The organism is Paenibacillus sp. SAF-068 (assembly GCF_051967555.1).
In the GTDB taxonomy this organism is placed as follows: Bacteria; Bacillota; Bacilli; order Paenibacillales; family Paenibacillaceae; genus Paenibacillus.
On record NZ_JBQCJX010000010.1, the window covers coordinates 1 to 57671 of the forward strand.

General features: G+C 47.3%; 55 protein-coding genes and 1 riboswitch. Of the genes, 2 read left to right on the forward strand and 53 right to left on the reverse strand.

Annotated features, from left to right (window positions below; all coding sequences use genetic code 11):
* Positions 1–191: 191 nt before the first annotated feature.
* Positions 192–743 (reverse strand): hypothetical protein, encoded by a 552-nt coding sequence (locus ACTHPG_RS26985; protein WP_440392439.1) that lies wholly within the window; start codon positions 741–743, stop codon positions 192–194.
* Between the two features lie 87 nt (positions 744–830).
* Between ACTHPG_RS26985 and ACTHPG_RS26990 the strand changes: the two genes are divergently transcribed.
* Positions 831–1421, forward strand: a complete 591-nt coding sequence (locus tag ACTHPG_RS26990; RefSeq protein WP_440392440.1) for a TetR/AcrR family transcriptional regulator — start codon at positions 831–833, stop codon at positions 1419–1421.
* Between the two features lie 84 nt (positions 1422–1505).
* On the opposite strand, the gene ACTHPG_RS26995 is transcribed toward ACTHPG_RS26990, so the two are convergent.
* From ACTHPG_RS26995 to ACTHPG_RS27240, 50 genes are all read right to left on the reverse strand, one after another.
* Positions 1506–2843, reverse strand: a complete 1338-nt coding sequence (locus tag ACTHPG_RS26995) for a TrkH family potassium uptake protein (protein WP_440392441.1) — start codon at positions 2841–2843, stop codon at positions 1506–1508.
* Between the two features lie 203 nt (positions 2844–3046).
* A complete protein-coding gene (gene lysS, locus ACTHPG_RS27000; protein WP_440392442.1) occupies positions 3047–4558 on the reverse strand; it encodes a lysine--tRNA ligase in 1512 nt (503 codons plus the stop codon).
* A gap of 119 nt (positions 4559–4677) precedes the next feature.
* On the reverse strand, positions 4678–5157 hold the full coding sequence (gene greA, locus ACTHPG_RS27005) for a transcription elongation factor GreA (RefSeq protein ID WP_076216743.1): 480 nt from the start codon (positions 5155–5157) through the stop codon (positions 4678–4680).
* A 251-nt stretch (positions 5158–5408) separates the two neighbouring features.
* Positions 5409–6428 carry a tRNA dihydrouridine synthase DusB gene (gene dusB, locus ACTHPG_RS27010; RefSeq protein WP_440392443.1) on the reverse strand — a complete coding sequence of 340 codons (1020 nt, stop codon included), beginning with the start codon at positions 6426–6428 and terminating at the stop codon, positions 5409–5411.
* 99 nt (positions 6429–6527) lie between these two features.
* Entirely contained in the window at positions 6528–6722 is a 195-nt protein-coding gene (locus ACTHPG_RS27015) for a helix-turn-helix domain-containing protein (protein ID WP_440392476.1), read from the reverse strand.
* Positions 6683–7231 (reverse strand): 2-amino-4-hydroxy-6-hydroxymethyldihydropteridine diphosphokinase, encoded by a 549-nt coding sequence (folK, locus tag ACTHPG_RS27020; protein WP_440392444.1) that lies wholly within the window; start codon positions 7229–7231, stop codon positions 6683–6685. The genes ACTHPG_RS27015 and folK overlap by 40 nt, the downstream gene beginning before the upstream one ends.
* A 12-nt stretch (positions 7232–7243) precedes the next feature.
* Positions 7244–7606 (reverse strand): dihydroneopterin aldolase, encoded by a 363-nt coding sequence (folB, locus tag ACTHPG_RS27025; protein ID WP_339238951.1) that lies wholly within the window; start codon positions 7604–7606, stop codon positions 7244–7246.
* An 81-nt stretch (positions 7607–7687) separates the two neighbouring features.
* On the reverse strand, positions 7688–8551 hold the full coding sequence (gene folP / locus ACTHPG_RS27030; protein WP_440392445.1) for a dihydropteroate synthase: 864 nt from the start codon (positions 8549–8551) through the stop codon (positions 7688–7690).
* Positions 8548–9432 (reverse strand): aminotransferase class IV, encoded by an 885-nt coding sequence (locus ACTHPG_RS27035; RefSeq protein ID WP_440392446.1) that lies wholly within the window; start codon positions 9430–9432, stop codon positions 8548–8550. The genes folP and ACTHPG_RS27035 overlap by 4 nt, the downstream gene beginning before the upstream one ends.
* A gap of 1 nt (position 9433) precedes the next feature.
* The gene (gene pabA / locus ACTHPG_RS27040; protein WP_036606106.1) at positions 9434–10009 is read right to left on the reverse strand and encodes an aminodeoxychorismate/anthranilate synthase component II; all 576 of its coding nucleotides are present in this window, start codon (positions 10007–10009) and stop codon (positions 9434–9436) included.
* A 49-nt stretch (positions 10010–10058) separates the two neighbouring features.
* A complete protein-coding gene (locus ACTHPG_RS27045) occupies positions 10059–11672 on the reverse strand; it encodes an anthranilate synthase component I family protein (RefSeq protein ID WP_440392447.1) in 1614 nt (537 codons plus the stop codon).
* A gap of 140 nt (positions 11673–11812) precedes the next feature.
* Positions 11813–12751 (reverse strand): cysteine synthase A, encoded by a 939-nt coding sequence (cysK, locus tag ACTHPG_RS27050; protein WP_440392448.1) that lies wholly within the window; start codon positions 12749–12751, stop codon positions 11813–11815.
* A 344-nt stretch (positions 12752–13095) separates the two neighbouring features.
* Positions 13096–14046, reverse strand: coding sequence for a peptidyl-prolyl cis-trans isomerase (locus ACTHPG_RS27055; protein ID WP_440392449.1), 951 nt, complete (start codon positions 14044–14046; stop codon positions 13096–13098).
* A 23-nt stretch (positions 14047–14069) separates the two neighbouring features.
* Positions 14070–14957, reverse strand: coding sequence for an Hsp33 family molecular chaperone HslO (gene hslO, locus ACTHPG_RS27060; protein ID WP_440392450.1), 888 nt, complete (start codon positions 14955–14957; stop codon positions 14070–14072).
* A gap of 103 nt (positions 14958–15060) precedes the next feature.
* Complete coding sequence (locus ACTHPG_RS27065; RefSeq protein WP_440392451.1) at positions 15061–15831, reverse strand: type III pantothenate kinase; 771 nt, start codon at positions 15829–15831, stop codon at positions 15061–15063.
* Between the two features lie 6 nt (positions 15832–15837).
* Positions 15838–16704 carry a carboxylating nicotinate-nucleotide diphosphorylase gene (gene nadC, locus ACTHPG_RS27070; RefSeq protein WP_440392452.1) on the reverse strand — a complete coding sequence of 289 codons (867 nt, stop codon included), beginning with the start codon at positions 16702–16704 and terminating at the stop codon, positions 15838–15840.
* Positions 16701–18341, reverse strand: a complete 1641-nt coding sequence (gene nadB, locus ACTHPG_RS27075) for an L-aspartate oxidase (RefSeq protein WP_440392453.1) — start codon at positions 18339–18341, stop codon at positions 16701–16703. The genes nadC and nadB overlap by 4 nt, the downstream gene beginning before the upstream one ends.
* A gap of 35 nt (positions 18342–18376) precedes the next feature.
* Positions 18377–19315 carry a quinolinate synthase NadA gene (nadA, locus tag ACTHPG_RS27080; protein ID WP_017691350.1) on the reverse strand — a complete coding sequence of 313 codons (939 nt, stop codon included), beginning with the start codon at positions 19313–19315 and terminating at the stop codon, positions 18377–18379.
* 300 nt (positions 19316–19615) lie between these two features.
* Positions 19616–21661 (reverse strand): ATP-dependent zinc metalloprotease FtsH, encoded by a 2046-nt coding sequence (ftsH, locus tag ACTHPG_RS27085; protein WP_339258172.1) that lies wholly within the window; start codon positions 21659–21661, stop codon positions 19616–19618.
* 100 nt (positions 21662–21761) lie between these two features.
* Complete coding sequence (hpt, locus tag ACTHPG_RS27090) at positions 21762–22301, reverse strand: hypoxanthine phosphoribosyltransferase (protein WP_440392454.1); 540 nt, start codon at positions 22299–22301, stop codon at positions 21762–21764.
* 52 nt (positions 22302–22353) lie between these two features.
* A complete protein-coding gene (tilS, locus tag ACTHPG_RS27095) occupies positions 22354–23793 on the reverse strand; it encodes a tRNA lysidine(34) synthetase TilS (protein ID WP_440392455.1) in 1440 nt (479 codons plus the stop codon).
* Between the two features lie 44 nt (positions 23794–23837).
* A complete protein-coding gene (locus ACTHPG_RS27100; RefSeq protein ID WP_169483002.1) occupies positions 23838–24785 on the reverse strand; it encodes a serine/threonine protein kinase in 948 nt (315 codons plus the stop codon).
* A complete protein-coding gene (locus ACTHPG_RS27105) occupies positions 24769–25521 on the reverse strand; it encodes a VWA domain-containing protein (protein WP_440392456.1) in 753 nt (250 codons plus the stop codon). Before ACTHPG_RS27105 ends, ACTHPG_RS27100 begins: the two co-directional genes overlap by 17 nt.
* Before the next feature lie 85 nt (positions 25522–25606).
* Positions 25607–28114 (reverse strand): stage II sporulation protein E, encoded by a 2508-nt coding sequence (gene spoIIE, locus ACTHPG_RS27110; protein WP_440392457.1) that lies wholly within the window; start codon positions 28112–28114, stop codon positions 25607–25609.
* Between the two features lie 480 nt (positions 28115–28594).
* On the reverse strand, positions 28595–29125 hold the full coding sequence (locus tag ACTHPG_RS27115; protein ID WP_017691357.1) for a S1 domain-containing RNA-binding protein: 531 nt from the start codon (positions 29123–29125) through the stop codon (positions 28595–28597).
* Positions 29126–29323: 198 nt separating this feature from the next.
* Positions 29324–29659 carry an FtsB family cell division protein gene (locus ACTHPG_RS27120; protein ID WP_169483000.1) on the reverse strand — a complete coding sequence of 112 codons (336 nt, stop codon included), beginning with the start codon at positions 29657–29659 and terminating at the stop codon, positions 29324–29326.
* Positions 29660–29670: 11 nt separating this feature from the next.
* Positions 29671–30240: a spore cortex biosynthesis protein YabQ gene (gene yabQ, locus ACTHPG_RS27125; protein WP_440392458.1), complete on the reverse strand. Its 570-nt coding sequence runs from the start codon at positions 30238–30240 to the stop codon at positions 29671–29673.
* Positions 30237–30521, reverse strand: coding sequence for a sporulation protein YabP (yabP, locus tag ACTHPG_RS27130; protein ID WP_036606119.1), 285 nt, complete (start codon positions 30519–30521; stop codon positions 30237–30239). Before yabP ends, yabQ begins: the two co-directional genes overlap by 4 nt.
* 172 nt (positions 30522–30693) lie before the next feature.
* On the reverse strand, positions 30694–30972 hold the full coding sequence (locus ACTHPG_RS27135) for an RNA-binding S4 domain-containing protein (protein ID WP_124118808.1): 279 nt from the start codon (positions 30970–30972) through the stop codon (positions 30694–30696).
* Positions 30972–31244, reverse strand: coding sequence for an HU family DNA-binding protein (locus ACTHPG_RS27140; protein WP_017691362.1), 273 nt, complete (start codon positions 31242–31244; stop codon positions 30972–30974). The genes ACTHPG_RS27135 and ACTHPG_RS27140 overlap by 1 nt, the downstream gene beginning before the upstream one ends.
* A gap of 305 nt (positions 31245–31549) precedes the next feature.
* Complete coding sequence (gene mazG / locus ACTHPG_RS27145) at positions 31550–33043, reverse strand: nucleoside triphosphate pyrophosphohydrolase (protein ID WP_440392459.1); 1494 nt, start codon at positions 33041–33043, stop codon at positions 31550–31552.
* A 156-nt stretch (positions 33044–33199) separates the two neighbouring features.
* On the reverse strand, positions 33200–34858 hold the full coding sequence (locus tag ACTHPG_RS27150; protein ID WP_440392460.1) for a putative polysaccharide biosynthesis protein: 1659 nt from the start codon (positions 34856–34858) through the stop codon (positions 33200–33202).
* Between the two features lie 169 nt (positions 34859–35027).
* Positions 35028–35570 carry a stage V sporulation protein T gene (gene spoVT, locus ACTHPG_RS27155; protein WP_036606123.1) on the reverse strand — a complete coding sequence of 181 codons (543 nt, stop codon included), beginning with the start codon at positions 35568–35570 and terminating at the stop codon, positions 35028–35030.
* Between the two features lie 329 nt (positions 35571–35899).
* On the reverse strand, positions 35900–37060 hold the full coding sequence (locus tag ACTHPG_RS27160; RefSeq protein ID WP_440392461.1) for a peptidylprolyl isomerase: 1161 nt from the start codon (positions 37058–37060) through the stop codon (positions 35900–35902).
* Positions 37044–40571, reverse strand: coding sequence for a transcription-repair coupling factor (mfd, locus tag ACTHPG_RS27165; RefSeq protein WP_440392462.1), 3528 nt, complete (start codon positions 40569–40571; stop codon positions 37044–37046). Before mfd ends, ACTHPG_RS27160 begins: the two co-directional genes overlap by 17 nt.
* Positions 40572–40843: 272 nt before the next feature.
* Positions 40844–41074, reverse strand: coding sequence for an anti-sigma-F factor Fin family protein (locus ACTHPG_RS27170; protein WP_017691368.1), 231 nt, complete (start codon positions 41072–41074; stop codon positions 40844–40846).
* A 99-nt stretch (positions 41075–41173) separates the two neighbouring features.
* A complete protein-coding gene (gene pth, locus ACTHPG_RS27175) occupies positions 41174–41734 on the reverse strand; it encodes an aminoacyl-tRNA hydrolase (protein WP_440392463.1) in 561 nt (186 codons plus the stop codon).
* A gap of 534 nt (positions 41735–42268) precedes the next feature.
* Positions 42269–43222, reverse strand: coding sequence for a ribose-phosphate diphosphokinase (locus tag ACTHPG_RS27180; protein ID WP_017691370.1), 954 nt, complete (start codon positions 43220–43222; stop codon positions 42269–42271).
* 100 nt (positions 43223–43322) lie between these two features.
* Positions 43323–44714, reverse strand: coding sequence for a bifunctional UDP-N-acetylglucosamine diphosphorylase/glucosamine-1-phosphate N-acetyltransferase GlmU (glmU, locus tag ACTHPG_RS27185; protein ID WP_440392477.1), 1392 nt, complete (start codon positions 44712–44714; stop codon positions 43323–43325).
* Between the two features lie 356 nt (positions 44715–45070).
* Positions 45071–45355, reverse strand: a complete 285-nt coding sequence (gene spoVG, locus ACTHPG_RS27190) for a septation regulator SpoVG (RefSeq protein WP_017691372.1) — start codon at positions 45353–45355, stop codon at positions 45071–45073.
* A gap of 188 nt (positions 45356–45543) precedes the next feature.
* Complete coding sequence (gene purR, locus ACTHPG_RS27195; RefSeq protein WP_017691373.1) at positions 45544–46371, reverse strand: pur operon repressor; 828 nt, start codon at positions 46369–46371, stop codon at positions 45544–45546.
* Positions 46372–46468: 97 nt separating this feature from the next.
* On the reverse strand, positions 46469–47323 hold the full coding sequence (ispE, locus tag ACTHPG_RS27200; protein WP_440392464.1) for a 4-(cytidine 5'-diphospho)-2-C-methyl-D-erythritol kinase: 855 nt from the start codon (positions 47321–47323) through the stop codon (positions 46469–46471).
* Positions 47324–47472: 149 nt separating this feature from the next.
* Entirely contained in the window at positions 47473–47649 is a 177-nt protein-coding gene (locus ACTHPG_RS27205) for a small, acid-soluble spore protein, alpha/beta type (protein WP_017691375.1), read from the reverse strand.
* A 251-nt stretch (positions 47650–47900) separates the two neighbouring features.
* Positions 47901–48176 (reverse strand): biofilm formation stimulator Veg, encoded by a 276-nt coding sequence (veg, locus tag ACTHPG_RS27210; RefSeq protein WP_053778931.1) that lies wholly within the window; start codon positions 48174–48176, stop codon positions 47901–47903.
* Positions 48177–48329: 153 nt separating this feature from the next.
* Entirely contained in the window at positions 48330–49226 is an 897-nt protein-coding gene (gene yabG / locus ACTHPG_RS27215) for a sporulation peptidase YabG (protein WP_440392465.1), read from the reverse strand.
* A 59-nt stretch (positions 49227–49285) separates the two neighbouring features.
* Positions 49286–50188: a 16S rRNA (adenine(1518)-N(6)/adenine(1519)-N(6))-dimethyltransferase RsmA gene (gene rsmA / locus ACTHPG_RS27220; RefSeq protein ID WP_440392466.1), complete on the reverse strand. Its 903-nt coding sequence runs from the start codon at positions 50186–50188 to the stop codon at positions 49286–49288.
* Between the two features lie 4 nt (positions 50189–50192).
* Positions 50193–50738: a ribonuclease M5 gene (gene rnmV / locus ACTHPG_RS27225; protein ID WP_017691379.1), complete on the reverse strand. Its 546-nt coding sequence runs from the start codon at positions 50736–50738 to the stop codon at positions 50193–50195.
* A gap of 155 nt (positions 50739–50893) precedes the next feature.
* The gene (locus tag ACTHPG_RS27230) at positions 50894–52078 is read right to left on the reverse strand and encodes a ubiquitin-like domain-containing protein (protein ID WP_339258163.1); all 1185 of its coding nucleotides are present in this window, start codon (positions 52076–52078) and stop codon (positions 50894–50896) included.
* Between the two features lie 273 nt (positions 52079–52351).
* Positions 52352–52605, reverse strand: a riboswitch (cyclic di-AMP (ydaO/yuaA leader).
* A 241-nt stretch (positions 52606–52846) separates the two neighbouring features.
* The gene (locus ACTHPG_RS27235; RefSeq protein WP_440392467.1) at positions 52847–53617 is read right to left on the reverse strand and encodes a TatD family hydrolase; all 771 of its coding nucleotides are present in this window, start codon (positions 53615–53617) and stop codon (positions 52847–52849) included.
* 332 nt (positions 53618–53949) lie between these two features.
* Complete coding sequence (locus ACTHPG_RS27240; protein WP_440392468.1) at positions 53950–55227, reverse strand: HD domain-containing protein; 1278 nt, start codon at positions 55225–55227, stop codon at positions 53950–53952.
* 317 nt (positions 55228–55544) lie between these two features.
* On the opposite strand from ACTHPG_RS27240, the gene ACTHPG_RS27245 reads away from it, so the two are divergent.
* On the forward strand, positions 55545–55799 hold the full coding sequence (locus ACTHPG_RS27245) for an AbrB/MazE/SpoVT family DNA-binding domain-containing protein (RefSeq protein WP_024633700.1): 255 nt from the start codon (positions 55545–55547) through the stop codon (positions 55797–55799).
* Positions 55800–55985: 186 nt separating this feature from the next.
* On the opposite strand, the gene rsmI is transcribed toward ACTHPG_RS27245, so the two are convergent.
* Together rsmI and ACTHPG_RS27255 are read right to left on the reverse strand one after the other, a co-directional pair.
* A complete protein-coding gene (rsmI, locus tag ACTHPG_RS27250; protein ID WP_440392469.1) occupies positions 55986–56870 on the reverse strand; it encodes a 16S rRNA (cytidine(1402)-2'-O)-methyltransferase in 885 nt (294 codons plus the stop codon).
* On the reverse strand, positions 56871–57650 hold the full coding sequence (locus tag ACTHPG_RS27255; protein ID WP_440392470.1) for a tRNA1(Val) (adenine(37)-N6)-methyltransferase: 780 nt from the start codon (positions 57648–57650) through the stop codon (positions 56871–56873). It lies immediately after the preceding gene.
* Positions 57651–57671 lie beyond the last annotated feature (21 nt).

Genomic DNA, 57671 nt, shown 5'->3' on the forward strand with positions numbered 1-57671 from the left:
TCGAAGCTTATTTCATTTGCTTGCCGCACCGTGTAAACTGTGTTTTCTTGGCCGGAATTAGAATATACCATGTACAGGTTTTGAATGCAAGTCTTTTTTTGAAACTACATTAACAAGCGGTTTGATCTAATACAGACGTACATATGGTACTCTTCCAACTTAGCAAGTTCATACGCACGTCCATTTTCACTTTAATGTTTAACATTCCTAGCAGGAACCTTTCTTGGCCATAAACTGTAACTAAAGCTGATCAGAAAATCGATTCCGAGTATTATTCCCCACACTCTGATCAGATTATTGAAGGCAGCTGTACGTTCAGCATCTCCAATCCACCATATCATGACGAATAAAAAAGCACTTCCTATAGCCCAAGCCAATAGATGTCTGAACCATCCACTACGTTCACGACTCGCATGTTCTCTACCATATAACTTGTTGCTGCGAGGATTCTCTCCACCCTTGAACCAATATAGGAAGTATCGATCAGCCCAAGCGATCATCTGATGACCATAAGCAATACTTGCTCCTATATACACCGCAGCTATACCATGAATCATACTTGCTTTAGCTCCTCGCTGTAGATCCATAACTGTAGCTACCAACAATAACAGATCGATAACCGGCGTCGCCATTAACAAACTGATGCCTAACCGCTTCATGCCAAGGAGATACCTGACACTCAGACCCCCAAACACAAACACCCAAAAGGCAATCTCACAACCTATAATGAAATAACCAATCATATCAGCCTCTCCTTTTTATGATACAAATGTATTAAATACAATTTAGCACGTGTGTACTGTAATAATCAACAATGATATAATGTGGCTATGCCTAAAATTGTTGATCATGATAAACAGCGCGTGCTCGTGGCCGAGGCAACTTGGCGTATTATACGAAGAGATGGCATGGAACAAACCTCTGTTCGGAATATCGCTGAAGAAGCTGGAATTTCGGTTGGCTCAATGCGCCACTACTTTTCTACACAATCGGAACTACTACTATATGCCATGAATCTGGTATCCGAACGGGTATCCCATCGAGTCCAAAAAATGTCCTTTACCGGCTCTCCCATGGACAATATGAAATGCCTTTTGCTCGAATTCTTACCAAACACGGAAGAAAAACTGGCCGAAATGGAGGTGTGGTACGCTTTTACAGCCAGATCGAAAACCGATCCTACACTCAAAGAACTTGCTAATACCGTATATGATGAACTCAGACAAGCTGTAGGCTCTGTTATCACCTACTTGATAAAGCTCGACCTCTCCAGACCCGATCTGGACAAAGAACTGGAGATTGAAAGATTGTATGCACTCGTGGATGGCTTAGGCATACATACCGTGCTTAGACCGGATCAGATGAATGCCAAACTTATGGACGATGTTCTCACTTTGCATCTTGCTTCCTTGTGCCGTTAAACCAAAAAAACCGCAGCACATTCGTGTGACTAAGGCCCGTTACGATAACAGGAGTTAGTTCTGAATGTCTGACGGTTTTTCTTTTTATCCGATAATGATCCGGCCCTCCGGATGACGATACAGTTTCTTCTCTTTGCGCGGACGAAGGGCATATGCGATGGTTAATGGCCCAATCCGACCTACAAACATGGTAAAGGTAATAATGATTTTTCCCCAATTGGTCAACTCATCAGTCACTCCCACGGAGAGGCCCACGGTACCGATTGCGGATGCAGCTTCAAACATCAGTGAAAGGAATGGCGCATCCTCAGTCGTAAGCAGAAGCATCACCACGATCATGAATATGATCAGAGAAACCATAATAATGGTCAACGCCCTCATCAGCAGTTCTTTCGGAACACGCTGGCGGAAAAATACAATATCCTTATTCCCCCGAATCATGGCATACACTGCACCAATCATGATCAGGAATGTAGTCGTTTTAATTCCGCCCCCGGTTGAGCCTGGGGAAGCCCCGATAAACATCAGCAGAATGAAGAAGAATTGGGTGGCCTGCCTCATCTCTGTAATATCGATTGTACTCGTTCCCGACGAACGTGTAGAGACAGACTGGAAGAAGGATGCATAGATCTTCTCGCTCCAGGTGAGTGAAGCCAGTGTATGTCCATTGGTAAATTCGAAAACAAACAACACAATCGCTCCTATACCAATCAGTGCCCCCGAGACAGACAGCACAAGTTTGGACTGGAGGGATAGGCGCCTACGTTTGCGATACTCAAAAAGATCATTTAACACAACGAAACCCAATCCACCAGAGACAACAAGAACAGAAGCAGTGAAATTGAATATCCAATCTCCGGTGTAATATTGAAAGCTATTGCCGAACAGATCGAAGCCCCCATTATTAAACAGTGAAACGGAATGGAATATTCCATAGTACACAGCCTGCCCCAATGGCATCTCCGTTGCCCAGCGCAGCGCCAGTATGACAGCAGCTACGCCTTCAATGGTAAAGGAGAAAATCAACACCTTCCGGATAATGCGTACAATCCCTTCCATACTGTCTGCATTAATGGCTTCTTTGAGTAATAGCCTGTCCTTGAGTGAGATTCGTTTGCCCAATACTAGCGCAAAAAGGGTAGCCATGGTCATGAAGCCGAGTCCACCGAGCTGCATTAATACCATAATGACGATCTGACCAAACAAATTAAACGTAGTCCCTACATCCACAACGACAAGTCCAGTCACACATGCGGCAGAGGTTGATGTAAAGAGCGCGTCAATAAACGCCAAATGCACACCGCTTTGGTTGGAGATCGGCAACATGAGAAGCACTGTTCCAATCGCAATGATAAGCAGAAAACCACCGACCAGGATTAACGGAGGGGATAAAAATTTGGCAAAGTGAAGCCTGAACTTCATGAAGGGCACCTCTTTTAACAAAATACGAACAGGTTAGTCTAACTTAAATCAAAGACGCAGTTCCACCATAATGGCGTGCTGAGAACACGGCGTTCTGACAAACTTTATTTTCGCGCCTATGTAAACCTAAAGAGGAACTTGCCTCAGCATCATACTGAACGGCAGGTTCCTCTTCTATTATGAACGTATAATACGTTCCTTATTTAATCTTGCGTACGAGGACGCATGTGTGGGAAGAGCAGTACGTCACGAATCGAAGGGGAGTTGGTAAGCAGCATGATCAGGCGATCAACCCCGATTCCCAATCCACCTGTCGGTGGCATACCATATTCAAGCGCACGGATGAAATCATCATCCATCTCATGAGCTTCGTCGTTCCCATGTTCCTTCTCCAGCATCTGTGCTTCAAAGCGCTGACGTTGATCGATTGGATCATTCAGCTCTGTGAACGCATTGGCATGCTCGCGTCCAACGATGAACAATTCGAAGCGATCCGTGAAGCGCGGGTCTACATCATTTTTCTTCGCCAGCGGTGAGATTTCAAGAGGGTGTCCCGTGATGAATGTCGGTTGAATCAACGTCTCTTCCACAAATTCCTCAAAGAACGCATTCAGAATATGACCGAATGTCATATGTTTTTCAACCGGAACCTTATGTTCCTTCGCCAAGCTATGTGCTTCCTCATCGGTCATGTGAACAGAGAAGTCTACGCCCACAACTTCTTTAACTGCATCCACCATCGAAACACGACGCCACTGCGGCGTAAGATCTACTTCATAATCTCCATACTGGATTACTTGCGTACCCAGCACTTCCTGTGCAATATGAGCTACCAGGTTCTCCGTCAATTGCATAATATCCTTGTAGTCGGCATACGCCTCATACAATTCAATCATTGTGAACTCCGGATTGTGACGTGTGGACATACCTTCATTCCGATATACACGGCCGATCTCATATACCTTCTCCAGTCCGCCAACAATCAGACGTTTCAGGTGAAGCTCGATCGCAATCCGCATGTACAGTTCCATATCCAGCGCATTGTGATGCGTGATAAACGGACGTGCTGCTGCTCCTCCTGCGATGGTATGCAACGTAGGTGTTTCCACTTCCAGATATCCAAGGGAATCCAGGTAACGACGCATCGATTGAATGATTTTGGAACGTGCGATAAAGGTCTGTTGTACGTCCGGGCTCATAATCAGGTCAACATAACGCTGGCGGTAACGCAGCTCTACGTCGGTGAGGCCATGGAATTTATCCGGAAGCGGATAGAGCGATTTGGACAGCACTTCAAGATCTTTAACTTTGACAGAAGTTTCACCTGTTTTGGTCTTAAAGATCACGCCAGTTACCCCAACGATATCGCCAAGGTCCAGCAGGCTGAATGCCGCATACTTGTCTTCAGGCACGGTATCCTGACGAACATAGATCTGGATTCTGCCGCTCAGGTCCTGAATATGTGCAAAGCTAGCTTTACCCATTCCCCGCTTCGCCATAATCCGTCCGGCAATACTGACTTCGATGTGCTTCTCTTCCAGCTCTTCCTTGGTCAGTTCTTCATACTTCTTCAGAATGGAGCCGGCTTCTTCGTTACGTACGTATTTTTGGCCAAAAGGGTCGATTCCCAATTTGCGGAGCTCGTCCAATTTGTCACGGCGAATTTGTAAAAGCTCGCTAAGTTCGGTTTCCTGATTCAAGACTTCATCCGTCATGATCTGTATTCATCTCCTTATTTACATTGCAGGCATCGCGTGAGGACACTCTTCTTCCTCAAATGTTGAAAAAGCTCCCCTAAGGAAGCTTTTGTTTACCGTGCCCAACTGCTTCGTTGCTATAGCTTTTTAATATCTACAATTTTATATTGAATTACGCCAGCAGGTACACTTACATCAACCACTGTACCGTTTTTCTTGCCCAGGATCGCTTTACCGACCGGACTTTCGTTTGAGATCTTGTTCTGAAGCGGGTTAGACTCAGCAGATCCTACAATGGTATATTCTGTGATGTCGCCGAATTCCAAATCTTCTACAGTAACTGTGGCACCTACACTTACAACATCCGTATCAATCTCATCACTGTTAATGATGCGTGCGTTCCGAAGCATTTTCTCCAAAGTAATAATACGACCTTCAATGAAAGCCTGTTCGTTCTTTGCATCTTCGTACTCAGAGTTCTCACTGATATCTCCATAACCGATGGCTACCTTAATCCGTTCAGCCACTTCGCGGCGCTTCACTGATTTCAATGTTTCCAGTTCTTCTTCCAGCTTCTTAAGTCCCTCTGGTGTAAGGATAACTTCCTTGTCGCTCATCTCAACCGATTCTCCTGTCATGGGAATAATTTGATTGTACGGCAACGGAATCAGTGCTGATTACAGAGCTCCGCCCGCATACATCTTCAAAACTATATGAAGTTCTCCAGAGAAATAGAATATTCCTCCTGATGACTAGCCTTTAATTAACGCACATGGCGAATTTATACTGTGAAATTATAGGGGAACGGTCTCGAAAAGTCAATGTTACGCCCCCTGTAGCTGTAAACGTTTTATAGCTATGTTAATAATTAAGATGCATTTCCGGCAATTACCGGTTCTGATTCCAAATTACCCTCGCTTTTCAGCTGACCTACAAAGTTCTCGAGAATCTGTACCATCTCATCCCGTTTGGTTCCTTCCATAATAACGTCCTTAATACGGGCAGATCCTTTTAAGCCTTTCAGATACCAAGCCAGATGTTTACGCATCTCACGTACGGCAACCGTCTCATTCTTCAATGCAATCAGGCGATCCATATGCAGAATGGCAACACGGATCTTCTCTTCGCCATTCGGGTCAGGAAGCAATTCTCCTGTGCTTAAGTATTGAATGGTACGATACAGCATCCATGGGTTACCCAGGGCGGCACGACCGATCATCACTCCATCACAACCCGTTTCATCCAGCATACGGCGTGCATCCTCTGGTGTATGGACATCGCCATTACCAATCACCGGAATAGAGACAGCCTCTTTTACATCTTTGATGTGTGACCAGTCAGCTGTACCTGTGTAAAGTTGCTCACGTGTACGACCGTGCACACTTACCGCCTGTCCACCCGCACGTTCAACCGCGAGCGCATTTTCCACCGCGAAGATGTGTTCGTTATCCCAGCCAATCCGCATCTTAACCGTCACCGGTTTCTCCACTGCACCTACTACAGCAGATACCATCTCATAGATCTTGTTCGGATCAAGCAACCAACGTGCACCTGCATCACATTTCGTTACCTTTGGCACAGGGCATCCCATGTTGATGTCGATGATATCGGCATTGGTTTCTTTGTCCACGATTTTGGCTGCTTCTATGAGGGAATCACGATCTCCCCCAAAAATCTGAAGGCTCAGCGGTTTCTCACGCTCATCTACAAACAACATCTCACGTGTACGCTGGTTGCCATGGACAATGGCTTTGCCACTCACCATCTCCGCGCACACGAGGCCTGTTCCAAATTCTTTTGCGATCAAACGAAAAGCCGGATTACATACGCCAGCCATCGGCGCAAGCACGACCTGGTTTTTCATTTCAATGCCACCAATGTTAAGCACGGTAGTCGTTTCACTCCTTTTTTGATTCTGTATAATCAACGATATAAAATTCGATCAATGTCTTGGTTGGTTGTTGTAACATGACGAAACCGAAACGGTCTACTTGCCCTGCAACTCCTCAGTACTGATTGCCAGCACACCTGCAATCCGGTCCAGCTCTTGCTGGGATATCTTACGGTTTCCCCGCTCAATGGTTCCCAGAATGGCGAGCGAGATGCCGGTCTCGGCAGCAAGTTCATGTTGTGTTAAACCTTTCAGCTTCCGGAATGCCCGGATTCGATTGGCCAATTGCATGTTTTCCAAAGCTGTATTCCATCCTTTCCATCCAGTACAGACAACGATGAGTGTACAAAGGTATACAAACCTGAAACCTCGCCCTCCGGTACGATATCCGACAGTGGCACCAGTACAAAAGCTCGTTCTCCCATACGGGGATGAGGCAATTGAAGCAATTCGGTATCTCGCGTCTCACCGTGCATCCAGAGCAGATCCAGATCAACGGTGCGCGGTCCCCAGCGAATATCACGAACACGTCCAAGCCGATTCTCGATATCCAGTAATTCCGTAAGCAACTGCTCCGGTGTCAGCATCACCTGTACGGCGACTGCCATATTCAGAAACGCAGGCTGATCTACATATCCTACGGGTTCCGTCTCATATAGTGCAGAACAACGCAGAACGGATATATGAGGGTGTTCATCCAGCAAAGACAATGCTTCAAACAGCGTCTGTTCCCGGTCACCCAAATTGGCCCCTAAAGCAATATAAGCCTCTGAGGATTCAGAGGTCGAATGTGCAATCATGATCATCGGTTCTCACTTTCTTGTGCGTCGAAGCTCTACCGTTACGCCCTCAAAATGAATATCGAATGGCGGATGTGGCTTCGTCACCTTGACTGTCAATGCATTGATAATAGTATAAGTGTCTAGTAAAGAAGATGCAATATGTTCGCCCAAAGCTTCAATTAACTGGAATGATTTATTTTCAACGATCTGTTTGACCAGTTCATGGATCTCCGCATAATTGATCGTTTTGGTCAGATCATCGTTACGTCCAGCCTCACTCAGGTCCATATCAATCTCCAGATCAATATAATAACGTGCCCCTAGCTTCCGCTCCTCGGCAAATACACCGTGATAACCGTAATACTCCATGCGATGCATAACCATTCTATCCATACGTCCGCCTGCCCTCTATAATAATGAAATTTTTGAAAAACGCTGCACTTCAACTGGACGGGCCATTCGGACCCGCCAGCCTTATTTCCTCCGTAGCCCCGGAGATGCATATAACATGGCATCACACATGTCTGCCGTCCGCCGAATCGGCTTCACATCATGAACCCGAACCATCTGACAGCCTTGGGCAATGCCGAAGGCAACGGTCGCAGCCGTTCCTTCCAGCGCATCATCCGCACCAACATCCAAAGTGTTCTGGATGAATCTTTTACGTGAAGTGGCTAGCAGAACCGGATAACCCATTTCATTGAGCAAACCGAGTGATGACATGAGCTTCAGATTTTCTGTGAGATCCTTTACGAATCCAATGCCCGGGTCCAGAACAATCTGATCTGCTTTCACGCCCGCTCCCAGTGCAAGTTGAATACTCTCCTGTAAGTCGCTCACGACATCACTCAGATAATCGGTATAGTTTCGCTCCTGCCGATTATGCATCAATATGATGGGACACCCCAGCTCTGCTGCCGTGCGGGCCATATCCGGATCTGCCTTGGCACCCCACACATCATTAATGATATGGGCACCGGCCAGAATAGCTTGACGTGCAACATCGGCCTTATACGTATCTACCGATATCGGTATGTGTGGGGCTTGCTGATGCAATGCTTCAATAACCGGAATGATCCGGCTCAGCTCTTCATCGGCACCCACGACATCTGAACCTGGACGGGTGGACTCTCCGCCGATATCAATCAGGTCCGCTCCGTCCTCCATCATCTGCTTGGCATGGGCAACTGCCCGTTCCACGTTGGTATAATGTCCACCATCCGAGAATGAGTCAGGCGTGACGTTAAGAATGCCCATAATCTGTGTTCTTGCACCCAACTTCAACTCAGCTGGCCCCCATACATAGTTCCGTTCATAGATGACAGGTGTAAGTGTCATGAAGTATACCCCGCTTTCTGCCGATACATACCCAGAAGAACTGCTGTAACCGGGCCTATATATCCGTTGCTGATTATCGTTTCAGTACCATTCTGATCCCGCAGAGTCGTAACCGGAACCAGCTCTGCCACCGAGCCAGTTAGAAATATCTCATCTGCTTGCAGGAGTTCCTCCCAGGCAGCTAACGTCTCTATACAAGGAATTCCTTGCTGCATGGCGATCTCAAGTACCACAGCTCTCGTGATGCCCGGCAGAATGCCTGTTGAAAGTGCTGGCGTGTAGAGCACATTTTCCCGTATCCAAAATATATTGCTGACAATACCCTCAGCGACATACCCATCACGGGTTAATTGTAGCCCTTCTGCCCCCTGCACATCCTGCCCATATCCGTTCAGCTCCCGTTTCGCCAGAATGCTGTTCATGTAATGCAGCGACTTGAACCGAACTTCACCCTCGGGTGTATTGCGTGGCGTAGTCAACCGTTGAAGCATTTTGCCACTCTCATATAAAGAGGAAGAGGGTTCAGGTAATGCTTTTGCTAGCACAATATGATTTGGCTTCGAATAATCACCAGAGGGTAAGCCTAGCGGTGCTTCACCCGCAGATACCGTATATCGCACGTATGCTTCTCGAAGTCCATTCTCCTGCATCAAACGCTGAATCCAATCTGTCACTTCTGCCGTTGTCGTTGTAAAAGGGATGCCCAGTTCTTCACACCCGGAAGCCATCCGCTCCAGATGCCGTTCCAGTAGAAAAGGGATGCCCTGATAAGTCCGAAACGTCTCAAACAATCCAAGTCCGTACAAAAAGCCGTGATCCGTTACAGGAACCACAGCTGCCGCCATATGAACCAACTCTCCGTTTATCGCGGCATATTGCATCTTATACCTTCACTTGTTGGGACAGGAAGTTGCGAAGCATCTGATGACCGTGATCTGTAATAATCGATTCCGGGTGGAATTGAACCCCTTCAATCGCATATTCTTTATGGCGCAGACCCATAATTTCACCTTCAGCTGTCTCAGCTGTAATCTCCAGGCAGTCGGGCAGACTGCTGCGCTCTACAATAAGTGAATGATAACGGGTAGCTGTAAATGGGGATGGCAATCCGGCAAATACCGATGTTCCATTGTGGTGCATCTCGGATGTTTTGCCGTGCATCATGCGCTCCGCACGAATGACATTGCCCCCAAACGCCTGTCCAATGGACTGATGTCCCAGACATACACCAAAGATCGGAATGCTTCCCTTGAAATGATCAATGACTGCCAGGCTGATGCCCGCTTCATTGGGTGTACACGGGCCCGGAGAGATCAGAATATGATCAGGTGCCAGTGCTTCTATGCCTGCCAAATCAATCTCATCGTTGCGGCGAACTTCCACCGTCTCACCCAGTTCACCCAGATATTGAACCAGGTTGTACGTGAAGGAATCGTAATTATCGATAACCAGTATCATATGCCTGCTCCTCCTCATCTTCCGTCAATCAAGTGACGGTTGCTTCGTTTTATTTTAGTTCAACAGCTTCCGTTCGTTTCGCTTCTTCTTGTTCAATAACCCTGCTTGCTTCCGCTTCCTCGCTGTAATTCACAGCTCTCATCATCGCTCTTGCCTTGTTGCGGCATTCCTTGTACTCCCGATATGGATCGGAATCAATGACAATTCCTGCACCGGCCTGGACATAACCAATACCATCCTTGATGGCAAGCGTACGAATGACAATGTTCAATTCCATATTCCCACTGTAATCCATCCACCCGATCGAACCCGTATAAGGTCCACGACGCACAGGCTCAAGCTCCTCGATGATCTCCATGGTGCGGACTTTGGGCGCTCCGGTAATCGTTCCACCCGGGAATGTCGCAGCAATCACATCAAATACGGATAAGCCTTCTGCCAGTCTGCCTTCCACCTGAGAGACGAGATGCATGACATGGGAATACTTCTCGATGGTCATCAATTCAGGCACATGAACCGAACCGTAGGCTGCAATCCGTCCGATATCATTACGTTCCAGATCGACGAGCATAATATGCTCCGCCCGTTCCTTCTCACTACCCAGCAGTTCATCCGCCATAGCCTTATCCTCTGCCTCATCACGGCCCCTTCTTCGGGTTCCTGCAATGGGGCGTGCACTGACCTTACCATTCTCCACTTTGACCAGCAACTCGGGAGATCCACTTACTAGCTGAAAGTCTGGACTACGCAGCATACCCATATACGGTGATGGATTCACGAGGCGCAGCCATTCATAAATATGCTCAGCGCTCGAATGAAGCCGTTTCTCCTGTCTCAAGGACAGATTCACCTGGAACACATCGCCCTGCCTGATATATTCCTGTACCGTGCGTACAGCCTGTTCAAAGTCCTTCTGTGGAAAAGAGGTTTCCCACCCTTCGGATTCCCTTTCCGCATCTTCCGGCTGTGGTGTGCGATTGACCTGCTTGTTGCGGCGTTCCAGCGCCTGTTGTTGTTCCTCGGCCTGTGCAGCCCCCATAATATGAAGCCATCGTTGCTGCATCGCTACCGCTCGCGTTTCGGCCGCTGCATATAGACCACGGATATCGATTTCGTTCTGATTAGGCTCTATAGCCAGATGAACCATGCAGAAAAGGGTCTGTTGCTGATGGTCGTACGCCCATATTTCCTCAAAACGCATCCACCAATAATCCGGCAAAGCCGGGTTATCTTCAGCCAAGACTGGCAGCTTCTCCAACGATCTGGCTACATCATAACTGAGATAACCTGCGTAGCCCCCCCCAAAGTCTGGGGCCCCAATAACCTTAGGTGCACGATAAGGAGCAGTCCATCTCTTCAATACATCAAGCGGCTTACCGCTGTCCGTCGAGGTGGTTCCTTCTGGTACATCACGAATGACCGCTTCTTGACCCTTCCCAGAAATAACGGATACGGGGTCTAGTCCCAGAAATGTATATCTCCCGCCTTTGCCATTCTCCAACACCATTGCGTATGGTGACGCCTGCTCCCAGGCTGCCTCCCACGATAACGGTAAACCGCCATGATACGGCCCCTCATCCGACTTCGTGATATAGGGCATCATGGTCCAGCCTTGTCCAGCCCACTCCGTCCAGTCGGCGTATGTTGTCATCAGGTGTGTCATTGCGGTGTACCGCCCTCCATCTGTCGCTAGTTCTATTGTCTGATAGTATACTAAAGCGTCGCTCCTTTTAAAAGCATTACGCCAAAAATCCTCCATACCCGTCATGCGGGCAAGGAGGATTGGTTTAGTCATTTGTAGGCTTACGCTTCAAAGTTGTAAAGCGGTGTGCTGAGGTAACGTTCGCCATTACTTGGCACGATTACGACAACGCGTTTGCCAGCACCCAATTGTTTCGCAACCTGAAGACCTGCACGGATTGCTGCACCAGAGGAAATACCGGACAAGATGCCCTCTTCCTTCGCTACCTGGCGAGCCGTCTCGAATGCATCATCATTCTCAATGTGAATGATCTCATCATAGATTTCCTGATCCAGAATCTCAGGGATAAAGTTGGCACCGATCCCCTGGATTTTATGAGGTCCAGGTTTGCCGCCTGCGAGAATTGGCGAAGCTGCTGGCTCAACTGCAACAATTTTAATACCAGGGAAAGCTTCTTTCAGCACTTCACCTGTACCTGTGATTGTTCCGCCTGTACCAATTCCGGCAATGAAAGCATCCAACGTACCGCCCACAGACTGAATTGCGTCAACAATCTCAGGACCAGTCGTTTCACGGTGGATCTTCACGTTGGCTTTATTTTTAAATTGCTCAGCCATGAAATAGGATGGGTTTTCTTTCAGCAGTTCTTCGGCTTTTTTAACAGCACCATTCATACCTTCAGCTCCAGGTGTAAGCACAAGCTCAGCACCATACGCACGAAGCAGGTTGCGACGCTCCAAGCTCATCGTCTCAGGCATTACAATAACGGACTTGTATCCTTTGGCTGCAGCCACCATCGCGAGTCCAATTCCTGTGTTACCACTCGTTGCTTCGATAATGGTATCACCTGGTTTCAGCTTGCCTTCTTTTTCCGCTTCTTCCACAATGCTAATTGCGATACGGTCTTTCACGCTTGAACCTGGATTCTGGTACTCCAGCTTGACGAATACTTCAGCACTGCCTTCAGGTACGATACGGTTCAGACGAACAAGCGGAGTACCTCCGATGAGTTCTGTTACGTTATTAACTACTTTAGCCATATGAATGCCCTCCTTAGTGGATGAATAAAACTTGAGTCCTGTTATCTTATACTGTGCGGCCGATAGCCTCTGGATGTTATAGAAGAACTGCGGAAATCCCGTTGCTCCCGTCCCATAATGCTATGATTTCCAGACAGGGTGAAGGTTTCCGAAAGTTTCTTTGTTCAGAAGTTAATCTTTTATATCCGAGTAAACGAGTAGGTATTTATTATTTTCATCTTATCAACGATAACCCTTATTGTCAATATGAGTACTTAAAAAAAATACCCTGCCTTCGGCTCTAAGGCCGCAGACAGCGTATTTTTATCAAGATGCAACAGTACGAGACAATCTTTTCATTGAAATCAGGAGGCGGGAATCTCGGACAGGATCACAGCTTCATACTTGTTACGCAACATTTGCTCTACTTGCGGCAACGGGTCAGCCTGACTCAGGGCCAATTGCATTCGAATCTCATCCTGAACCTCATCAACCGACTGAACCTGCTGCTCTTCTTTATCATTGAGTCTGATAACAGCATAACCCTCTTCCACTCGAACCGGACCGGCGATATCGCCTACATCCAGCCCGGCGGCGAGTTGAAGGATCTCCTCTGACTGGAACGGATCATTCCGTTCAATCCATCCTAACCTTCCACCAGCATCACGAGAGAAGCTGTCTGTCGATTGCCTGCGGGCAACTTCTTCAAAGTCTTCCCCCTTCTCCAATCCATCCATTAAGGAATCGGCGTCCTCTTCTTCCTTCACTACGATGATGGACAGATCATATTTCTCGGGGGAAACGTAATCCTCACGGTGTTCGGTCCAGTATTGCTCAATATCTGCATCTTTGATCTGTATGCCAATCGTTGCTATTTTCTCAAGCAGCAGCCTGTAGCCGGCTTCCAATTCAAGTTCCTGTTTCGACAGGCCCAATTGGGACTTCATTTCGTCAAAATACGATTTCTCTGAATCGTACCCATCCATTGCGGCCGCAAGTTCTCTTGCAATCTCTTGGGGAGTGACGATCAGCTTGCGTTCAATTGCTTCGGCATATACCGCTTTACGGTTTAACATCTGGAGTAACAACTCACTACCGTAACGCCGTTTTAGCGCATCGGTCCACTCTTTATCCGTGATCACTTCTCCGTTGATCGTGGCTACAGTGCTTCCTTCTTCCGTGTTGGCATCATGGGGGGCATCTGCCTCATCTTTGCCCTGTCTGAGACCATGCATAGCCATCACCGTACCCATAACCAACATGCCCAGCGTCAAGACAATTACAGCCGTCCACAACACTTTTTCCTGTCTTGTCATTCCGCATCCCGTCCCCGCATAGATCAGTTCTTGGCTTGCTCTAGGATGGTCTCAAGTTGTTCTTTGTTAAAATCATAGGCTTCATTACAGAACTGGCAAACCACTTCAGCTCGGCCCTCTTCTTCAATTAATTGCTCCATCTCCGTTTGACCCAGACTGATTAGTGTCTTCTCTACCCGCTCACGTGAACACTCACAGCTAAAATGAATATCCAGTCCTTCCATCACCTGTACATCTGGCAACAATCGGCGGAGCAGCTCTTCCAATTCAAGCCCTTGCTCCAGTAAAGTCGTCACTGGCGGCAACGTGCCAATGGCATTCTCGATCGCCGTGATCTCTTGATCTGTCAATCCCGGCAACAGCTGAATAATGAATCCGCCTGCGACAATTACGGAATTATCCGTATCAACGAGCACACCCACGCCTACAGCAGAAGGTGTTTGCTCCGATTGAGCAAAGTAGTACGTAAAGTCTTCACCAAGTTCTCCTGAAATAATAGGCACACTACCACGATATGGCTCTTTCAATCCCAGGTCTTTCGTTATGTTAATGAAACCTTCCGTTCCAACCGCACCGGCAACGTCCAGTTTCCCCACACTGTTGCTTGGCAGATGTACATGTGGATTAGAAACATATCCTCGTACTTCGCCTTTGGCATTGGCATCGGCTACAATCTGTCCAATTGGACCATCGCCGTTGACTTGTACCGTTAACTTCTCTTCACCTTTGAGCATTGCACCCATAATGGCTGCAGTTGTAACCGTACGCCCCATGGCAGCTGTAGCCGTGGGAAACGTATCGTGTCTTCTGCGTAGTTCCTCAACCAGTTCTGTAGTCTGAATAGCAAAGGCTCTTACCTTTCCATTCATTGCTGTACCACGAATTAACCGGTCATGCTTGTTGTTTTCCAAGTCATTCAGCCTCCTTTGGCGTATCGCCATAATCGTCGTAACACAGAAAAAACGGCACAACACTTAAGCTGTAATCTCAGCCCGCTGTATGCCGTCTCTATGCTCACCTTTCCCGGTTCCGCTCATATATAATACGCAGCCCTTCAAGCGTAAGCAGCGGATCAACTTCCTCTATACTACGGGTTTCTTCTGCGATAAGTGTAGCGAGACCACCCGTCGCGATAACTCGGGGCGTTGCTCCCATCTCCTCGCGAATTCGCTCTACAATACCATCTACCTGTCCTGCATAGCCAAATATAATACCTGCTTGCATAGCATGAATAGTATTACGGCCAATGACCTTTTTGGGTTTCTCCAGCTCTATACGTGGCAGCTTGGATGCCCGCTCATAGAGCGCTTCAGTGGCGATCTGAATGCCCGGCACAATGGCTCCCCCCAGGTAGTGACCTTTCTCGTCAATACAGTCAAAGGTCGTTGCGGTACCGAAATCGACCACGACGAGAGGACCGCCATACTTCTCAACGGCTGCCACTGCATTCACAATACGATCTGCACCCACTTCACGAGGATTCTCGTATCGCAGGTTCAAGCCAGTTTTGATCCCTGGCCCAACGAGCAAAGCTTTTTTGCCTACATATTTCTCACACATCGCTTCGATGACATTCACCAGTGGCGGAACCACAGATGAGATAATGACACCTTCGATGTCACTAGCCCTGATGCCGGACATATGAAATAAATTATAAATCAATACGCCGTATTCATCCACTGTTGACTGACGTGATGTACTCAGACGAAAGTGGTGCAGCAATTCCCGGCCTTGATACACGCCGAGCACCATATTGCTGTTCCCCACGTCTACAACTAGAATCAAAGAGGTTCACCCCTCTTTCTTTTCATTTAAATCCAGGCTGATATCCAGGCTCTCAAAAGAATAGGTTAACCTGCCAACCGAAATTACATCCACGCCACTCTCTGCAATACCACGAATGGTCTGGAGGGATACGTTACCAGATGCTTCAATCTTCACATGAGGAGCCTGTTCACGAATGAGGTCAACTGCTTCACGCATCCGCTCTGGATGCATGTTATCCAGCATAATGATATCTGCCCCGGCTTGCAAGGCTTCTCTCACCTGCTCCAGATTTTCAGTCTCCACTTCAATCGTCATCGTATGTGGAATAACGGCTCGCGCACGCTGTACCGCCTCGGTGATTCCGCCTGCACCCTTGATGTGATTATCCTTAATCATAACGGCATCGTACAGTCCAAATCGATGATTCGCTCCGCCACCCACGCGCACTGCATATTTCTCAAGTAATCGGTGACCCGGCGTTGTCTTGCGTGTATCCACCAATCTGGTCTCAAGACCATCCAGCACATCCACGTAGGCACGTGTACGCGTGGCTATTCCGGACATACGTTGCAGCAAGTTGAGTGCCAGTCGTTCTCCCGTAAGCAGTGAATGTGTACTTCCCTCTACCTCGGCCAAAATTGTGCCATGGGTAACCTTATCCCCGTCTGTTACCTTCGGTGTAAATACAAGATCAGGATCAACGACCTGAAATACAAGATCAGCCACAGTCATGCCGGCAATAATCCCATTGTCTTTGGCATGTATAATGGCCTTGGATTGATTGCCTGCCGGGATCGTCACACTCGTTGTAACGTCACCTGCACCAACATCTTCACGAAGCCAGTTCTTGATTGTTTCGATAAGCCCTTCATTATATCCGTTCAGTATCATGACATCAATTCCTCCACAATGGCTTGTTCTCGCTGCTGCAGACTATGCTTCTGCCACACGATATCATCACGTGCCGGGAAATCCTCACGATAGTGAGCCCCCCGACTCTCCTCGCGGTGTAGTGCGCCGCTGGTAACTAACCAGGCACAAGTCAGAAGGTTGGCATACTCCAGCTCTTCCTTATGCGTGAGTGTCTGATCAAAATATTGCAATTCCTGTTGCAGCTTGTCCATGGCCTTTTGTAGGTCCTCACCATTCCGGCGCAAGCCTACCTGACGAACCATCATTTTCTGTAATCGTAAGCGTCTTTCCGATACTGGCTTCTGCTCTTCCATGATCTTGTTGATCTTGCTATTCATGTCCACAGAAGAAGGCGCAACCCCTCTTCCTTGTACTGAACCAAGCGGAGAAAGCGAATGGATACGATCAACAATCCTCCGGCCAAATACAATCGCTTCTGATAAAGAATTGCTGGCCAGACGGTTAGCCCCATGCACTCCTGTAGAAGACACCTCGCCGCAAGCAAATAACCGGGAGATGCTGCTCTCTCCACTTAAATCCGTTTTCACGCCACCCATCATGTAATGGGCAGCAGGTGCAACGGGAATCCAGTCCGTTGTCATGTCCAATCCATATCGCATACAAGTCTCATATATGGTAGGGAACCGATGTTTGATCATCTCTGGCTGTTCATGCGTAATGTCCAGATACACAAAGGTACTGTTAGTGGACTCCATTTCACTAACAATCGCTCGTGCCACGATATCGCGTGGGGCCAGTTCAAGCTGGTCATGGTATCGATCCATGAAGCGTTCGCCCTTTACATTGCGCAAGTATGCTCCTTCGCCGCGTACGGCTTCTGACACAAGGAAACGCGGGGCCCCCGGGTAACATAGCGAGGTGGGGTGGAATTGAATGAATTCCATATCACGAACGATAGCCCCAGCCCGGTAAGCCATGGCTACACCATCGGCAGTAGCTACATCCGGATTCGTCGTATATCGGTACAGTTGTCCTGCCCCACCAGAGCAAAGAACGGTTGCCTGTGCCTTCACGAACACTTGCGATCCGTCATCCTTTTGAACCAGAGCGCCAAGGCATTCCCCACGATTTCGATCTGTAATCAGATCAACTACAAAGTGCTCATCCCACAATTCAATCCCGGGATGCTCATTCACTTCGACAGCAAGCGCACGTACAATTTCATATCCCGTTGCGTCCCCGTTGGCATGCAAAATACGGCGGTGGCTATGCGCACCTTCCTGCGTCAATGCCAACTCGCCGTTCTCCAGATCAAACAAAGTACCCAAACGAATCAGTTCCTTCACTCCGTCCGGACCCTCATTCACCAATACTTCTACCGCCTCGGAGCGGCATAAGCCCGCTCCTGCAACAAGTGTGTCCTGCAAGTGGTAAGCAGGTGAATCATCCTCAGCAATAACCGCAGCGATTCCTCCCTGCGCATATCTGGTGTTACTTTCAAGTAATGACTTCTTCGTGATCATTAATACACGTTGTTGTTGACTTGCCTTAATGGCAGTAAACAAACCAGCAATCCCTGAGCCTATAACCAGTACATCCGTCTCTACCATGGGTAGCGCAGATAGATCAAAATCAACTAAATATTGCGGTATCATGTTATTCACCTGTCTTGGAGCAAGAGTAGCGCATCCTATTTTACCAACAACATGCGCTCTAGCGATTCTCTGGCTTTGTCGGCAACAGCCGGTGGCACGTAGATTTGCGGCTTCATCGTTTCCAGGCATTTCACCAGTTTCTTCAAGTTGTTCACCTTCATGTTGGGACATACGAGGAACTTGGTAGCAAAATGGAACTGTTTATCCGGACTATCCAGACGAAGCTGATATCCTGTACCATCTTCGGTACCTACGATAAACTCCTTCGCTGATGAATTTTTGCAATATTCCAGAATAGCTGTTGTACTGCCTACAAAATCACCCATTTCCACAACCTCAGGGCGACATTCTGGATGGACAACAAACTCTGCATTCGGATGCTTGGCTCTCATCTCCACCACATCTTTGACTGTGAGCATATCATGCGTGTTGCAGTAACCTTCCCAGATAATCATTTTCTTGTCCGTATGCTGCTGCACATAATGTCCCAGGTTTTTATCAGGTACCCAGATAATTTCGTCAGAATCCACCGATTGAATCACCCGGACTGCATTCGCTGAAGTACAACAGATGTCAGTCTCTGCTTTGATCTCAGCCGAGGAATTGATATAAGTAACCACCTTGGCATTAGGGTGTTGTGCTTTTAATTTGCGTAGTCCATCCACATTCACCATATCTGCCATTGGGCAGCCCGCACGCTCATCCGGGATAATCACGGTTTTATTGGGTGCCAGAATTTTAGCGCTTTCACCCATAAAATGAACACCACAGAAAACGATCACATCCGCATCGGTTTGTGCTGCCTTCTGGGCTAACAGAAATGAATCTCCACGGAAGTCAGCAACCTCCTGTACCTCGTCACGTTGGTAATAATGAGCAAGAATAATGGCATTACGTTCCTTCTTCAATTCCATCAGCCGCTCACGCAGCTCACGGTTCATCTCAGCCTTGCGCTCTAAAGCCAGAGCTTCCACCTGTGATCCTCTCCTTTATCGGGACAGCGTCATGCGCTGTTTCGTAGGGCTTACCTAAGTCGTTAACATCGCTTGAGAAACGAATCACAAGCGGTTTAACAACTAATTTACACAACGTTCACGACTCTGTCAATAAATGAAAAAAGTCCAGTTCAGTGCCTTAACCACCTGTTTGCTAACTGGTTCGCCATCTAACTCCTTTTTATCTTTATCTATCCTCTTTTAAAATAATGGACAAAAAAAGAGAGCCCTAGGGCTCTCCTGTTTTCATCTGCCGGCATAGCCAGATGTATTATGCATTTAAGATGTTGGCTTCGTTCCGCCATCATCCGGGTTATTGTTATTACCTTTTTCCAGATTCGGAGCTTCGTTTGGAATATCTCCGGCTGGTGGCTCAGGCGTTTCATCTTTACCTTGAATACGGACACGCACATCACCGATGTTGTCGATGATTGGCTCTCCGCCTTCAGTTGGTGTGCCTTCACCATCATTGTCGTTCTCTGCTTTTGGAGTTAAGGAACCTGTTTCGATCAATTGCTTGATCTGATCCATTTCCAAAGTCTCTACCTCAAGCAAAGTTTGAGCAATCAGATGCATCTCTTTTGAATGTTTAACAAGCAAGTCCTTACATTTCTCATAACATTCATTGATAAAGCGTTGCATTTCCTGATCAATCTCATACGCAATGGAATCCGAGTAATTCTGTTCATGACCAATATCCCGACCAAGGAATACCTGTCCCTGTGAACTTCCGAATTGCATAGGTCCCAATTTCTCACTCATACCGTATTCCATAACCATGCTGCGAACAATACCTGTCGCTTGCTGGAAGTCACTGTATGCACCAGTACCGATCTCTCCGATGAACAATTCTTCAGCTACACGACCTCCGAGAAGTCCGGTTACTTTATCCAACAGTTCCTGCTTGGTAACCAGCATACGGTCTTCTTTTGGCAACATGATTACATATCCACCCGCACGACCGCGCGGAATAATGGTCACTTTATGTACCATATCAGCATGTTCGAGGAAGTATCCTACAATGGTATGGCCTGCTTCGTGATAAGCAACGATTCGTTTCTCACGATCACTGATGACACGGCTTTTCTTCTCCGTACCAACAATGACGCGATCAATCGCTTCGTCCACTTCTTTCATGGAAATATCTTTACGATTACGACGTGCTGCTAACAATGCCGCTTCGTTCAAGAGATTCTCCAAATCCGCACCAGAGAAGCCTGTTGTACGCTTCGCGATAATATCCATCTTCACATCTTTGGTCAACGGTTTATTACGGGAATGTACTTTCAGGACTGCTTCACGACCTTTTACATCAGGGCGGTCAACCGTAATTTGACGGTCAAAACGTCCTGGACGCAGCAAGGCAGGGTCCAAAATATCTGCACGGTTCGTTGCAGCTACGATGATAATACCTTCGTTCGCTCCAAAACCGTCCATCTCAACGAGCAACTGGTTGAGTGTTTGCTCACGCTCATCGTGACCACCACCAAGACCAGCACCACGCTGACGTCCTACAGCATCAATCTCATCGATAAAGATGATACATGGCGCATTTTTCTTCGCATTTTCAAACAAATCACGTACACGTGATGCACCGACACCGACAAACATTTCAACGAAGTCGGAACCTGAAATACTGAAGAATGGTACACCCGCTTCACCGGCTACGGCACGAGCGAGCAATGTTTTACCGGTACCTGGAGGACCTACGAGCAATACGCCCTTAGGAATCCGTGCACCTACTGCTGCGAATTTACGCGGATCCTTGAGGAAGTCTACAACTTCAACAAGTTCCTGTTTCTCTTCGTCAGCCCCCGCAACATCTTCAAATGTAACCCGCTTCTTCTCTTCGTTATAGAGACGAGCACGGCTTTTACCAAAGTTCATCACCTTACCGCCGCCGCCTTGAGCCTGATTAAACAGGAAGAAGAACAGCAGGAACATAATGATCAACGGAATAAAGGAAGTCAGCAACGTCAACCAGATGCTGTCACCTTTCATTGGCTCCTGATGATATTGGAAATTGTTAGTTTCACTTGCAGCTACAAGCTCACTAATTGCCTCATCCGTAGGAGGAATATACGTTGAGAAATTTTCTGATTTGGCGCCATCTGGTGCCTTCTTGTATTGACCGGTCACGAGATACGTTTGACCGTTGAATTGAACCGTCAATTCAGAGACATTGTTGGCTTTGATCGCTGCACGCAACTGATCATATCTAGGATTATCGGTGGCTTCGCCGCCATTGCTGACGAATTGGACTATCCCCACCACAACTAAAAAAAGAATCAAATAAAAACCAGAATTCCGGATGAACCGATTCATCCCCTACCTCCTCTCGAGACACTTTAATTATTTTAACATAGCCCGACATGGCTTCTCAACAGAAGCCAAGAACAGCTCAAGGCTTGGGTCGGGCAGGATATTAGCTACTGTAGACTTCCGGCTTCAAAATCCCAATATAGGGCAGGTTCCGGTACTTCTCCGCAAAATCCAAACCGTAACCAACGATGAACGCGTCAGGAATGTCAAAGCCTGTGTAATGAGCTTCCAACTCAACCTTACGGCCTGAAGGCTTGTCGAACAGCGTAACCACACGCACCGATTCGGCACCGCGGTTTTCGAGCAGTTCAATCAGATAGCTGAGTGTAAGTCCGCTGTCGATAATATCTTCGACAATCAGAACTTCCCGTCCTTCAACGGATACATCGAGATCCTTAATAATTTTGACAACACCTGATGATTTGGTGGAAGCACCGTAACTGGATACCGCCATAAAATCCATTTCAACATTTACCGTTATGTTTTTAACCAAATCAGCCATAAATATAAACGCACCCTTGAGCACACAAATGACCAAAGGATTGCGGTTTGCATATTCGGCACTTAGTGTTGCGCCTAATTCCTTGACTTTACTCTGAATTTCTTCTTCACTGATCAATACTTCCTGAATGTCGTTCTGCAACTGTGCGAACCTCCTAAGTTATACTATGAAAGCCTTACCTGAACCATAACCACTACCCCTGAATCGCTGAATCGCCTACAGTCATGTACAGGATTGCGGAAGTGTCCTCCCTGACAGGAGCCACACTGGACCGTCGAACACCCGGTAACCAGATTATATGACCTGCTCCATCACATACCACAGGAATACGTGGACGGACAGATGGGGGGATTTTCTCATCGATGAAAATATTTTTCACCTTTTTGCTTCCGTTTAATCCCATAACTTTCATGGTATCTCCAGGTAACCGTGAACGCACAACCAGCGGCAAAAGCAGTTGATCCGCATCAAACGCGGCTTGATCCGCCGATTCCGGTACATGATAGTCCTCGGGACTCACCGTCATCAACCGAATATACCGGTTAATTGGGGTGAGTGAAAGCTCATAAGTTCCACTCCATTGCGCAAGACGATACTCGTAAGATTGATCCTGTACGTCCGTCCGTATGCCAAAAGAAATCAGATTATACTCCCGAGTGCAGGCGAGTGTCTGTCCTATATCCAGGCTCCAGGTCGTCACATGGGTCTCCATGACCTTGCGACGAATGGTTTCTATACGGGTAAAGTCGACAAAATCACTGTCCAAAGGCAGATAATTCAATATTAGTTTAATCAACCTTCGTTGTAAAGCGACATGTAACTTCAAGAAGGAAGGCACCTCAAAGGTTTGCCTTCCGCCGTTCACCTGCACTAGACACCTGTATGTGTCATATGCACTCTGCTCCATGAAATCGTCTTCATCACCCACAATTTCGGCAAGCCGATTCAATGACGGCGTGAGTTGTCCATTATACTGCCCCAAAAAAGGAAGCACATCCAAACGAATGGCATTACGCCGATATTTGCGCAGGGCGTTGCTCTCATCATTGAAATACATAAAACCCTGGGTATTACAAGCTTCTACAAGGTCTGTCTTGTTTATACGAAGGCATGGACGAATAAGTTCCACATTTTTTTCTCGCCTTTTAAACTTCATTCCCGAGAGTCCCGATAAGCCGGTACCACGAAGCAAATGAAGCATGACCGTCTCCGCCTGATCATCCGCATGATGTGCCAATGCGATGCTTGCCGCATCATATTTGGAAGCTACTTCATGCAGAAAAGCATAACGTTTGTTGCGGGCAGCCTCCTGTGGTCCTAGACCTGTCAACTCCATATATGAGGGAACATCAGCCTTGGTCCATTCAAATGGTATACCAAGCTGCTGTGCAAGTTCCATCATCTTCTCCGCTTCATCATCGGATTCGGTCCGGAAACCATGATGCACGTGGGCACAGATCAATTCAAGCGGGACATGCCGCTTGCTGATCTCATGCATGATATGCAAAAAAGCCACCGAGTCCGGTCCGCCCGATACTGCGACGACGATCCGATCCCCGGGAACCCATAACTGATGCTCTTCCGCTGCATCCAGCACGTTATTCACCAGCGTGTTCCAGCGTAAAGCCTCCATACCTGTTCCTCATTCCTTGCGTTATGTATATGCACTCTCACAGATCAGAAACGTAGTGCATAGATGAGCACCCCAATAAGTAATATCACAGATACAGCGAATGCGTTTTTAAGCCAGCGCGGGGTTGTACTTTTGGAACGACGGCGAAGAGGCGTGGGGCGTGCCATCATTTCCTTCCACCCTTGTGCCGCATGGCCTGCATCACGAAACTGGCCTCGTAAAGCCTGAATCGTCCAATTGCGAAAAGGACCCAGTCGTTCACTGCGCTCCACCAGTGCAACGAGCTGATTGACACTACGCAGTTGCGGCAACCCTTCAGCTGCCAGTGCCTTGAGCGCGTCAGCTTCAAGTACATGAATCAACAATAATGCAAAAGCAAATACATCATAGGTACCATCTGCTGTTCGACTACCTGCATTCCAGAAGCCTCGATCATACCATTCGGTAAACTGCTTGACGCTTCGACCAATAGACGTAACTCCGCCGTAGTCGATCAATTCCACCTGCCCATAATCGGATACCAGCACATTCTGAGGTTTGAGATCACCAAACACCCATCCCGCTTGATGCAATTGTGCCAGCTTCTGCAAGAGTCTAAGTCCAACCAGCAGTGTCCAGTCTGTCCCCTGACGCCGAATGAAGTGATGAAGAGCCTCACCTCTAACGTAACGCATCACATAAAAGGGAATATCCCGGCCACGAACGGCATAATCATCCACATCTTTAAGATAGGAAGGAATGCCGCTCTGCCGAAGGGCTTCATGATTACGCTGTAGTTGAAAAGATTTGAGCACATTGACTTCCGATTGCAGATCTACCGGATCAAATCCCATTTTTAGCGCGTAGTGTTTGCCATTTTCACCCCGTTGGACAAGAAAAACGATGCCATTGGCTCCTTTGCCCAGTAGCTTCCGAATCGTGTAACGACTGCGATTCCATTTCCCTGTGACCACTGTTCCTGGCGGGAAAGAGGCGTCAGACAACGTTGTCACCGAGCATCCCTTCTCTTTCAATGCGATAGTTCCCTTCTATTTCCTGCTGTTCCTCCAGTGTACCATAACGGTAAAAATCAATCACCTTCTGAATTGCAGGACCTGTCGGCGTTGCACCCTTCATCTGCAACCTTCCAAACAGGGACCGGACACGGCCTGGATCCGTTGTCCAGTCAATATCCATTACCGCATCTTCTCCACTGTGTCGTCCCGGAAAATGAAATACGGAAAGCTTGCTCTGACCTACACGCGCCTGCAGACTCAACATTAAATCGCGAATACCTTCTTCTACCGCAGCCAGTTTGGGCTTCATGCTGGCACTGACATCTATTAGCAATATCACCTGTAACGCTGTAGTTTCAGCCATATCATCCATCACTTCCACAACCCGGGCCCGTTGTGCAGGTTCCAGATCAGTTACCGTTTTGGGCTCCTTCTCCCCCAAAATTTGTGTTAACTCTCTATTAACCGCCTGCTGAATCGTCTGAACCACCGTTTTTCTTGTCATCATCTGCATGGTATGAGCAAGCTGCCGTGTACCTACAATTTGACTGATTCCACCTCCGGCTCTGGCAATATCCTCAATCTCCCGACTGCCCAACTCACCAATGGTTCCATAATCAATCACACCAACCACATTAACCGTAATCCCTTCTTCCTGTGCCTGGGCCGCTGCCAGCACCGGACTTGGTCCTACATTGGAACAACCGTCGGTGATCAATAAGATTTGCTTCATCCGATATCCCTCCGTTATTCGTTACTCTCCAACTCTATGACTAGCATTGCCAGATTGAAGAGACTTCAAACAGAAGAATATGCATTTAGCTCACGGTCCGTGGACGCTCCATCCGGTTGATGCCAGGCACACGCAGTGTGGCCCATTCAGGACGGAAATGCTCTACTTTTCCAACCACGACGGTCATATCATCCAAAATTTCATGCTGCTGATATCTAATGACACTTTCAAGCAGACAATCAGCCAAATCTTGCGGATCATCTGTATCAATCTCTTGAATGAGCCGTTTCATCCATAGCTCTTTGTTCACGGCATACCCCGGTGCATCATAGATGCCATCCGTCATCATAATGAGGATATCACCTGGTTGTAGCTGTACCGTCACCAGATCCACTTCAATATCTTTGATAATACCGATTGGCAAATTACTGGCTGAGACTTGAATAACCTCCTGTCCACGTTTGATAAAGCTTGGCGTCGATCCGATTTTCATAAATGTGGTCTCTGCCGTATATTCATCAATCAGCGCCATATCCACGGTGGCATACATCTCTTCAGGAGAGCGCAGCATCAGTACGGAGTTCACGGATTTGATCGCCAGTTTCTCGTCCATGCCGGACTGCAGCAACTGTTCCAGTATGTTTAGCGCCGCGCTGCTCTCCATGCGTGCCCGTTCTCCATTGCCCATTCCATCACTGAGCGCCACCGCGAAAGTACCGTTGCCTAACTCAACTGTACTGAAGCTGTCGCCTGACATCACATCTCCCCCTTTTGCGGCAGCAGCAACACCCGTGGTGACCTCGAACGTTTTGGCTGAACCAAACGTAACGGTCGCGAGTCCCTGACGAGGGTCCGTCATGGTCTCATGCAAGACGGCGATATGCTCGTCCAATACATCCGAGATCAGCGGAGCTATCATTTTCCGGCACTCATCGAATCCGCGTGTATATGCATGTACAATCTCGATCTCTACATTACCCGCTTCCAGATTGATTATTTCAATAGAGTGAATGGACAGGCCCAGTGACTCCAGTGCATCCCGAATCTGCTCCTCCTGTTGCACCATCTCCTCGCTTTCCCGCTGAATTTCTTTGGCCAGGTCCTCCATGACCTGAGATACACCGGACAATTGCTCTGCAACCAGCTGCCGGCTATCGATAATCTGACGTTTCCACTGCATATTATGTTGATGCAATCCATATTGGGCACGCATGACTTCAAGGACTTCCTCCGGTTTTGCACACACCCTGTTCCATTCCACTGGAATCTGCTTGCCTGAGATCTCCGGGTTCCCTTCAATGGTGCTCATCACGTCGGTCATATATTTGTAGGTTTGAATAAACTTCGCATCCCAGCATTGTGTGCGCTTGAAGCAGCTTGCACATGTGCCCTCGGCAACCGCATTCATGAAATGATCCATCCCGCCTTCATTCTGTATCGGCTCCCCCGCGCCGGACATCTGATCGAAGCTGCGTGACAATTGACGGAATACTTGTGAGAACCGGGTTACCCGTTCTGCTGTGATATCTCTTATCCGTTTGGCATACTCATGCTGGGACTTCGTATGATCCTGCGTTCCCGGTACATATTTGGATATCGCCGTAAGCAAGCTCTTGGGTGTCAACATGAATAGTACGATAGCTGCACACGTCTCCCATAATGAATTCATAACATCGCCTGGTCCTCCCAGATATATGGATAGAATGGACGAACCCAGCAGCATGCCCAGTGCAACCGCCGCACGTTTGCCCTCTCGAAGCATACCCGCCAGCATCCCGGCAAAAGCAAGCAGGCTCATCTGATACACCGCTGACATGTCAGCCAGACTCAGAATCAAGCCGGTAATGACACCAACCGAGGCTCCAAGGGGGGCTCCGCCCACCAGTGCAAAGATTAGTATGAGGTAACGAGAGAGCATATGCTCGACGGACAAGGACTGAATGGTCCAACCTACGGCTCCCGTCATCACGGAAGCGAGTAATATGATCAGGCAGAGAATCTCCTCGTTCTTTAGGCTGAATTTTTTTTTGCGGTAGGTGAAGATCGGTATGGCTTGTATAAAAACAAGGGTGAGTACGAAGCTGAGTATCGAATCCATCGTGAGCATCAGCATGGCGTACCAGCTGAAGGATGGCCCGATCACAACGGCGAATAATTTGACCATAAATGTAGTCGTAAACACCATCGTCGGCGCATAAGATAATTCAGCACGATCATAAGACTCCAGTCCACGGAAGAGCAGATAAAAGATGGCGATCTCCGATGCAACAATGAGTGGTACCGGAAATGGTGCAAAGAGACTGCCTGCGAGTAGAGCGGCACCTACCGGAATGATGTAATCCCTGCGCATGAAAGCAATTACGGCGAAGTAAGCAATGGCAAAGGGAGATAACTCATTCAGGATCATTGCCTTTCCGAGCAGAAATCCCATAAACGTGAGCAGCAGTACCCATTTGCGGGAAGCAACCATTTGGACAGCCTTGCGGGAGCCAAGCCATTGTTTCAGACGTACCGATAGCTCCTCACGAGCTTCTGTACCTCCTTTACCTGCTTTCATTCCCGGAAATTGAATGACATTCCACTTTTCCATCATCCTCAAGGCACCCCATTCGATTAATTTGAATTTTCGTGTTTCGTTCTCGATGGTTCTGATTATAGATAGATTAGAAGACGTAGTTTGTCAGAATAGGTGGGCATGGTCCAAAAAGTTTACGACAAAAGAAACGAACCTGGCGCGGTGGACCGAAACCCCCGGCCTTATTATGGTTTCATTCATTCTCCTACTTGTTTCCGACAATCGGAATGTCTGATTTTGAATCGGAGCTGGTGTGGTCTCGCCATCATTTGAGCAGGATAACTGTGGAATGCCACGGAAACCTGTCGGTAAAAAATGGCAGACGACAAATGTTCTTATCGTTCCATTTTGCCGTGCAGAAAAACTAGGGATATGGAGCTTCACCTTACAAAAAAAGCTATTCACCTCCTGATATATGAAATATGAAAGAAATGCAAAAAAACCGTTAGCCCATGGGCTAACGGTTTTACTTATATGTTTAGATCAGGTTGTGACAGATTACACACGCTTGGCCCCACGGCCTCCACGTTTGCCTTCTGTGTTCTTCTTAAGCGAAGAAATCCGCTCTTCACTATCTTTCAGGAAGCGTGACATTTTATCCTCAAATGAAGGTTTGCCTGCTGCGGGCTTGAAAGAACGGCCTCCACGGTCTCCACGGTTAAATCCACCGCCGCCGCCACCACGACCTTGGCCACCACTTGGGCCTCCGCCGCTGAATCGTTCGCGATCTCCTCCACTGCGTTCCGGTCTAGGAGCTCTCGGGGGTCTGGATTGTGTTTGTTGCTCAACCGGTTTGTCAACAGCTTGCTTAATGGAAAGTCCGATCTTGCCATCCTTGTCAACGTTGATAACCTTCACTGTAACGAGGTCATTCAGCTTCAGGTGGTCGTTGACATCTTTGACGTAATTGTCGGCGATTTCCGAGATGTGAACGAGACCCGTGACACCTCCTGACAGATCCACAAATGCTCCAAAATGCGTGATTCCTGTCACCTTGCCCTCTAACTTGGTGCCCACTTCAATTGCCATAGAATAAAATGATCCTCCCTTAAAAATATACAACCCGATTTTTTGAATGCCAAAATCAATGCTGCGCTAATGTAATTATACCTTATGCCGTAAACCAAGGTCAACTGAACACTACCCCATCAGAGCGCCTATTTTTTCCGGTTTAACGGCTTCAGACACACGGATAACAAACCTAGCTCGGTAATGGACCGAATTCCATCAGTTCCCTGACTCTTCAACCTGGATCGGCGTTTCCTCAGGAAGATAATATCCTTTTTTCCGTGCCAGCTGTCCTATGTATTCAGGGTCATTCAACCGGCTGACTTCGTACTTCAACTGTTCCAGCTTCTTCAACGTATCTTCCTTTGAAGCTTGCTGAGTGGCCAGATGAGAACTCTTGTCCGAAATTTGTGCAGTCTGCACAAGGAATGTATATCCTGCCCATATTACAAATACAATCATAAACGTCATCCAAAGCATGAGGCGCCTTCTTGCACCGGCAGATTTTCCTTGGTTAGTCGGAGCCTTTGATCTGCCCACAGGTGTTTTACCCATTACGGACCTCCTTAAAACCAGCGTTTCCATATCGCTGCAATTCTTGTACCCACACGGATCATGAAGCGTGGCGTTACCCAATGTTTCAGGAGCGGCCTAAACATCCAGCGGAACAACTTGCCGAAAGGTACCACACATTGCAGCACCAGCCTGCCCAGGAATAATAGTATCGCAATTACAAAACCGAATAATACGCGAATTAACTTATAAATTCCTTTAGCCGGCATAACGATCAGGATGTTAAGGATATGTCCACACCAATGAATCAGCGTTCTTGCGAGTTTAATTAACATTACCACAAAACGCTGGGTTGTAACACTTAAAAGCCAAAAATAGAAGCAAACCCCTATAATCAGCCCCAAAAAGACATAAAACCGCAACTGTCCGTGGTTTCCGGCGTATAGCATCCGAAAAACGAACAGCGCGGAAGCAACCCAGTACAACAGATCGAGTGTATGAATGCTCCACCTCGGAAACCGCAGCTGTCCGGACAGTACCCGGTAACTGTCGTAGGCCATCCCCATCACGACCCCCGAAGTAAGCATCCACATCAATGTGATCCATTGAGTATCCGGACTCATCGGAACATCTTGCCAAACAGGCCTTTACCATTTTTGGACTGGGAACCGGGGTCCAGATATTGGAGCGAGCTGACAGTGCCTTCAATGGATAACAGACCTTCCTCCAGGCTCAGGTTTTTGATATGTAAATTGTGCCCCCGGATGGTCAGATGCCCAAGTTCAGTCTGAAGCAAAAATTCCTCACTGTCGAAGCTCTCCACATTGGAGACACCCGTCAGATCCAGCAGTTTCCGATTCTGCATGCTCAGATGATGCTGTTTGGCCTTACCGTGCTCAACCATGGCATGTACCCCTCCTTCTTACACCTAGCTTATGGATGAGGATGTTGGAATAGAACCAGTGTTGTTGAACAAATCACCCGGCATCTAGTAAAAAACAAAAACGCCCTCCCTGTTACAGGAGGACGTTTCGATTCAACTTGCATCGAATGAATATTCAATACCGGATGTACTGTTACCAGTTCATCCCGTTATCCTTGGCGATCGGCTCTTCCTTCACCAAGGTGTAGAGGCTGCTCGCCTCATCCTTTTTGGTACTCTCGGCAATTCGTTCTACCTTCACGGTGACCAGTTTCTGACCGAACTGAACCGTCAGCTCATCGCCTACTTTTACATTGGCGCTGGGCTTCGCTTCACGTCCGTTCACCAGAACACGTCCCTGTTCAGAGACGTCCTTGGCCACAGTGCGGCGTTTGATTAGCCGGGAGACCTTCAGGAATTTATCAAGACGCATTATTTTACGGCTTCTTTAAGTTTGTTGCCTGCTTTGAATGCAGGAACAGTGGACTCAGGAATCACGATTTCATTCCCTGTTTGTGGGTTACGTCCGGTACGACCGGAACGTTTGCGGGTCTCAAAAGTGCCAAAGCCGATCAATTGTACTTTGTCTCCGCTGGCAAGTGCATCTGTAATTTCTCCCAAAAAGCCGTTCAATACGGACTCAACGTCTTTTTTAGTCAAACCACTTTTGGTTGAAATGTTGTTAATCAGATCTGTTTTGTTCATTTTTAAAAGCCTCCCAAATTGAAAAAAAAGTATCTGCGATCCCTGACAATACATCGATTGTCGCTGATTCGCGTTAGGTCACTACACATGTATTCTGGCTTGGCATCTGAAATCCTGCCTTGGTCCGCGACTTTTTTAGCTTTTTGTCGATGGCCCGCAGGGAACATTCTAAGACCAGTACCCGAAACCTTCCGTCTCTAAACACCAATCCAGTCAATAGAGTTGAACACATGTTCGTATATCATAACACACTGCATAGCATGATGGAATAAGGTTTGTTGGTATTTTCCAGAAAATTGAACCTGTTATAATCCAGCCTTCTTCGCATCCTGCCAGAATTGTTCCATCTCCTCTACATTGCTATCTGCTGTGGTTCTTCCCTGTTCACGCAAACGCGCCTCAATGTACTGGAACCGCCCGACGAACTTGCGGTTGGTTGCAGCAAGCGCCTCTTCCGGGTCCGTATCAATGAATCTTGCAACGTTCGCGGCTGCGAATAATAAGTCACCCAGTTCGAGTTTCCGTTCTTCCGCAGACTGGCCTTGTTGCACCGCTTCTTTCAACTCCGCCAGTTCTTCCTCGATCTTGGCAAACACACCTTCAACATCATCCCAGTCGAAGCCCACTTTGGCCGCTTTCTTCTGTAACTTGTATCCCTTCATCAATGCAGGCAAGTCACGCGGTATGCCATCCAGCACGGAAACCTTCTGTTGATCCTGGCCTTTGCGCTTTTTCTCCTCTGCTTTCATCTGTTCCCAGTTCTGAAGGGCTTCATTCGCATCTTCTGCCTGATGTTCGCCAAAAACATGGGGATGACGGAAGATCAGCTTATCATTCAAACCTTCGATGACATCATAGACATTAAATGTCCCCACTTCTTCTTCCATCTGGGAATGCAATAAAATCTGTAGCAACAAATCGCCCAGCTCTTCTTTCATATGGTCAGGGTCATCCTCATCGATTGTCTCAATGACTTCATAGGTCTCTTCAATCAGGTTTTTGCGAATGGACTGATGCGTCTGCTCCTGATCCCATGGACAACCACCCGGGCTGCGAAGAATATTCACGATCTCATGTAAACGTGCGAAGGATCGGCGACGCAGGGCATCATCGGTGTTCTTCGGTACATAGATCAGTGACAGATTGCCGTATCCTTCGATCCGGTCAAGTTCGTGTAGCGGAATTTTGTGAATGACTTCTTGATCCTGTACGCCTAGCGCATGGCCGACAAATACGGGATAATCATCCGGATAAACTTCCATCAGGCACAGCTTCACGTCCGAAGCCGTAAATACATCGTAGACTTGTCCGATCAGCGTATGTAACTGTGGTTGTACCAGTTCCGTGTTCAGACTGCTGGCATCCAGGAGTTGAAAGCCTTCAATAGGATCGAATCCAAGCCGTATAAAGGCTTCGTCCAGGAAGCTTTCTCCACCCATTACACGTAGTGAAATGCCCATTTGAGGACAGCGTTCTTTGAGCAGTCGCACACTGGCTTCTGCCACCATCGGATGACCCGGTACGGCATAGACAATCTCGGTTCCAGCCTCACCCTTGCGGGCAGCCTCTATCAGTTGGTTCGCAATTTCATCATACACTTCGGGGAAAGAGGACTTTGCCTCATAGATGGCATCAAATGAGGTCATCTCCAATCCCTCTTGCTTCAAATCATTCAATACGGGATGATCCAGCGTACGCACATACAGTGTAGCTGCATGTTTCATTTTTTTGATAATACCTACAGTCAGTTGGTCTGCATCTCCGGATCCAAGACCTACTACGGTTAAAGCTGCACTCATTACGTAAACCTCCATCCGAACCATCCTGTTGCAAGCTTCAATTATCGTGCCTGTACAGGATGGCGCTCTATAATTACACGTATTATACCAGAATCACTCGATATCCTATAATTGCATATTTGCTGTGCTTCATGCAGAAGCACCATGAGAATGGAATTAGCGCAGCACACGCAGTCTGCGTAGCAGCTTGGCCAGGCGTGGCCCCAACTTGGGCACAGCCGTCAGCTCCGCGGTGGTCAGTAGCCCTGTCCGGGCCGCCGCCAGCAGGAACACGGACGAGCCTGCGGCAATGCCCAGCAGGCTCACGCTCATCGCGGCCAGCCTGCGATCGGCCGCGATACCCATGCCGCCGAGTACCGCTTCGGCGGCCCAGGCCGTGCCTACCGCCGCCAAGCTCATGGCGGCGATCACCAGCGCCGGCTTCGCCAGGACGGTGCCAGGGGCAGGGCGCAGGGCGACAAGTCGCGCCAGCAGCGCCACATTCAGGCCAGCCGCCAGCATGTAGGCGACTGCGCCTGCCAGGGCCGCGCCGCTGATGCCCAGCGCCGGCACAAGCATAACGTTTAGCAGCGCCTTGACGCCTGCGGCGGCCAGCATGCTAAACGCGGGTGCGCGCACGGCGCCGAGGCCTTGCAGCAGCGCCGCCGCAATAATGCTGACGGTGCTGCCCGCGGCCGTCAGCGCCATGTACCGCAGTGCTTCCGTGCCTGCGGCATCCCCGTACAGCATGCGGTTAATCGGCTCCGCCAGCACCGCGAGACCCGCGGATGCCGCCAGGCCGATCAACCAGAACCAGCGCAGCGCGAGGCCTGCTTGCTGCCGGACGGCTTCTGGCCCGCCCTTTAACCGGGCTTCCGCCATCGCCGGAATAAACAACACAGATAGTGACGTGGCGAGCATCGTCACCAGTTGAACCAGCGGCAATCCACGGTTGTAGATGCCGAAGGAAACCATTGACTGGAGCTCATCCAGCCCTTCTCCCCGCAGAAGCCGTGGAACAGTGAAGGTGTCCACCAGATTCATCAGCGGTACGGCCAGCGACCCGAGACAGACCGGAATGGCATACATGAGCAGCGTCCTGATCCACTCACCATTGGATCGTAATCGTTCTGCCAGAGCGGGGTTAATAGGACTCACCGTTTTCAACGTTCCCACTTCCCTGCCTTTCCGCCGATGACGGACCATGTACCCTAACATGGTAAGCAGCCCAACCAATCCACCGGCAACGGAGCCCATCATGGCTCCAGCGGCAATCGTCTCAAGCGAAGCGTCCCTCCTCATCAACCACAGAAGAAGAACAATCATGACGGTGACACGTATCGTCTGCTCTACCACTTGCGATACTGCTGTTGGCACCATCTGCTGCAATCCTTGAAAATAACCACGCAGCCCCGTCATCAACGGAATGAATAATAAAGCCCACGAAGCTGCACGGATCGATGGAACCACATGGCGATTGCCAATCATGTCAGCGATCATTGGCGCACCTGCATACATCAAGAGCGCCATAATAAATCCAATTCCACCAAGCAGCAAGGAAGATAACCGGATAATCCTTCTGCTCTCGTCCGGTCTTCCAAGTGCATTCTGTTCTGCTACGAATTTGGATACGGCCAGAGGCAGCCCTGCAGCAGCAAGCGTAACAATGAGCATATATAACGGATACACCGTATTGTAAATGCCAAAAACACCGTCTCCCCCCAGATTCTGCAATGGAATCTTCTGAAAAGCACCAATGATTTTGGAAATGATGGCGGCAAGCCCAAGTACAAATGCACCCTGTAGCAGCCTTGAGCCTGTAGACGGCTGTTTCATAAGTTCCTCCCATATGTATCCTGGCATTCGAATAAAGCATAAAGCATTCTTTAAGCTATTATACCTGCCAGAAGACACACAGACGAATTCTTGGTTCAACATCAAACTAATGATAAAAAGCAAAAACTCCCGTATGCCCAAATCAAGGCACCAGGAGTTGATCTGCTATCTATTGTTCCATCTGCTTGCCAAGGAAACCGGCAGCGGTCTCGGACATCTTCACTTCCATCTGAGACATCTTCACTGATTCATCCTTATTGAACAGGATAACTGTTCCGATGGGGTCACCACCTGAAATAATCGGCGCAATAACAAAAGAGGATAACGTCTCGTCATGATCTTTGCTAAGCTCATATGAACCATTGTTTGTTTCCAAAATGGTCTTCCTGTTTTCCATACAACCTTCCAACAGTTGGCCTACCTGCTTGTCCAAATACTCTTTCTTGGAGCCCCCTGCCACCGTGATAATGGTATCCCGGTCGGAGATCATGGTTACATGACCTGTACTCTCATATAGGGATTCTGCATATTCTTTGGCAAAATCACCAAGCTCGCCAATCGGCGAATATTTTTTAAGAATAACTTCTCCATCCCGGTCCACGAAAATTTCCAGTGGATCACCTTCACGAATACGTAACGTACGGCGGATTTCTTTTGGAATGACCACACGACCAAGGTCATCTATACGGCGGACAATACCAGTAGCTTTCATTTCACATGTTGCCCCACTTTCTCGAGAAGATTTTTCAACTACTGTTCCTTAATGGGTAGAGGAAAGTCCCAGAACGTTTAGTGTGATATCTTGACCATAGTATTCATCTGTTCCCATTTCCTTATACATGCTTCGGGGAATATAGTTGTGTAACTTTCGAAGAAGGCGACCATATACCCATACGCCTTGTATATAGACAGGAAGAAGCAAGAAGGAGGTCCTAAGTCCTCCCCTTGCTTCTCTGTATGGTTGTCCATATTTACGCGTACAAGGTATTCATTCGGGCGAATTTAACCCTGAACGTGTGCTAAACAGCCATGTTTACTGGCTTATTTACTGCTTGTACCTTCATCTGTCTTTGCATCTTTATCTGTTCCAGTCGTACCTTGGTCAGTCTTGGTATCTGTACCTGTGGAGTCATCCGTTTTTGGTTCGGTTGTTTTCTCTCCTTCAGTTCCTGTACCCGTTGTACCCTCAGTCGTACCTTCTGTTGTGCCTTCTTCAGCTTTTTCTGTTTTTGGCAGGTTCACTTCTTTTACGATTTTGTCCAATTCATTTTGCATGAACGTATCGATCTCAGCAGCTGCCAACTGGCTCTTCAGGCTTTCTTTTTGCTCAGCCGTCAGTTTGGTGAAGTCTGCTTCTGTACGAGCTTCCACTTTCATAATGTGGTAACCGTACTCCGTCTCAACAGGGTCACTGATTTTGTTCAGTGGCAATGTTTTTGCAGCTTCCTTGAATGCCTCTACCCAGCTGCCTACAGGTGTTTCTTCGTACAATCCACCTTTTTCAGCAGAACCTGGATCTTCGGAATATTCTTTTGCAATTTTAGCAAAATCAGCTCCGCCATCCAATTTCGTTTTTACTTCTTTTGCAATTTTCAGTGCATCTTCTTTTTTACGCTCTTTTTGCGTTTTTGGATCTGTGAAGTTAATCAACACGTGACGAACAGAAGCTGTTGTGAACTGATCTTTGTTTTTCTCAAACTCAGCCTTGACTGCATCTTCCGTAACGCCTGTTTCTTTGTCTTTAATCACTGTCATAATCCGAGTCATGTAGTCTTTAATGTTGTCGTCTGTCAGGTTCTGAGCTTTGAGCATTTCTGTCCATTGATCTGCCTGAACGGAAGCTTTCATCTTATCGAATTGCTCGGTTGCCGCTTTGGAACCCGCTGTTTTGGCTTCCTCACTTGCTTTGCCACTCAGATATTCATAAGCAACTTCCTGTTTAACCAGATACTCTTTGAAATCGTCCATATCCATCATTTGTGCATACTCCGGATAGAGGAATTTCATGACACGTTGCTCCATGTCGAATTCATTGGCTGTAATGGTACCACCATCATAAGTAGCGACTACAGCACTCGTATCCGTAGATTCAGGTGTTTTTGCTTCTTCCTTCTTGCCACATGCAGCAAGCAGTGATAAGGATAGTACTGCGACCATGCTCACAGACAGTACTTTTCCTACTTTTTTATACTTTGGTAACATCTTTTAGTTCCCCCTTTGATTTAAAAGCAGTCTTCATGGACTCCAGAATTTTCTCTACCAGCTCCATCAGTTGCTTATCCCCAAGCCCCTTGCCTTTAGCGTGAATCAGCATATGGGGTCCTTGTTCAAATTGTACACGTCTTTCGAACTGATTTCCAATGTGCGCGATTTTCGAGAGTTCAAAGGCATGTTCACGCCCTTCATAGAACTTCACGGTAATGTCCTCACCACGTTGGGAAATGGATTCGATACCATAGATTTTGCCGTATACTTTCATCCGCGCAACAGCCAGCAAGTTAATAACGGCCTCCGGAAGATCACCGAATCGGTCAACCAATTCGTCTTCCAGCTCCATCGCATCGTCGAAGGATGCAATGACCGCCACTTTTTTGTAAATCTCGATCTTCTGAATACTGTCATAGATATAATCGGACGGCAAGTAGGCATCGATACTGAGATCCAGGGTTGTGTTCCACTGGTCGGAAGGTACCGGCTCCTCGCCAAGCATCGTAACTTTGCGTTTGTTGATCTCCTCCGCAAGCATCTGGGAATACAGATCGAACCCGACAGAAGCGATGAAGCCATGCTGCTCTGCTCCCAGCAGATTTCCCGCACCACGGATCGACAAGTCACGCATGGCAATTTTGAATCCCGAACCCAGTTCGGTGAATTCTTTGATGGATTGCAGACGCTTCTCCGCAACTTCAGTAAGTACTTTGTCCCGTTGGTACGTAAAATAGGCATACGCAATACGGTTGGAACGACCCACACGTCCGCGCAGCTGATACAGCTGGGAGAGCCCCATTTTATCGGCATCATGTACGATTAGTGTGTTTACGTTCGGAATATCTACCCCGGTCTCGATGATACTTGTGCTCACAAGTACGTCATACTCACCATCCAGGAAGTCCAGAATCGTCTTCTCCAGCTCTGTTTCCGACATCTGGCCATGTCCCACACCAACCTTGGCTTCAGGCACAAGTTCAGAAATTTCGGCAGCCATCTCCTGAATTCCCTGAACACGGTTGTAGAGGTAATACACTTGCCCACCACGAGCAAGCTCACGCTCAATGGCTTCACGAACAAGCGCCTGGCTGTGTTCAACCACATAAGTCTGTACCGGGAAACGATTCTCTGGCGGAGTCTCAATAACAGACAGATCACGCACACCCAGCATGGACATATGAAGTGTACGCGGAATCGGCGTTGCCGTCAGTGTCAGCACGTCCACATTGGTTTTCAGCTTCTTCAGTTTCTCCTTATGGGTTACTCCAAAGCGCTGTTCTTCATCAACAATGAGCAGTCCCAGGTCCTTGAACACCAGATCTTGCGACAGCAATCGATGCGTCCCGATGACAATATCTACTGTGCCTGCCTTGATGCCTTTGGCTGTTTCATTCTGCTCTTTACGGGAGCGGAACCGGCTAAGCACATGAATGTTGAACGGATAACCGGAGAACCGCTCACGGAACGTCTCAAAATGCTGCTGTGCCAAAATGGTTGTTGGAACGAGTACAGCCACCTGTTTGCCTTCAATAGCTGCTTTAAATGCAGCCCGAATAGCCACCTCGGTTTTGCCGTAACCTACATCCCCACACAATAAACGGTCCATTGGACGGTTTTGTTCCATGTCTTTCTTGATTTCTTCGATCGCACGCACCTGGTCGCGTGTCTCATCGTAAGGGAACATGTCCTCAAACTCCTGCTGCTCCGCAGAATCCTTATCGAATCCAAACCCTTTGGAAGTCTGACGCTCTGCATACAGCTTGATCAGATCATCAGCAATATCCTGTACGGATGTGCGAACTTTATTTTTAACCCGTGTCCACTCATTGCCGCCCAGCTTGTAAATTTTCGGTTCTTTCTCTTCGGAACCAACATATTTCTGAATCAGATCGATCTGCTCAATAGGTACAGAGAGTTTGTCCCCACCCGCATAGAGAATATGCATGTAGTCCTTATGGATGCCACCAACTTCGAGGGTACCGATCCCAAGATACTTACCAATCCCGTGGTTCTGGTGAACGACATAATCGCCCACTTTTAGCTCACTATAGGATTTGATCCGTTCCGCATTGTCCACATTTCGAATCGGTTTGCGTACTTTACGCTGTTTTTGCGAGAACATCTCGCCCTCGGTCACGACAGCCAAGTGAATGGACGGCATTTCAAATCCCGTTTGCAAGTTACCGATCATCATCTCTGGCTCTGGAATATCATAGTCCATCAGTACCCGGCGCATCCGCTCGAGTCGCTCTTCACCGTTCGCCAGCATGAGCACTTGAACTCCGGCCTTCTGCCAGCGCTCCATCTCTGCCTTCAAAACGTTCATCTGTCCATGGAAATCCTGCATGCCACGACTGATGAAGTTCAGAATGTTCTGTGGTTGGGTATGTGGAACTTGGCGCAAAAAAATCGACATGAACAGCGTCTGGAATGGACGCTCATACAACAGTTCATCACCGTCTGCGGATAATGGAAGATCCGGAAGTGTTTTTCCGTTTTGCATCAAGTGCAGATTCCACTCCGATTCATCACGGTCAAGCTGTTTCGATGTCTCCGATAGTCTGGCAGGCTCATCAAGGACAAGCAGGGTATCTTCTGGCATATAGTCGTAAATCGTTTTGTTCTCCGGATAGAGCGGAGAGATATATTTATACATCTCGGAGAAATACACGTGCTCCCGCAAAAGCTCAATCTCCCGGTGAATTTCTTCACGAAGACGCAGCTTCGCCTGCCGGTCCGTCATTTTCTCCAGCTGTTGCTCGAGCAAAAGAGCAGCCGTGTCGGCAGCCTTTTCCATCCGCTCACGGTCTGCAATTAATTCCTTGCATGGCAAAACCGTAATCTCTTCAATTCGTTCAATTGAACGCTGATCCGCTGGGTCAAATGTCCGAATGGAGTCGATCTCATCATCAAATAACTCCACTCGATACGCAATTGATGAAGTAACCGGATAAAAGTCGATGATACCTCCGCGTACGCTCATCTCACCACGAGATTCCACACGCTCCACACGCTCATATCCGAGTTTCACCATCTCCAGCAGGAAGGAGTCAAGTTGCAGTGTGTTGCCCTGTTTTATCAAAATTCGAGCATTGGCCATCACTTCCGGAAGCGGGACATAACGTCTTACCCCGGAAAAAGGAATAACAACAACGCCCCTGAATCCCTGGGCGCAGCGGACCAACACCTCAATACGCTGACCCAATGTTTCCGGGCTGGAAACAGCGGCTTCAGCAGCAACAAGTTCGTTGGCAGGATAGATCAACACCTGATCAGGTGAAAGCGCTTCCTGTAAATCTTCTGCAATTTTTTGAGCTGCAAACATATTGTGCGTTACTACGAGCAATGGTCGGTTCATTTCCTGATGCAGGGCAGCCAGCATAATCTGACGCGCCGAGCCGGATAGACCCGAAACCAATTGTTCCTTCATGCCGGACTTGATTCCGGCTGTAATGGATCCGAAGTCCGGATCTTTGGAAAAAGCCTGTATAAGTGCTTGTAACAAAAGGGGCACCTCTCTTATAACTTACTTGATTATCTCACGCATACGCGTAGCATCACTATTAAAATGGATACAAATTCCTTTTTGTCCTGTTTCATCATATCGGATTACTCGCAACATTGCCACATCTGTTGATGCGGCTGAGCCTAATTTAGAGATAGTCATGGCTTTCATGCCAACTGAAAAGAAGCCTCAGCAGGCTGCCAAGGCTATAAAAGGTGGAGCGTTATTACGCAACCGCCCTCAACTGTCATTCGATCCTGTACGGGCGAAGTCTACTGAAGCGGACTCGCGAGCAGGCTAAGCTCCGGATTGTGCTCCAGGGCTTCCTTACAGTAATCACATGTAATCCGAACGGTAATGTCACCACCGGAATTATACGCTATTATATCCCTCCGCTCGTCGGGGGTCAAGAAATGAAAGCCAAGCTCTACTTCTGTTATTCGGGCAGAATCGATTCGTCCAATAAAGGTACGGCAATGCCTACATACGTAATTCACTGACATGTTTATGCCTCCTGAACATGGTTTATACGTCCAGTATGTCCAGTATGGCTGAATTGAACCCGTCTCTTCATGATCATTTTACCAGGTTGTTTAACAAAATTAACCGTTAAACTTCGCCATTGTTTGTTCAAACGTATGAGTCAGGCTATGCTCCAGAGCATCACATGTTTGCTCAATGGTCTGATCCAGGGCTTCCTTTTCTTTCTTCATGAATGTCGACAGTACATAATCGACAATGGCATGTCCTGGTTCGGGCCGGGATATTCCCATGCGTACCCGGTTAAACTGCTGTGTACCGGTATGCTGAATAATGGACTTGATTCCATTATGTCCGCCTGCACTACCCTGGTAACGCAATCTGACCTTGCCAATCTCTGTATCCATGTCATCGTACACAACAATCAGATCTTCAAGACTAACTTTATAAAAATCCATATATGCTCGAACCGATTCACCGGACAAATTCATATAGGTCATTGGTTTGATCAGCACGGTTTTCACACCACCAATGTTGCCTTCTCCAATCAGTGCCTTACATTTACTCTGTGTAATGGAGATATGATGACGATCCGCCAACCGATCCAGTGCCATAAAACCAATATTATGACGTGTTTTGGCATAGTTCGAGCCTGGATTTCCAAGTCCGACAATCCACTTCATCTTGTTCCCTCCTTCGGATTAGCCTGAGGTGAGGCATAGACTTCGAATGTTATATTTCATATAATATCAGGAAAGTAAAGATCGATTTACTGTAGTATCTACAGTAAATATTTTATTGACCCAGGAAGGTGAGCGGGTTTTGCGCGAAGACAACGGACAACTGACTCAACATAGCGATTTTATCTATCATTTAGAATACCACGTACCTGTACAGGTATACGACCGCGACACCCATATTGAGATTGGCCTAATCACTCGTTTCGATAATCAATTCGTCGAGATTGCCGACACACTTTTCCATCGGCGTCGTTTTCGATTTATCTCCCGCCCCGGGTATTAACCATATAAGGTGAACGTACCATTTTACATTGGATCACTGCGCGTGCAGAAACATCTTCTGGTGTAAATGAGTAGTTCAACTTCTATGGACTGACCAGCGGCTGTTTCACTTTTTATAAAACGGCACGCCGACAGGGGTTACATTTTCCATTGAACCGGAAAACGTAACCCCTCTACTACTTTATGCAGACATCCTTATTCAATTTCAAACAGCTTGCTGATTGACAATTCCTCATGAACACGGATAATCGCTTCTCCGAGCAAAGGCGCTACAGACAACACCTTGAGTTTGCTTGTCGGATTCGCATGCGTAATTGGAATGGTATCCGTTACGATGACTTCCTTCAATGGTGCATTCTCCAAACGTTCCATCGCAGGTCCGGACAATACCGGATGAGTACAGCACGCGTATACTTCTTTCACGCCGCCTTCCATCAGAGCATTCGCTCCCAGTACAATCGTTCCCGCCGTGTCAATAATGTCATCGATCAGAATGGCTGTTTTACCCTCGATGTTACCGATAATGTTCATCACTTCGCTCACATTTGGCTCAGGACGACGTTTATCGATAATCGCCAGGGGTGCATTCAGGAAATCAGCCAGTTTACGCGCGCGCACTACGCCACCGTGGTCAGGCGACACAACAACCGGATTTTCGATCTGTTTCGACCGGAAATATTGAGCCAGAATCGGCACGCCGAGCAAATGGTCCACCGGAATATCGAAGAATCCCTGGATCTGCATTGCATGCAAGTCCATCGCGATGACACGGGTTGCGCCCGCTTTTTCAATCAGGTTGGCTACCAATTTCGCTGTAATTGGGTCACGCGAACGTGCCTTACGATCCTGTCTTGCATAGCCATAGTAAGGAATAACGACGTTAATCGTCTTGGCAGATGCCCGTTTCAGTGCATCAATCATAACGAGCATTTCCATCAGGTTATCATTAACCGGCAAGCAAGTTGACTGCACGATGTAAACGTGACAGCCCCGAACACTCTCGGAGAGTTTCACTTGAATCTCGCCATCACTAAAGCTGGTTGTGTGAGATTCACCCATAGGGATCCCGATATAATCAGCAATTTGATGGGCAAGCTTGGGGTTAGAATTGCAAGTAAATATTTTTAATTTCGAATCAAAATAAGTCATAAAATAAAAACCCTCCGTGCTGGTTCATTGGAATCAATAAGCGTCTGCGACATGTCGGCACCTCCCGGTTTTCGGGAGGCAATCTTGTTATCAAAACCCCTTATTGGGGTTTGGCATTTTGTTTCTTGGCTTTGGCACGTCCGCGAATCTTCTCCGCATAACCAGGTTTATTCTCCTGACGTGGACGAGCAATGGCCAGATCATTCTCGGGAACGGAATGGGTAACAGTGGAGCCAGCAACCACATAAGCGCCTTTTCCTACCGTAATCGGTGCAATCAGATTGACGTTGCTGCCTACAAAAGCATCATCTTCAATCGTTGTTACAGCCTTATTATAACCATCATAATTGACAGTTATTGCCCCGCATCCAACATTTACGTTTTTCCCTACTTTGGCATCCCCAATATAGCTGAGATGAGATACTTTGGAACCTTCGTCAATTGTAGCATTTTTCACTTCAACAAAGTCACCAATTTTTACGTTACGACCGAGTTTAGTTCCTGGACGCAAATTAGCAAATGGACCAACTGTTGCATCAGAACCCACTTCAGCATTGGACAACACCGAATGTTTAATTGTAACTCCGTCCTGAATAACACTGTCTTCCACATCTGCGTGAGGGCCAATATGACACGCTTCACCGATCGAAGTTGTGCCTTTGAGAATAGTTCCTGGATACAATACTGTATCTGATCCAATCGTAACATCCGCTCCGATATATGTCGATGACGGATCAATGATTGTAACACCGTTCAACATATGGCGTACAGCCAGACGTTCACGCATGAAGGCTTCTGCTTGCGAAAGTGCGAGTCGGTCATTAACCCCGATGGATTCTGCGATATCATCTGACATGTAAGCTTCAACCACTTCTCCATCATTGCGGAAAATGCCAACTACGTCTGTGAGATAAAACTCTCCCTGGGCGTTCTGATTCGTCACTTTTTCCAGGGCAGCGAACAATTTTGCATTATCAAAACAGTAAGTGCCTGTGTTAATCTCATTCACGGCATCTTCCTGCTCGGTGCAATCCTTTTGTTCCACAATCCGTTGTACAGACCCATCTTCTCCGCGAATAACGCGACCATAACCTTTGGGATTGTCCAACTGAGCCGTAAGAACTGTCGCTGCTGCTCCGCTACTCTCATGGAGCTTCATCAGACCTTCCAACGTCTCACTGGTTACAAGCGGTGTATCTCCACAGACCACAATCGTAGAACCTGTCTCTCCGCCAAGCAAGGATTTAACCTGCTTCACTGCATGACCTGTACCCAATTGTTCTGCCTGAAGAGCGTACTCCGCTCTGGAACCCAAAAATGACTGCACCGCTTCGGCACCATGACCGACTACAACTACACTGCGTTCAACGCCTGCGCTGAGTGCTGCATCCAGCACATGTCCAACCATAGGTTTACCGCATACGGGATGCAGTACTTTGTACAATTTTGATTTCATTCGTTTCCCTTGCCCTGCGGCAAGAACGATCGCCATTCGTTTCAAAATTTACGACCTCCTGTTCTGAAAATCCCATTGAAATGCATTGTTTATCGATATCCAATGAGTATCGTTCAGCCGGCTTCAAGCCGGTCTTGTTCATCGCCTGCTGTCTCTGTAATCACACGTAACAACGCGGACACCAACAAATCGTGACCTATATGTATACGCCGTGTACCTGCGAGCTTAACCGAATCCCAATGATTCCTAAGATGCCGCCCTGCCACCAAGCGCACGATGCGCTTTTTGTTCTCTGCTAAATAAACTCAATACTGAATATATCTTATTCCGATCAAAAAGAAAAGAGAGCCATAAGACATGGCTCTCTTTTCCTTCGAACCCCAATAATGTTCTCAGGCACCTTCTTCAATGACTTCTTCCTCAGTTGCCGCACGATCGTATTCAGTCAAAACTGCTGCCTGAATCTTCTCACGCGTACCGGAAGAGATCGGGTGGGCGATATCACGGAACTCTCCATCAGGAGTGCGCTTGCTTGGCATAGCAACAAACATTCCGTTGTTACCATCAATGACACGAATGTCATGAACGACGAATTCGTTATCGATGGTAATGGATGCGATAGCCTTCATTCTCCCCTCCGAGTTGACACGGCGGAGTCTGACATCCGTAATTTGCATGTGTGTGTTCACCACCTTTTTCCATCAGAACTTGGTGTATAATTCCACACAGCATATACGAACTCCTTCTTTTTATAACCACAAAAATTTCCTAATTTCAGGAATTTTTTTATTTAATACACAATTCGACAACGTTAGTGCCAGGTCGATGGAAAAGACCCTTTACCGACATAACATTCGTCATCTTTCTACAGGTCGAAATAGTTGCCAGGCTTGACGGAAATCTGTCTGCTCTTGGCATCAACCGCTGTCAGCTTCGCCAGAGATACGTAATCAGTTAACAGGCGTTCCTCTGAATCTACAGAACCAGATTCAACCAGTACCCCTACCCCGGCAACTGTAGCATTAAACTCGGCCAAAAGATCAATCATTCCTTGCACCGTACCCCCAGCCTTCATGAAGTCATCCACAATAAGTACTCTGGAATGCTCACGCATCGCCCTACGAGAGAGGGACATGGTATGCAGACTTTTATGGGACCCGGATACATAATTGATACTTACGGCCGATCCTTCTGTAGCCTGATGGTCCCTGCGTACGAGCACGACAGGCAGGTTGAGCTGGGCACCGGTCGCATAAGCCAGTGGGATTCCTTTGGTCTCTACCGTCATAACCACATCAATATTCATATTGCCAAAGGCCGTTGCAAAGATCTTGCCGGCTTCGTTCATCAATGCGGGCTGACCAAGCAAGTCGGACATGTACAGGTATTCTCCAGGCAAGATCCGATCAGGTTGCGCGAGCTGGGTCGAGAGCCGCTCCGCAAATGCAAGTGCCAGTTCTCGGGATACCTTCGGAATCCATCTTACTCCCCCGGCTGCTCCAGCCAGTGTATGCAGTTCTCCTGACCCACCTTCTTCGAACACTTCCTTGATAATCGCCAAATCTTCACTAATTGAAGACTTTGCGGCTCCATAGCGTTCAGCAAATGTGGTGAGCGGAATAACCGTATGAGGTCTGGACAATAAGTATTGCGTCATTTCAACCAGCCTTGCGCTTCGTTTTAACTTCTTCACAGAGATCCATCCTCACGATCACGGAAACATCTAAATCCGAATAATTATTTAAAAATATACCACCTTTATACGTGTTTGTACATTATAAAAGCGAATCTTACGTCAACATACGTACAGCGTACACTTCTTTACAGAAACCACGCAGACCATTGTATATCCGGGCAACCTTGGATTCCTTGGAGACCAGCCCAAACACCGTTGGACCGCTACCGGACATCAACACGCCGTCTGCACCCAACCGAATCATGGCATCTTTCAAATGCTGAACTTCCGGATACAGCTTCAACGTTACATCTTCAAGCACATTGCCCATCTGGTTACAGACATCCGTAAATGATTGGTTGCGAATCGCCTGCTCCATTTTAGCCGCACTCGGATGACGAACAATCTTATCACTGCGGAACCGTCCATACACATCGGCTGTAGACACATTGATTGGAGGCTTGGCCAGAATTACCCAGCATTGCGGCGGATTAGGCATAGGAGTCAACTTCTCACCACGACCTGTAGCAAGTGCAGTTCCTCCTGTAATACAGAATGGAACATCCGAACCGAGTTCAGCTCCAAGCTCCTGCAGTTCGTGATCCGGTATATTGAGCCGCCACAGACGGTTCAATCCACGCAGAGCTGCTGCTGCATCACTGCTGCCTCCGGCAAGTCCGGCTGCAACTGGGATCTTTTTATCCAGATGAATATGGACACCCGTACGCACGTTATAGCGCTCCTTAATGAGTCTGGCTGCCTGGAAAGCCAGATTCTTCTCGTCCAGCGGGATATAACCCGCCTGACTGGAGATGAAAATGGTATCACGCGGCAGCTCCGACATTTCCAGCCGATCCGCCAGATCGACCATCGTCATGATCATTTCAACTTCATGAAACCCATCGCTTCTTTTATGTAAAACGTCCAGCATCAAATTAATTTTAGCAGGCGCTTTTTCGTAAATTTTCAAGGCGTTCACCCGTCCTCACCTTTTCCCTAAGACAACTTAACATATTATATCAAAATGGGGCTGTCAAGTCATTTCTATTCCGCATCTATGGGGAAAAAGCGGGGTTATTCCTGACGGATTTCCCCGCTTTTCAATCTGATGGAACCGGATTAGGATTTGCGCGCAGCCTGCTCAGCAAGTTGAATTGCACGTTTTACCATGTTTCCTGCATCCTTGGCTTTGATTCCGCCCCAACCTTCCTGTTGAACCGTATCATAGAATCCCAGGTCTTTTGCGAGCTCATTCTTCAGATCCTCTGACATGACACTTCTTCTTCTGCGACTCATGAACCATCCTCCTCCTTGTATCCTTCATGATGTAATGAGTCCGTTCACGTTTTAGACAACATGTCCCAGGTTAAGTTCAGTTTTCTGCCTAATGCTTGAGAAACTGTCTTCACCTGTCCGATTAGTATGCCGCGCCCCTTCCTCACTCATTCCTGACGATGTATGGTTAACCTTAAAGGACGATTTGGTAATTTTGTAAAACAACAAAAAAGCGATCCGCCTTGTGGGGCGAATCGCCTGTAAAACGATACTTACGTCTCCATGTAGGAGCTATGCGTCTGACTGCCCGGGTCAAAAACCATGACTTCCACAGACTCCGTAAGTATATCCGCATAACTATAAGATACTCGCTTGAAGGTTTCTTGTTCCTCATCAAGCTTAACAATAAAAACAGAAGGGTACGTTTCTTCCAATACACCCGTACGTTCAATGGTCTTACGGCGGCCACCATTAGCCCGCAGCATAATTTTCTGACCAATATGTGCATCGAGATTGCGTTTGATATCCAACAGCGTATTTTTAGCCATTGTCGACGACCACCTCTTTTCTTGTCCATTATACCGGATTTTACAGTCATTGTCAAATCAAAACTAATTATTATATCAGCATCAAAAAGTTGTTGTCAATGAATTTTTTTGCAAACAAAAAAAGCCCCAAATTGGGACTTTAAATGGCCTACATCAGACTGCCGAAGGATTCACTTTTAACGTGGATAAATCATTCAGCCCCGGCAGACCTACCCGGTAACTCCCCCTTGTCTCGACACCACCCACACCTTGGCTACCACTAATGGTATTGTGTAGAACATCACTCATGTTGACCGTATCCCGCACAGATGTGAAGGAGGCCTTGGCTGCCACATAGACTGGATCAAGTGCATGAATGAGAATTCTGCCTGGAGAACTGGCAAAATTCGCTCCAGCGCGCAGCAGTGCCTCAAAATGGGACTGACAGGCACCTGCTACAATAGTGAGTGCGTCCAAATGGCGTTCATATTGTCTGGCCACCTGAATCGCCGCCACAAAATTTTGCGAGTTCTTATAGCTACCAAGACTATATAAGTCATAGGGCTGACGTGTCTTTAGCACCCCATCATGACCCGTAATGACTACAATATCCGGACGTACTTTGGGCAATAAACGGTATAAGGTATCTGCCATTGCCGATTCATGGACATATTGTCCCTCTGCAGGCACACGAAGTTGCTCATAGAGATCCATACTTTTTTTCAGATAGTTCGGATCTCCATCCAGATGAAGCACCTTTCCGGGCATTTCAAAATAAGCCGGTTCCTGCTGAGCAGACCAATCCTGTGCCAGACCTTCACGATTCCGCTCCGCCTGTTCCATGCGATTCTGCTGCAGACGGGACAGGGTCTGATGAGCTTTAATATGCGCCTGTCTTGTCTTGGCGCTTTGCGGTTCGTAGGGAACCTGTATCAAATCGTCCACCGGGGAATCGGCAAGCAGCCGGAACTCAGTCCCTTTAATGACCGCAGCATCCAACTGGAGGCCTTCCACCCGAAAAGTCACATCGCCGCCGTATGACTTCCGAACGACCAAGTCTCCGATATTCATCAACGTAATCACCTCTACCCCATCGTATGGGCAGAGACCCGGTTTGGTTCATTCAAATTTTACAGCGCTACACGCACCCCTGCTTCCCACATGACGGTGCTGAGTGTAGCATACTCTTGCAGACTTAACGTCTCTCCGCGTCGGGATGGTTGGATACCTGCCTGCTCCAGCAGAATGTCTGCCTGGTCCCGGTTCTCCTTCGTGAAGAAACGTGCCTTCAGGTTATTCGAGATTGTTTTTCTCCGCTGGGCAAAAGAAGCCTGTACCACTTCAAAGTAGTGTGCTTCATCCGGGATCTCCACTGGTGGTTGCTCACGCACCTTCAGCTTAATGACCGCTGATTCCACATTAGGTTGGGGAATGAAGACCGTAGGTGGCACAATACACACAAGCTCCGGCATACTGTAGTACTGAACTGCGATGCTCAGACTGCCATAGTCTTTTGATCCCGGTGCAGCAGCCATACGTTCAGCCACTTCTTTTTGGATCATGACCACAATGCTATCCACTGGCAACTTCTCTTCCAGCAGTTTCATCATAATGGGAGTTGTTACATAATAGGGCAGATTCGCCACGACACTGACTTTATCCACGGATGCAAAATCAGTATTAAACAACTCCGCCAGATCAAGCTTCAACACATCTCCATGATGAACACGTACATTCGGATAAGGCTGCATCACTTCTCCGAGGATGGGGATCAAGCGCTGATCAATCTCTACGGCTGTGACAGGGCCTGCTACCCGAGCGAGTCTTTCGGTAAGAGCCCCAATGCCTGGTCCGATCTCTAACGCACCTTTGGACTCGTCCAAGTCGGCTGCATTCACGATTTTGTTCAGTATATTTTGATCGATCAAAAAGTTCTGACCTAGACTTTTCTTAAATGAGAATCCGTGTCTTTGAATAATTTCTTTAGTTCGCTTGGGCGTTGCAATTTCTATCGTCTCTTCCATATCCTTCATATGCTCACAATCCTTCACGTTCAATTTGCGCTAATGCTGTAGAGAACTCTTCCCGTGTAATCTGAAATACACTGAGACGTTTGTGGAACTGCTTACCGTTACAATATCCGATGCCCAGCAGATTGCCCATCTCCATGCGACGTGCAGCAGCCTGCGGATGCACAATAAGTCCTGCCGCGATCAGGTCCTCCCAATCGATCAGGCTCGGAGCACCTTCGTATGAAGTATGTACGCGTGCCAGAGCATGACGGATCGCCTCCGGTGAGGCATTCTCCACCCCAATATCCCCTTTGCGTGTTGCATCGGCTTCCGGAATGAAAGCATGTTTGCAGCCAGGCACCTTATTCGCAATGATTTTACGAATGCGTTCGCCGGCATGATCCGGATCTGTCAGTACGATGACTCCCCGTCTCTCCTGAGCAAGCGCTATCCGCTTCAGAATACGTTGGTTGATGGCTGATCCACCTGTTTCTATTGTATCGGCTTCCACGGCCCGACGGATGGCTACCGTATCATCACGGCCCTCCACCACAATGACTTCTTTTATCATGTTCCATTTCTTCCTTTCTAACGCAAAAAGAAGAGGAATATCCTCTTCTCTGCCAAACGGCGGGGGAGACTGAATTCAGACCCCTCCGCCGCATATTCCGCATGAATCATTCATGCAACTATTTTATAGCATTCCCATTTCAAAGTAAAACGATTTTAGTTCGCTTCCGGCTTCACCGGACCGATCACGTAGACCGTCTTGCCTTTCTTGCGTCCAAAATTCAGGGCATGCTTCACACTGTCATAATATACATCAATTTTGTTGCCTTTAATGGCACCGCCTGTATCTTCCGCACGTCGGAAGCCCAGACCTTCGATATATACCCACCAGCCAATTGGAATGACTTTGGGATCAACCGCGATGGTGCGCCCTTCCGTTACACGAGTACCGGAAGCTGTTTTAGTGCCAATGCCAGGCTCTTCGGAAGAGTAGGCAGTCATGGATACATTTTTAAGTACTTTGGAGTATTTAAAAGAAGTCCCGGATACGGTAATCACTTTGCTGCCCGAGGCAGATGTTTTCTTCGAGTTCGTTGTTGTAGCCTTTTTGGTTGTTGAAGTTTGTGCCGATACGGTCTGAATCTCAGGTTTTTTCACGACCGGTTTTGCTTTGGTGCCGACAGCGATCACTTTATCTACACGATTATTCGCGACGGATTTGCCGACCATTTTTTTGGAGACCAATTCTCCATCCTGAAATACCTTTTCGATGTGCTGTACAAGTGTACCTTCTTTGCCGTTTACAACGACACGGTTATCCCCTTTGTACAAGCTGGGGTCAGCCGTTTTAATTACTTTGTAAGCGATCGGTTGTTCTACATCCACTGTACGCTTTGTTACGCGCACTACACGGATCTTCATATCCGCTTTGATAGCAGTTCCAAGCGCCGGATACACTTTATCATTACTCTCAACTTGAATACCTGATTTTTGAATTGCATCTTCTACCGATGAATCCGTTGTATACAGAGTCTTGGTGTCTCCGTCTGCCGTAATGTTGACTGGAACGGCCCGCTCAATAACGATTCGGTCTCCATCTGTAATTGCCCCGTTCATGGACATGGATACCTTGTCGTGAGGGCTGACTGTGATCGACTGCTCCTCCAGCATTTCCTGAAGCATTCCTGTACGAGTCTCTACCACCTGAGCTTTGCCATCAATAACCAGTGAAATTTGTTTCCCGGCCTGACCGTAAACGACTAACAAGATCATGATTGTAAGCGCAATTGAGAAAATCGCGATCAATGCCATTTGACGCATGTTCTCATGCTTCCACCGCAACGCGAAAGACTTACTGGATGATCGTGACTCATGGGTCTCTTCTGGTTGGAATGTGCCCACTTCTCCGTCCTCCTTCATAGCCTCGCCGTCTAAAGTAATGCATGATGTCTTTGACGTGACTATACCAAATTTTCTACAGAACACAGATTGGACCAACATAATCCGGTTCTGCACCATGAATCAATCTTCGCAACATGATGTCATCCTCCTGAATACCTACCGTATGATGACAACATTTCTTTTATTCAAAAACAAAAAAGCCAAAGAAAGAGTGTAAGAGGAACTCTTTCGTGGCTTCCGAATGATTTTGAATATCGGAAATTCATGCACGAGGTTGCCTCTCTTTTTCCGCTTGCGAGGTTAGCTGTCGGGTTCGGGCGAAAGAGAGCCGCCCTATCTTAGGTCACCCGCTCATGGCGGATGCCCTTGAATTCACCCCGAGACCCAAAGAAGAAATCAAATACGGCTTCGCAGTTCCATACGCTGCTTTTGGGTCAGCGAACGTTGCGCATCGGCCAGATTCACCGATGTTTAAGCCCTATTGGTTCCCCCGCTCTCCGTTAACGGAGACTCAGCGAGACTGATTCATGAAAGTAATGTTGTTTCATCGGAAAGTGTCCCTTTGTTCATCCCCCGAACATCTGTCCAATTTTCCGCACAACAATTCACTGAAAAGATGATATCCTGTTTTGATGCATGTTGTAAAGCGTTGATCAAGTACGTTTTTCTGAATATTTGGTTAAAATATTGTAATATTCTTGATTTATTTGGATCAAAGGGCAAATTAACTCCGCTTACCTGCCTTTTTCACCTCATTTACTCGTTTTTTTAACGAATTCCAAATCGTTCCATGGCATTTTTGGTGGTTATTGCAGCAATTTCCTCGACTGAAATGCCTTTAATTTCCGCAGCTGCCTCTGCAACCAGACGTACATGCGCTGTCTCATTTCGTTTCCCACGATAAGGGTGAGGTGTCAAATATGGAGCATCTGTTTCAATGAAAAACCGGTCCATCGGAACCTTCGCGAGCACCTCTTTGGGCTGCTTTGCATTTTTGAATGTAATTGGTCCTCCGAAGGAGAGATGGAAGCCCATATCTAGACAACTCTTCGCTGTTTCCCAGCTGCCCGAGAACGAATGCATCACACCACCAACTTCACTCGCCTTTTCTTCACGCAAAATTCTTATGATATCCTCATGTGCATCCCGATTATGGATGACAATCGGCATGTTCACTTCACGTGCCAAAGCAATTTGTTGTCGTAATACGCGATGCTGTACTTCCTTCGGTGAAGTATCCCAGTGATAATCCAATCCAATCTCACCGATAGCAACCACTTTTTCATGCTTGCATAAAGATGCAATCCATTCCAGATCGCCCTCCTGCATTGTAATCGCATCGACGGGATGCCACCCTACAGCTGCATAGATAAAGTCATATGTCTCAGCAAGTTTCATTGTCGTTGGAATCGTCTCCCGGTTAAAGCCAATGTTGATCATGCGACCAACTCCCGCATCAACAGCACGCTGAATCATGTCCTCGCGGTCCTCGTCGAATTGTGGTGCATCCAGATGTGTATGTGTGTCGAACAGCATCATGTTTGTATCTCCCTTCATGTCGAAATAACGACTATCTTCTGTTGAAAGTTAAATTTGTAAAATTCAATAATTCATTGACTCCTATATAAAACATTTTGGGTAATCTGTGCATTACATTATTTCGTTTGTTTCTTCACAACTACAATATATAGAAGAAATACGAATATTCTGATCTATATATTGCTGATTGTGCCCGTTCTGCCTGCTTTCATTTACAAAATTATGTCGATCTACATATACGCCCCATTAAAGCAGATTACTGTATCATGAAAAATAGCTCTTTTAGAAAGTCTTTTGATCTCGAAATTCTTCATTGGATTATACCCACATGATTACAAGAAATAGGGGCGTATATGTGACGGTAATTCATGAATAATCGCATCCACCTTGTTTTGCGGGTAATACAAATGATGTTTCCCTCGATGAAGCCCGCTGATGGAACGGACAATGTCTGATACTTCTGACAACTCACGTAAATTGTCCTGTCGATCCAGAAGAAGAATCTGCTTATCGGTGGATTCATCCGGACGAAACACATCATACGGATTATCTGAAGGAAAATCAATTTCAAGATCATATTCGGGATCAAGGCCTGCCTGTACAAAAGCTTCCCGAATCTCTTCCATCATTGTCAAGTCGACCTGTTCAAGCTCTACATACTTATATAACTTGCGATCCATAAAACGTTCGCATAACTCACTCAGAACAGTATCGTCCTCCTTGCGCCACTGCGTAAATGCCGTCTGAATTAATGCTTCATCCAACTGCAAATATTCATCTACAGATAATTCTCCTGCAAATAATTGAGGGAGTGGATCAATCATGAAGCGAAATTGAAAACCATGCTGTATGAGTATTTTCGCTCGCTTGAATATTTGCCGCAATATAATTTCAGAACTACGAGTTACCGGATGGAAATAAATCTGCCAATACATCTGATACCTAGACATGAGGTAGTCCTCCACAGCATGCATGCCTGATTCCTTGACTACAATTCGTCCATGATAGGGACGCAGCATCCGAAGGATACGATCAAGGTCAATCGTGCCGTAATTTACACCTGTAAAATAAGCATCCCTGAGCAAATAGTCCATTCGGTCTGCATCAAGCGGACTGGTCACCAAGTTCACCACAATCGGTTTTTCATATGTTTTTTGAATGACAGACGCGACTTTCTCAGGAAAATCAGGAGCATACCGTCTTAAGATCGCCCCTACTTCGGTATCACCTGTAATAATGCGACAAGTCCAATCCTCGTGATTCATGTCAAAAGCTTCTTCGATGGAGTGAGAGAATGGCCCATGCCCGAGATCATGAAGCAGAGCTGCGCACAGAGCTACAATCTTTTCTTCCTTCGGCCAATCCGAATAATGACTTCTTTCAAATTGAGAGATGATCTTGCGTGTAATCTCATAAACACCTAGTGAATGTGAAAACCGACTATGCTCTGCTCCGTGAAAGGTAAGGTAAGATGTACCCAGTTGACGAATCCGGCGTAAACGCTGAAATTCCGGGGTGTTAATTAACTGCCATATAACCGGATCTTGCACGTGGATATAATTATGTACCGGATCTTTGAATACTTTCTCTTCCGTTAAACGTTGTTCCATGTCGACTCACTCCTTTAATTTCTTTTATATTAACGCTTTGGGCTCTGCGATTCATCTAAGATTCGACACATTATGACGAAATTTGTCGAATAACGTAGTTTTGTCGTTTTCCAAATCGACAAAGTTGACATTGATGTTTAAATGTGAAAAATGACTGCCAATCCCTTACCACCAGTAACCTTGTGAAAAACAGCCTTAATTTTAAGCTAATTTTAAGGTTGACTGTTTTGGGAATCGTTGGTATGATGAGTATCATAAAACATAAAATAATGTCGAATAATGACAATGATAGTTAGCTGAGAGGAGCACTGATTATAATGATGAAATCAACAGGTATTGTAAGAAAAGTGGACGAACTGGGACGGGTAGTTATTCCAATTGAATTGCGCCGTACGCTCGGTATTGGTGAAAAAGATGCTCTGGAAATCTACGTTGACGGCGAGCGCATCATGTTGAAAAAATATGAGCCTGCTTGTATCTTCTGTGGTAATGCAGAGAACGTTACTTATTTCAAAGGTAAAATTGTTTGTAACGAATGTATTTCCGAAATCCCTGCACCTGTGACAAAATAAGAAAAACCAGATATACTGGACTTATCTAAATTGTTATTTCTAACCTTTTTAATATTCCTTAATGGCCTTCCCGGTGTGAACCCCACCGCGGAAGGTATTTTTTTGCCCTGTTATGGGTTCCTTGATGTTGCAAAAGGTTCTTTTCAGGTTATGCTCCCCATGACAGAAGATAGTTGCTTAGATTGGCTACTCGATTAACGCATTATATACATCCCGCTTCGTCAGTCCACGATCGGTTGCCGTTTTTTTCATCGCATCTTTGCGATTATGTCCTTCACCTTCATAATGACTGACATGATCCGCGAGGGACATCAGCTGCCACCATGCTTCGCGCTCAGCCTTACGCTCCTCTTCCTTAATACCCTCTACCAGCAAACAGTACTCGCCAAGAGGTGGATGTTCTTCAAGCCAGTCTATACATTCCTTCACAGTACCCCTTGCGAATTCCTCATGACGCTTGGTTAGTTCACGAGCCAGAACAATCGAGCGATCACCCAGAATTTCTTCGAGGTGGACTAATGTTTTTCGAATACGGTGAGGGGATTCATAAAATAACAAAGTCCCGTTGGATTCGTCAAAAGCCTCCAGCACTTTTCGCATGTCCTTTTTCTCCCGCGGCAAAAAACCGCCGAATGTGAAACGCTCCGTCGGTAATCCGGACACGATCAGAGCAGACAAAGCAGCATTGGGTCCAGGAATGGGAATAACCGTTATTCCGGCGTCCAGTGCAAGCTGTACAAGATCGGAACCTGGGTCCGAAATGGCCGGCAGACCGGCATCACTGACTAGTGCCAAATTTTTTCCTTCTATTATATAGCGTATCAGTTCAGGTCCACTCGCCCCCTTATTATGCTCATGATAACTGAACAACATCGAAGGTGTAATTTCAAAATGGGTAAGCAGCTTCCGAGTCTGGCGTGTGTCTTCCGCTGCAATGATGTCACAACTCTGCAATGTCTTGATGGCTCGGAAGGTCATATCCTCCAGATTACCAATAGGTGTCCCAACCAGATATAGCTTGCCTGATCCTTCAAGCTGCTCCGCATAACTTTTCTGAATATGCAAAGTCATCTATAGTCCTCCTTTCGTAGTACGCTCAGCATGTTGCTGGCCATAATAAATATCCATAATCTCTTCGCAATATTTCCCCTCTTCATTGTAGACAATGAGTGGCGGAAGCATTCTTACTTCAGGTTTACCATCTTTCATACCTTCAATTAATACCATGTTGGCTTCCAGATGAGCACGGGGATGTACCATCCGAATCCGTTTGGGCTCCAGCTTATTTTCACGCATGAGCGAGATTATCTCGCCAAGACGCTGAGGTCGATGAACCATCGATACTTTGCCGCCATTACGTACAAGGCGACTACAAGCCTGAATCACTTCTTCCAGGGTACATCCGATCTCATGACGTGCCATTGCCTGATGTGTGTTCATTTTGAGATCACTTCCATTCAGAGGCATATATGGAGGATTAACCGTTATTGCATCATATACAGCATGTCCTGTTTCTTTCACCAGTTCTCGCAAATCACCTTCACGAATCATAATCGCGTCGTCGAGTTCATTTAATTGCACACTGCGACGCGCCATATCAGCCAAACGAGGCTGAATTTCGATCCCCTCCAGATTAGCCTTTGTACGTGTAGTAAGCAAAATGGGGACCACCCCATTACCCGTACACAAATCAAGTACACGACCCCGTTTAGGTACGGAAGCAAACCGGGCCAATAATACCGCATCCATCGAAAAACTGAACACTTCATCACTTTGAATGATTCTTAAATCATGAGAAAGCAGATCATCAATCCGCTCTGACTCCTGTAACGCCACTTCATTTGCTTTCATATATTACGCTCATCCTCCGGT

Coding starts and splice junctions, on each gene's coding strand:
- ACTHPG_RS26985 (WP_440392439.1), bottom strand. CDS start 743: ATGATTGGTTATTTCATTATAGGTTGTGAGATTGCCTTTTGGGTGTTT.
- ACTHPG_RS26990 (WP_440392440.1), top strand. CDS start 831: ATGCCTAAAATTGTTGATCATGATAAACAGCGCGTGCTCGTGGCCGAG.
- ACTHPG_RS26995 (WP_440392441.1), bottom strand. CDS start 2,843: ATGAAGTTCAGGCTTCACTTTGCCAAATTTTTATCCCCTCCGTTAATC.
- lysS (WP_440392442.1), bottom strand. CDS start 4,558: ATGACGGATGAAGTCTTGAATCAGGAAACCGAACTTAGCGAGCTTTTA.
- greA (WP_076216743.1), bottom strand. CDS start 5,157: ATGAGCGACAAGGAAGTTATCCTTACACCAGAGGGACTTAAGAAGCTG.
- ACTHPG_RS27015 (WP_440392476.1), bottom strand. CDS start 6,722: ATGCAATTGGCCAATCGAATCCGGGCATTCCGGAAGCTGAAAGGTTTA.
- folK (WP_440392444.1), bottom strand. CDS start 7,231: ATGATTGCACATTCGACCTCTGAATCCTCAGAGGCTTATATTGCTTTA.
- folB (WP_339238951.1), bottom strand. CDS start 7,606: ATGGATAGAATGGTTATGCATCGCATGGAGTATTACGGTTATCACGGT.
- folP (WP_440392445.1), bottom strand. CDS start 8,551: ATGACACTTACACCTGTCATCTATGAACGGAACTATGTATGGGGGCCA.
- ACTHPG_RS27035 (WP_440392446.1), bottom strand. CDS start 9,432: ATGCAATATGCCGCGATAAACGGAGAGTTGGTTCATATGGCGGCAGCT.
- pabA (WP_036606106.1), bottom strand. CDS start 10,009: ATGATACTGGTTATCGATAATTACGATTCCTTCACGTACAACCTGGTT.
- ACTHPG_RS27045 (WP_440392447.1), bottom strand. CDS start 11,672: ATGACACACCTGATGACAACATACGCCGACTGGACGGAGTGGGCTGGA.
- cysK (WP_440392448.1), bottom strand. CDS start 12,751: ATGGCTAAAGTAGTTAATAACGTAACAGAACTCATCGGAGGTACTCCG.
- ACTHPG_RS27055 (WP_440392449.1), bottom strand. CDS start 14,046: ATGACAAGACAGGAAAAAGTGTTGTGGACGGCTGTAATTGTCTTGACG.
- nadC (WP_440392452.1), bottom strand. CDS start 16,704: ATGATACTGAACGGATATAATGAAGGGCTTATCGAAACAATCAAGAAC.
- nadB (WP_440392453.1), bottom strand. CDS start 18,341: ATGATACCGCAATATTTAGTTGATTTTGATCTATCTGCGCTACCCATG.
- ftsH (WP_339258172.1), bottom strand. CDS start 21,661: ATGAATCGGTTCATCCGGAATTCTGGTTTTTATTTGATTCTTTTTTTA.
- tilS (WP_440392455.1), bottom strand. CDS start 23,793: ATGGAGGCTTTACGCTGGAACACGCTGGTGAATAACGTGCTGGATGCA.
- ACTHPG_RS27105 (WP_440392456.1), bottom strand. CDS start 25,521: ATGAAGCAAATCTTATTGATCACCGACGGTTGTTCCAATGTAGGACCA.
- spoIIE (WP_440392457.1), bottom strand. CDS start 28,114: ATGATGGAAAAGTGGAATGTCATTCAATTTCCGGGAATGAAAGCAGGT.
- ACTHPG_RS27115 (WP_017691357.1), bottom strand. CDS start 29,125: ATGGCAATTGAAGTGGGCACCAAGTTAGAGGGCAAGGTGACAGGAATC.
- ACTHPG_RS27120 (WP_169483000.1), bottom strand. CDS start 29,659: ATGGGTAAAACACCTGTGGGCAGATCAAAGGCTCCGACTAACCAAGGA.
- yabQ (WP_440392458.1), bottom strand. CDS start 30,240: ATGAGTCCGGATACTCAATGGATCACATTGATGTGGATGCTTACTTCG.
- yabP (WP_036606119.1), bottom strand. CDS start 30,521: ATGGTTGAGCACGGTAAGGCCAAACAGCATCATCTGAGCATGCAGAAT.
- ACTHPG_RS27135 (WP_124118808.1), bottom strand. CDS start 30,972: ATGCGTCTTGATAAATTCCTGAAGGTCTCCCGGCTAATCAAACGCCGC.
- ACTHPG_RS27140 (WP_017691362.1), bottom strand. CDS start 31,244: ATGAACAAAACAGATCTGATTAACAACATTTCAACCAAAAGTGGTTTG.
- mazG (WP_440392459.1), bottom strand. CDS start 33,043: ATGAGTGCAGCTTTAACCGTAGTAGGTCTTGGATCCGGAGATGCAGAC.
- ACTHPG_RS27150 (WP_440392460.1), bottom strand. CDS start 34,858: ATGAAACAGCCGTCTACAGGCTCAAGGCTGCTACAGGGTGCATTTGTA.
- spoVT (WP_036606123.1), bottom strand. CDS start 35,570: ATGAAAGCTACTGGTATTGTCCGCCGTATAGATGACCTTGGTCGTGTG.
- ACTHPG_RS27160 (WP_440392461.1), bottom strand. CDS start 37,060: ATGTTACCAAAGTATAAAAAAGTAGGAAAAGTACTGTCTGTGAGCATG.
- ACTHPG_RS27170 (WP_017691368.1), bottom strand. CDS start 41,074: ATGTCAGTGAATTACGTATGTAGGCATTGCCGTACCTTTATTGGACGA.
- pth (WP_440392463.1), bottom strand. CDS start 41,734: ATGAAGTGGATTGTCGGACTTGGAAATCCAGGCTCGAACTATGCCAAA.
- ACTHPG_RS27180 (WP_017691370.1), bottom strand. CDS start 43,222: ATGACTTATTTTGATTCGAAATTAAAAATATTTACTTGCAATTCTAAC.
- glmU (WP_440392477.1), bottom strand. CDS start 44,714: ATGGCGATCGTTCTTGCCGCAGGGCAAGGGAAACGAATGAAATCAAAA.
- spoVG (WP_017691372.1), bottom strand. CDS start 45,355: ATGCAAATTACGGATGTCAGACTCCGCCGTGTCAACTCGGAGGGGAGA.
- ACTHPG_RS27205 (WP_017691375.1), bottom strand. CDS start 47,649: ATGAGTCGCAGAAGAAGAAGTGTCATGTCAGAGGATCTGAAGAATGAG.
- veg (WP_053778931.1), bottom strand. CDS start 48,176: ATGGCTAAAAATACGCTGTTGGATATCAAACGCAATCTCGATGCACAT.
- yabG (WP_440392465.1), bottom strand. CDS start 49,226: ATGAATATCGGAGACTTGGTCGTTCGGAAGTCATACGGCGGCGATGTG.
- rsmA (WP_440392466.1), bottom strand. CDS start 50,188: ATGAAGGATATGGAAGAGACGATAGAAATTGCAACGCCCAAGCGAACT.
- rnmV (WP_017691379.1), bottom strand. CDS start 50,738: ATGATAAAAGAAGTCATTGTGGTGGAGGGCCGTGATGATACGGTAGCC.
- ACTHPG_RS27235 (WP_440392467.1), bottom strand. CDS start 53,617: ATGATGCTGTTCGACACACATACACATCTGGATGCACCACAATTCGAC.
- ACTHPG_RS27240 (WP_440392468.1), bottom strand. CDS start 55,227: ATGGAACAACGTTTAACGGAAGAGAAAGTATTCAAAGATCCGGTACAT.
- ACTHPG_RS27245 (WP_024633700.1), top strand. CDS start 55,545: ATGATGAAATCAACAGGTATTGTAAGAAAAGTGGACGAACTGGGACGG.
- rsmI (WP_440392469.1), bottom strand. CDS start 56,870: ATGACTTTGCATATTCAGAAAAGTTATGCGGAGCAGCTTGAAGGATCA.
- ACTHPG_RS27255 (WP_440392470.1), bottom strand. CDS start 57,650: ATGAAAGCAAATGAAGTGGCGTTACAGGAGTCAGAGCGGATTGATGAT.